Source organism: Nocardia sp. NPDC051321 (genome assembly GCF_044455225.1).
In the GTDB taxonomy this organism is placed as follows: domain Bacteria; phylum Actinomycetota; class Actinomycetes; order Mycobacteriales; family Mycobacteriaceae; genus Nocardia.
Map to the genome: position 1 here is coordinate 1 of NZ_JBITEM010000024.1, position 56,246 is coordinate 56,246.

Sequence of the window (56,246 nt, forward strand, 5' to 3'; positions counted from 1 at the left end):
GCCCGGTCCCATTCCGAACCCGGAAGCTAAGCCTGCCAGCGCCGATGGTACTGCACTCGACAGGGTGTGGGAGAGTAGGACACCGCCGGAACATCATTGCAGAAGACCCCCAACATTGTTGGGGGTCTTTTTGCGTTTACCGATCAGCAGCCAGCACTGCCGCGAGACCTTCCTGCAGATCCTTGACGAAAAACTCGGGAACCTCCAGCGACGGGAAATGTCCCCCGGTTTCAGGCGACCTCCATCGGACGATTTGCCGGTACCGCTGCTGTGCCCAGGGGCGCGGGCACTTTTCGATATCGTGGGGATACACGCTGATTGCCGACGGAACGTCCACCCGAAGTTCGGGGTCGAACGCGTTGACACCGCCGTGGCTTTCGTAATAGATGCGGGCCGCCGATGCGCCGGTCCGCGTCAGCCAATACAACGTGACGATGTCGAGAATGCCGTCCCTGGAAATCGTCTCGAACGGATTGTCTTCGGTATCTGTCCACTCAGCGAACTTGTCGAGAATCCAGGCGAGCAGCCCGACCGGGGAGTCGACGAGCGAGTACCCGATGGTTTGCGGCCGGGCCGCCTGCTGCTTCGCGAACGCCGCGCGGGGGCCGCACCAGAAGTCGCGGGATTCCTCGGTCCATGCGCGCTCGGCCGCCGTCAGACCGTCCGTTGTCATCCCGGACGGTGCCTGCGGGGTCAGCGTGTGGATGCCGAGAACGCGTTCCGGGAACCTGCCGCCGAGGACGGTGGTGATCACGCCGCCCCAGTCGCCGCCGTGAGCTACGAACTTGGAGTAGCCGAGTCGTTCCATCAGTTCCACCCATGCTGCGGCGATCTTTCCGATGCCCCAGCCGGTCGTGGCAGGCCTGTCGCTGTAACCGAAGCCGGGTAGCGACGGGACCACGACGTGAAACGCCGGCACGGCCGCATCTTTCGGATCCGCCAGCTCGTCTACAACATCGATGAACTCGGCAATGCTGCCCGGCCAGCCGTGCGTCAAGATCAGCGGAGTGGCGTCCGTGCGCGCGGAGCGGCGGTGCAGGAAGTGGATTCCCAGACCGTCGATGGTCGTGCGGAACTGTCCGATCCAGTCGAGGCGTGCTTCGAACGACCGCCAGTTGTACTCGGTGCGCCAGTAGTTCACGAGATCGACGAGGTCGGCGAGCGGAACGCCCTGGTCCCATCGGCGAGGGTCGGGCGCGGCGCGATAGACCGTCTCAGCTTCCGGCAGCCGGGCCGCGGCTAACCGGGCGCGCAGATCGTCGAGGTCAGCGTCGGTTGCGTGGGCTTCGAATGCTTGCACGTCATTGGCTGGGTAGGGCATGAGACCTCCTGATCACGATGGAACCGGCTTAGACGGTTCTAACATGGTCCGGTGCCGGCGTGCAACCAGCTATGGTGGTTCCATGCGTGCTGGGTTTCCTGGTTTTCGCCTCGGTAGCGTGCTGGCGACCAGCTTCACGGGGACTCTGTCGGAGCGTCATGGCACCGCGGTGGAGCGCATCCCCACGCCGCAGCGACTCATCGACTGGTTGACCGTGAACGGCCTCGCGGTGGACTCCTGCACTACCGCCCAGCTCGAACTCGCTCGGGAACTGAGGGAATCAATTCACACGGTCGCGACGGCGGCCGCGATCCGCGACGCGCTGCCCGAGTCTGCTGTCCAGGTCATCAATGATCGCAGCGTGCAGGGCCGGGCCGCGGCTATCCTGACGCCCGAGGGTAATCGGCGCTGGCGACTCGGCTCGGCGTCCCGTGTGGAGGACGCACTCAGCGTGATCGCCGCCGACGCGATCAGCATCATCGCAGGCGAGCGAGACGGAAGATTGGCCTTATGCGCGTCGCCTACCTGCCAGGCCGCCTTCTTCGACACCAGCCAAAGTCGCACCCGCAAATGGTGTGACATGAACACGTGCGGTAATCGCCAGAAGAAAGCGCGCTTCAACGCCAATCAGCGTAAAAGCCCCACCGAGTTGCCTTGACGCGGAACTATTTCCGAATAGGACGCCGCGCGCCGAGCTCCGCGCTATCGGCAGCGGCGCGGCCGTCGTCCCAGCCATTGGCATTGGGGATGGTGACACCGCGATTGCGCACCTCCGGGAACAGGGTGTCGAATGCCTTGTCCACCTTCAGCTGATGCGAGGCGAGCACCGGCAACAGCCGTTCCGGATCGGCTGATTTCGCGATGGTGGTTTCGTTCGCCGTCGCCAGCCGCTCACCGATGCGCGTCGCATAGGCGATGAGGAACGACTTCCGATAGGAACGACTCCTGGAGTCCGCACTGCGATCTGCCTGGTTACCACTGGCGATCATCGCCCGGGTGGCTTGCACGAGCAGCGATGTCGTCAACAGCTCGACGACCTCCAGATCCCCCTCATCCCCGACGATGGTCATGAACCCCCACGCCGACGAGAAGATCGCCCGGCAGCGGTTGGCGTTGGTGACCACATCGACGAGCAGCGCCTTGGCATCGACATACGGGGTGTCCAGCCAAATCCGGCACGCGCCAGGCAGATCGAGGACGGAGGTGTCCGCGTCGACCAGCACGCGGTCGAGCGCGTATTTGGTCATCAACTCTTGAGCTTTTGCCGAAAGCGCCTCGGCCTCATCCGGAAACGAGGTCGACTCGGCCTTCGCAAGCAACCCTCGGACGCGGCTCAGAATCTTCTCGTCGACATGATGGTGCACGGCCGCGCTCGGCGACGCGGTGCCGGGCAGTGGACGAATGAGTTCCAGCCGCGGCAGCCGGATCAGCAGCGCCAGCGCCTGGACCAGAGTGGTGACCGCCTCGACCGGCGTCAGCAGGTGCTTCGCCGCCCACTGACCGAGGTGCGGTGCCGACTGCGACCACCAGGCGACGGCATCGAGATCGTCGAGCTGTACCCGCCACGTCTCATCGACCGATGCGGCGGCGAAAGGTTGCGTGTACGTGGCGATCACATCGATCAGCAGCGCGATCGCGTACTCGTCGAGGTGCCGCCGCGCGGCCTGGTGAATGTCCTCGGGCAGCCAGCCGTTCTGGAAGACCCGGGTGATGATGTGCTGACCAGCGAGCTGCGCGCCGCGCTCCACCGGCGCCGTCAACCGGTCACGACCGGTAATCGCCGTCGCGCAACGCTCTGCCGCGGCCGAAGAGCCCTTTGCCGTCTCCATCGCGGCAGCCATCATGGCGTTGGCGATCTGCTCCGCGTCCGCGGGCGGTTGTTGTGCAGACCAGAAGCCAGAGCTGGCGGTCGGACCATTCTCCGGACGTCGCCCGGTACGCCCTCGCCGATTCTGCTTACCTATTGTCGCCACCCCCTATGCGTGGTCCGCGTGCTGATATCCCGCAACGATAGGCAACCTGCGGATAAAGCCGCCGCGCGGGTCCGGACGCTCGTCCTTCGACGCGCGACCGGGCCGGAGCTCGGCCCTCGTGCGCGCAACGTTCGCCGCCGGATTGGTCGCACGGCGCCCTACTGTGCGTGCCGCGCACGGTTTCGTCCGACGCGCGACCGGGCCGGAGCTCGGCCCTCGTGCGCGCAACGTTCGCCGCCGGAGTTCGTTGCCCACGGCGCCTTACTGTGCGTGCCGCGCACGGTTTCGCCCGCTGCGCGAAACGATTGGCGATCTCGTGCGCGGGAGGCCGAACGCTGCGCGGGATGCGACCCGATTTACGGTCGGCGAATCTCGCTGGTGGCGCTGGTAGTCCATTCGGTCGTCGCTTCGCGGAGCGAAGAGGTTCGGCCGTCGATCAACGGTGTGACGCAAGCGCTGCCGTCAGCTCGCGTGCGGCGTCCAACGTTGCTGAAATGTACTCGTCGCGTTCGGGTTTGGCTGCTTCCGCGCGGAGCGGGCCGAGCTGTACCTCGTAGGCGGCGGTGCCCGTCGAGTCGAATACCGGTGCCGCGAGGTAGCTCAGCGGGAGCGCCTCCTCGGAATCGAGTTCGGCTCTGGTGAACGGTCGCGAGGTGAGTGCGGCGAGCTGGCGAAGGGCGCGGGTGCGCAGATGTGGTTGCAGCAGTTCGGATCCCACGGCGCCGAGCAGGTCGGCCAGTAGGTCGACCAGGCCCGCGTCGTCGGCCCGCGGCCGGAAGACGGCGACCCCGCGGTCGCGGACGAGGGCGAGCAGCGTGCTCGCCGTGCGCCGGTCCGCGCCGGCCGCGGTCGTGGTCCACGCGTTCTGCGCACCGGCCGATCGCCACGGCATCACGCTCGCCCCGGCCGGGAACTGTAACGGAATGCGATGTCCGACAGGGATTCCCGGGACGACGCGGTCGGTGCCGTGCCGGACGTCGAGCACGGTGAGACGGTCAGGTTCGATGCGGCTGAACGTCGCGCCGGATCCGGTCCGTGCGGCGAGTGTCGCGAGGACAGCGCCGACACCATGGGGGAGTGCGGCTCCGTTGAGTCCGGCCAGCGCGGGTCCGATCACATAACCGCGGTTGGCGTCGCGACCGACCCAGCCCGCCGCGTCTAGCTCCGTGAGGATCGCGGTCGCGGTGGCGCGAGCGATGTCGAGCCGCTCGGCGATCCCCGCGATGCTGACCGGTTCCGTCGACGTCGCGAGCAGCGAAACGATATCGACGACGCGTCGCGTCGGCGGGGACGCGGATCGGTCCGGCATGGCGGAACCCCTTGTTTCTGCTCGGGCGGGCAACCTACTATGTGTCGAATATTAGTGCATGATATGTCGAATATTCGACAATCGCAGGTCTGCGCGGGGTCGCGCAAGGCAGGAATGGAGCGCGCATGATTCTGGATCGGTTCCGCCTTGACGGGCAGGTCGCCATCGTGACCGGCGCGGGCCGCGGGTTGGGCGCCGCGATCGCGGTGGCCTTCGCGGAGGCGGGCGCGGATGTCGTCATCGCGGCCCGCACCAAGAGCCAATTGGATGAGGTGGCCGAGCGGGTGACCGCACTGGGACGCCAAGCCCATGTGGTGCCCGCGGACCTGAGCGATATCGACGCCACGGCGGCGCTCGCCGAGATCGCGGTGCAGCGCTTCGGGCGACTGGACATCGTGGTCAACAATGTCGGCGGCGCCATGCCGTGCCCGCTGCTCGACACCACACCGCAGGCGCTGGTCGACGCGTTCAACTTCAACGTCACCAACGCGCACGCCCTGGTCCGCGCCGCGGTGCCGCGAATCCTCGAAACCGCCGGTGGCGGTTCGATTCTCAACATCACCTCGACCATGGGCCGGTTGCCTGGCCGCGCGTTCGCGGCCTACGGCACCGCCAAGGCGGCACTGGCGCACTACACCAAACTGGCCGCGCTGGACCTGAACCCGCGCATCCGCGTGAATGCCATTGCGCCGGGCTCGATCCTGACCTCCGCGTTGGAGATAGTCGCGAGCAACGACGCGATGCGCACCGAATTGGAAACCAAGACACCGTTGCACCGCATCGGCGATCCTGAGGACATCGCCGCGGCCGCTTTGTACCTGGTTTCCCCGGCGGGCAAATACCTCACCGGCAAGGTGCTCGAACCCGACGGCGGCTTGATCACCCCCAACCTCGACATCCCGATTCAGGATCTGTGACATGACTTTTCGAGTAGTGCAGTGGGGCACCGGCAATGTCGGCAGGCACGCCCTCGCCGGCGTCATCGCCAATCCCGACCTGGAGCTGTCCGGCGTGTGGGTGTCGGGCCCGAAGAAGGACGGCATGGATGCCGGAACCATTGCCGGGCTCGAGCATCCGGTCGGCGTAACCGCGACAACGGACGCCGACGCGATCCTCGCCGCGCGCCCAGACTGCGTCGTCTACTGTTCGATGACCGACAACCGTTTGATGGATGCCATCGGCGACCTGCAACGGATCCTCAGCGCCGGAATCAATGTCGTCGCCTGCGCCCCCGTGTTCTTCCAGTACCCCTACGGTGTGCTGCCCGACGAACTACTGAAGCCGATCCAAGAGGCTGCGGCGCAAGGCAATTCAACACTGTGGGTCAACGGCATCGACCCCGGTTTCGCGAATGATCTACTCCCGCTGGCATTGGCCGGTACCTGCCTGCGCATCGACGAGCTCCGCTGCATCGAGATCGTCGACTACGCCAGCTACGACAATCGCGAAGTCATGTTCGACATCATGGGATTCGGCAAGCCGCTCGACGACATCCCGATGCTGCTCCAGCCGGGTGTGCTGTCCTTGGCCTGGGGCGGCACCGTCCGTCAGCTCGCCGCGGGTATCGGCGTCACCCTCGACGCCGTGACCGAGACCTACCAGCGCATCCCGGCCACCCACTCGTTCGACATCGCTACCGGCCACATCGCCGAAGGCACCGCCGCCGCACTGCGTTTCGAGGTGCGCGGCATGGTCGGCGATACCCCGGTCACCGTTCTGGAACACGTCACCCGCCTGCACCCGGACCTCTGCCCCGACTGGCCACAACCCGCGCACCACGAAGGCTCTTACCGCGTCGAGATCACCGGTGAACCCAGCTACGCCATGGACCTGGTGACCTCGAGCCACCACGGCGACCACAATCACGCCACCCTGCTCGCCACCGCCATGCGTATCGTCAACGCGATCCCCGCCGTGGTCCGAGCGCCCTCGGGCATCCTGACCGCCCTCGATCTACCCCTGATCACCAAACCCGCACAGCGGTAACCCTATTCGCGGGACCGATACCGCTCGAGCAAGCGCACGTGTGCCGGTTCGAGTTCCTCGATCGAACTGACACCGAGTAGCCGCATGGTCCGGATGATCTGGGTGCGCAGGATGTCGATCGTGCGGTCGACACCGGCCTCGCCGCCGGCCATCAGTCCGTACAGGTAGGCGCGACCGACGAGGGTGAACCGCGCGCCGAGGGCGAGGGCGGCGACGATGTCGGCGCCGTGCATGATGCCGGTGTCGAGGTGGATCTCCATGTCGTCGCCCACCTCGCGCACAACGGCGGGCAGCAGGTGCAGCGGGATGGGCGCGCGATCGAGTTGGCGCCCACCGTGATTCGACAGGACGATGCCGTCGACGCCGAGTCCGGCGAGGCGTTTCGCGTCGGCGACCGTCTGCACGCCCTTCACCAGAATTCGGCCGGGCCAGGTCTCTTTGATCCAGGCCAGGTCGTCGAAACTGACGGTCGGGTCGAACATGGAATCGAGCAGTTCGGCCACGGTGCCCGACCACCGATCGAGCGAGGCGAACGCCAGCGGTTCGGTGGTGAGGAAGTCCCACCACCACCATGGCCTGCGCAGGGCGTCGAGCGCGCCGGTCAGGGTGATCGACGGCGGCACCGTCATGCCGTTGCGCACGTCGCGCAGTCGGTTCCCCGCTACGGGCACGTCGACCGTGACGACGAGCGTGTCGAATCCCGCCTTCGCGGCCCGTTCGATGAGCGCGAGTGAACGATCGCGGTCGGTCCACATGTAGAGCTGAAACCAGTTGCGGGCGTTAGAGCCCGTGCCCTCGGCGACATCCTCGATCGCCGCGGTCCCCATCGTGGACAACGTGAACGGGATGCCCGCGCGTTCGGCGGCCCGCGCCCCGGCCAGCTCGCCTGCCGTGTGCATCATCCTGGTGAACCCGGTTGGCGCGATACCGAACGGCAGTGCGGCGGTCTTGCCGAGGACCTGCACGGCGGTGTCCGTGGTACCGACGTTGCGCAGGATCGCGGGCTGGAACTCGATGTCGGAGAACGCTTCCCGGGCTCGATCGAGGCTGATTTCGGCCTCGGCCGCGCCGTCGGTGTAGTCGAACGCGACCTTGGGGGTGCGCTTGCGGGCCAGCTCCCGCAAGTCCCAGATCGTTTGGGCGCGAGGGAGTTTGCCGCCGAACGGGCGCTGAAATCTGACCAGCGGCGCGAGCTCGCGGGGCCGCGGCATCCTGCGCGCGGTCACTCGGCCGCCTGCGTCGCGGCCCGCAAGCGCAGCGAATGCATGCCGCCGTCGACTTCGAACATCGTCGCGGTGACGGACGCCGCCGCCGGACCGGCCAGATACGCGACGGCGCCGGCGACTTCCGCCGCTGTGACCAGCCGCCCGTGCGGCTGACGCGCCCGCAACGCGGCCATTTCGGCATCGGGATCCGCGCTGGCCGCCAGCAGCCGCTGCACCCAGGGTGTGTCGACCGTTCCAGGATTGACGCAGTTCACCCGAATACCCTCCGCGAGGTGGTCGGCGGCCATGGCGCGAGTGAGCGACAGGATCGCGCCCTTACTGGCACTGTAGGCCGCGCGATCCGGCAGCCCCGTGGTGGCCGCGATCGAGCAGATGTTGACGATCGAGGCGGCGGGGGACTTCCGGAGGTGGGGCAGCGCCGCACGGGAGGCGCGCACCGTGCCGAGGACGTTGACCTCGAACACCCGACGCCATTCGTCGTCGGAGTTGTCCGCGACGGTCCCCTGCGCGCCGATGCCCGCGTTGTTGACGAGGATGTCGATCCGCCCGAACGCCGCGACGACGCCGGCGATCGCGCCGCGGACCGATTCGTCCTCGGCGACATCGCAGCGCAGGGCAACCTCCGCCGCGTCACCAGGATTCAGGTCGAGGACCGCCACCCGCGCGCCCGCCGCCGCGAACGTCTCGGAAACGGCCTTGCCGATGCCGGACGCACCACCGGTGACCACCGCCACCAGCCCGTCGAACGTGCCATGCGATGTCATATCGACCACCTTCTCGCCTCGATTCCGGTGCACGAGTTCGTTTCCGGACAGGTCCGATGTTTGACTCAGGCGAACATAACACCGATCGCCACTGCTCGCGCCAGATTGCCACTGCGCAACCAGGATTGACGAATCTTGCATCTGCCATTGCGCAGACAGACATCCGATGTATAGTCGTGACCCAGATCACTATCTGGAATGAGGATCACCCCATGGCGCACCTCACGGCGCTGGACACCTTAGACGTCCGGTTCCCGACGTCGCGCGAGCTGGACGGCTCGGACGCGATGAACCCAGACCCCGACTATTCGGCGGCCTACGTGATCCTTCGGACCGACGACCCGGCGGTCCGGGCGGGGCACGGATTCGCCTTCACCATCGGCCGCGGCAACGACGTGCAACGCGTCGCCATCCAGTCGCTCGAGCATCTGGTCGTCGGACGCTCGGTGGCCGAGATCGTCGGGAACCTCGGAGGATTCGCTCGCGACCTGGCCGCCGATTCCCAACTGCGTTGGCTCGGACCGGAAAAGGGCGTCATGCAGATGGCGGTGGGCGCGGTGCTCAACGCCGCCTGGGACCTCGCCGCGAAGTTGGCCGGAAAACCGTTGTGGCAGTTGGTTTCCGAGATGTCGCCGGAACAGCTCGTCGACCTGATCGACTTCCGCTATCTCACCGACGCGCTGACACCCGATGAGGCACTGGAGATCCTGCGCCGCGCTGAGCCCGGCCGGGCCGAGCGCACGGCCAAGCTACTCGACACCGGGTATCCGGCATACACGACCTCACCGGGCTGGCTCGGCTACTCCGACGACAAGCTCGCCCGCCTGGCCCGCCAGGCGGTGGCCGACGGATTCGGCACCATCAAGATCAAGATCGGCCGCGACGTGGAAGAGGATGTGCGCCGGGTCAAGGTCGCCAGGGAGGCGATCGGGCCCGACATCGGGCTCGCCGTCGACGCGAACCAGCGCTGGGATGTCGACGCGGCGGTGGACTGGATTTCCCGGCTGGCGCAGGCGAATCCGGCCTGGGTCGAGGAACCGACCAGCCCGGACGACATCCTCGGCCACGCGCAGATCCGCCGCCGGGTCGCGCCGGTGCGGATCTCGACCGGCGAGCACGGGCAGAACCGGATCCTGTTCAAGCAGCTGCTGCAAGCGGGTTCGGTCGACCTCTTGCAGATCGACGCGGCCAGGGTCGCCGGAGTCAACGAGAATCTGGCAATCCTGTTGCTGGCGGCCAAGTTCGGCGTCCCGGTGGTGCCGCATGCGGGCGGCGTCGGGCTGTGCGAGCTGGTCCAGCACCTGGCGATGATCGATTACGTCGCGGTCACCGGCACCACCCAGGATCGGGCGATCGAATTCGTCGACCATCTGCACGAGCATTTCCGGCATCCGGTCCGCGTGGTCGGTGGCCGCTACCTCGCCCCGCGCGAGCCAGGGTTCAGCGCCGAAATGCTGCCCGGCTCGTTACGCGACTACGCCTATCCGACCGGAGCCGCGTGGCGCGCGGATCCGCAGGCCCGCACGACCCAACAGCAGGAGAACCCATGAAAACCGCCAGCATCATCGGCGTAACCCTCGGCGCCACACTGGTCATCGCCTCGGGCGCCGCCTGTTCCCGGGAGTCCACCGGCACCGGCGACAGCGCCCCGGCCGTCACCGTCGGCGTCGGCGCGGACAACGGTGTCCTCGTCGGTGCCGACCAGCCGCGCTCGGACTCCGATTTCTGGAGCGCCTACGCGGGCTATCTAGGCCCGAAAGCCGCTGCCGCGGGTGTGAAGCTGGAGAACACCTCCTCCGACAACGACGCGAACCGGCTCAAGTCGAACGTCGACACCCTGCTGTCCAAGAACGTCAAGGCGATCATTATGGCGCCGCAGGACACCGCCGCGGTGAAGCCCGCCCTCACCGCGGCCGCCGCGAAGAACGTGCCGGTGGTCAGTGTCGACACCCGTCCCGACAGCGGCGGCGTGTACATGGTTGTCCGCGCGGACAACCGCGCCTACGGCACCAAGTCGTGCATATATCTCGGTGAAACCCTCAAGGGCGCAGGCAAAGTCGTCGAATTCCAGGGCGACCTGAGCTCGATCAACGGCCGTGATCGGTCGGAGGCGTTCGCGGACTGCATGAAAACGCGCTACCCCGGCATCAAGGTGATCGAGATCCCCACCGACTGGAAGGGCGATCGCGCCGTCTCCGGCCTACAGGACAAACTGCTGACCGATCCCGACATCAACGGCATCTACATGCAGGCGGGCGGGGTGTTCCTGCAGTCGACGATGGCCTTGCTGCGGCGCAGCAACAAACTGGTGAAAGCTGGTGAGCCAGGCCACATCACGATCGTGTCGAACGACGGCATCAAGGCCGAGCTGGACGCCATCGAGGCGGGCGAGATCGATGCGACCATTTCCCAGCCTGCCGACCTGTACGCGCAGTACGCGGCGTTCTACGCCAAGGCCGCTGTCGACGGCCGCAAGTTCACCCCCGGTCCCACCGACCATGGGTCGACGATCATCGACACCGGTGTCGGTGGCACGCTCGAAGACCAGCTGCCCGCGCCCGTCGTCACCCGAACGGGCGGCAAGGTGGGCGAACTCGACACTCTGACCCCCACCGCGCCCGGCCTCTGGGGCCACGGCGGATGACCGGCGATCCGATCGCCGAGGCGATCGACGTGTCGAAGCGGTTCGGGCGCAATGTGCTCGCGCTCGATCGGGTCGGCCTGCGGGTTGACGTGGGCCGGACGCACGCGTTGGTCGGGCGTAACGGTGCCGGGAAATCGACCCTGGTGTCGATCTTGACCGGACTCGCGGCTCCCGATGAGGGGGAGGTGCGGTTCAACGGTTTCCCGGCGCCGTCGCCCGCCGACCGGGACGGGTGGCGGTCCCGAGTGGCGTGCGTGTATCAGAAGTCGACGATCATTCCGGATCTGTCGGTGGCGGAGAACCTGTTCGTCAACAATCAGGGCTTCGGCAGCCGAATCATCAACTGGCGCAGGGTTCGCGGGCACGCTCGCGAACTACTCGACACCTGGTCGGTGCCGGTGGACGTCGATACCGTCGCCCGTGACCTGTCCGTGGAACACCGTCAGCTGGTCGAGATCGCCCGCTCGCTCTCGCACGGTGCGCGGTTCATCATCTTGGACGAGCCGACCGCCCAACTCGACGGACCCGCGATCAAGCGGCTGTTCACCAGGATCCGCGATCTGCAGACACAGGGCGTCACGTTCCTGTTCATCTCTCATCATCTCGACGAGACCTACGAAATCTGCCAGGACATCACCGTTTTCCGGGATGCCAGGCAGGTGCTGACCGCGCCGGTGGCCGAGCTCGGCAAGAAGGACCTGATCGCCGCGATGACCGGCGATTCGGTCGAACTCGAGACGCCGGTCGCGCGGCGCGATCTCGATGGCACGGCGGCACCGACGCTGCGGGTTGACGGGCTTTCGCGGGCGGGCGAATTCGAGGAGGTGGGTTTCGAGGTCAAGCCGGGGGAGATCGTCGGTCTCGCGGGCGGCGGCAGCAGCGGCCGGATCGAGGTCGCCGAGACGATCGTCGGATTACGCAGGGCGGCAGCGGGTTCCATTCTGGTATCCGGTAGTCGGCTCCGCCACGGCGGGGTTCGGGCCGCGCTCGACGCGGGGATCGGCTTCGTGCCTCGTGATCGGCACGAGGAGGGCCTGATTCCGGAGATGAGCGTGGCCGATAATGCCACCCTGACCGTGCCGCGGCGGCTCGGGCGGCTCGGGCTGCTTTCTCGTCGCACCCGGAACGCGGTAGCGGGCAGGGCTATCGATGATCTCGGCATCAAAACGGAAGGGCCCGATCAGAGTGTTGCCGAACTGTCCGGCGGCAATCAGCAGAAGGTCGTGTTCGCCCGCGCGTTGGCCACCGAGCCCGCGGTGCTGGTGCTGATCACGCCGACGGCAGGCGTGGACGTCCGGTCCAAGGAAACGTTGCGCGGTGTGGTGCGCGACGCCGCGGACCGCGGGACCGCCGTGCTGGTGGTGTCGGACGAACTCGACGATCTGCGTGACTGCGATCGCGTCCTGGTGATGGTGCAGGGCCGGATCGCCCAGGAATTCGAGCAGGGCTGGGGCGACAAGGAACTCGTCGCCGCGATGGAAGGACTGTTATGACCCCGATCGCTACCGCCCCCGGGTCCGCCGCGACTCGACGGCTGCCCGCGTTGCGCTGGGGCGCGCTGCGCGACTTCCTGCTCGTGCCGCCGATCCTGCTGGTGCTGGTGGTCGGCTACTTCATCAACACCAACTTCGTCTCGTCGGCCAACCTCACCAACGTGCTGACCTCGATGAGCGGCATCGCGCTCATCGTGCTGGCCGAGGTGCTGGTGCTGGTGGTCGGCCGGATGGATCTGTCGCTGGAGTCGACCTTCGGGCTCGCCCCCGGCGTCGCCATCTGGGCGACCATGGGCACCGCGAAGGTCGGCGCCTACACCTGGACCTCGCCGTGGATGGCCATCCCGATCGCGTTGCTCGTCGGCCTCGCCGTCGGCGCGCTGAACGGGGTGCTGATCGTGCGGTTCGGGTTGAACGGCTTCATCGTCACCCTGGCCATGCTCATCGCGCTGCGCGGGCTGCTCACCTTCCTCACCGAAGGTTTCACCCTCACCAAGATCCCGCCGTCGGTCGAATGGCTCGGGAACACAAGGATATTGGGGGTGCCGGTCGACGTGGCGCTGTGCCTTGCGCTGTTCCTCGTCGGCTATCTCGTGCTCACCTATACGACGGCCGGTCGCGCGCTCTACGCCGTCGGCGGCAACGAGGCCGCCGCGCGGGCCGCAGGCATCCGCACCGACAATGTTGTCATCGCCGTGCTGGTCGTCGCGGGTGGGCTCGCCGCGATCGGCGGCCTCATCTACTCGGGCCAGTTCGCCAGCGTGCAGGTGAGCCAGGGCGATGGGATGATCTTCCAGGTGTTCGCGGCCTGCGTGATCGGCGGCGTCGCGCTCAACGGCGGCCGCGGCTCGGTGCTCGGCGCGTTCTTCGGCGTGCTGATCCTCACGCTGATCCAGAAGCTGCTGTCCTACGGTGGGGTCAGTGCCGACTCGCTGAAGTTCATCAACGGCGCACTGATCCTGGTCGCCTTGGTGATCACCCGCATCGCCAGCGGCCGACGGCAGGAGTGAGCGTGCGAATCGCGTTGCACACCAAGCTGAAACCCGGTGCCGAAGCCGAATACGAGGCGGCGCATCGTGCGGTGCCCGGCGAACTCGTCGCCGCCATCAGGGCTGCCGGGGCCACGTCCTGGACCATCTGGCGCAGCGGCACCGATTTGTTCCACGTGATCGACTGTGCCGCCTACGATGTGCTGCTGAGCCGGTTGGCCGAGCTGCCCGTCAACGTCGAATGGCAGCTGCGGATCAACGAGTATCTCGAAGCGGCACACGACTATTCGGCCGTCGGCGCCGATGCGGCGCTGCCGGTGGTGTGGCAGCTCGATCCTTCGGACGGCGCGGATGAATGACGTAGCCGACATCGTCCTCGGCGGCGCGGGGTACGCGGGCCTGTTCCGTGCGATCGACGAGGCCGACGCGCAGGCGGGTATCGCGGCGGCCTGGGATGCGGGCATTCGCGCCTTCGACACCGCGCCGCACTACGGCGCGGGCCTGAGCGAGGAGCGTCTCGGCCGGTTCCTTCGCGCACGGTCGGAGTACACGATATCGACGAAGGTGGGTCGGTTGCTCTACGACGACCCGTTGGCGGCCGACGGTGTCGACGACTTCTATGGAGCGCCGAAACGCGCACGGCGACGCGACTATTCGGCGGCGGGCGTACGTCGATCACTGGAAGAGTCACTCGAACGACTCGGCCTGGACCGAGTCGACCAGCTGCTGATCCACGATCCGGACAACTATCAGGATCGAACACTCGCCGAGGCCGTGCCCGAACTGACCCGAATGCGCGATGTCGGCACGGTTTCCGGCATCGGAGTCGGCGTCAACGATGTGGACGTAGCACTGCGTTTTGTGCGGGAAACGACCATCGATCACGTTATGATCGCCGGTCGGTACACCTTGCTCGACCGGCGCGCGGAAGCCGAGCTACTCCCTGAATGCGCGCACCGAGGCATTCGAGTACTTGTCGCCGGTGTGCTGAACAGCGGGATCTTGGCTGACCCGTTGCACAGGGCCACGTTCGACTATCAGCCCGCCCAGCGCGTCATCATCGAACGTGCACAGGCGATGGAGCGAATCTGCGCGAAATACGATGTCCCCCTACGCGCCGCCGCACTCCAGTTCCCACGCCGCAACCCCGCGGTCGCCGCCACCGTCATCGGCGCAGGCACCAAGTCCGAAGTCGAAGACACCATCACGATGCTGAACATCGCTGTCCCGGAAGACCTCTGGCACGAACTGGCCCGGTGCGCATGACCAGCGACACAGACGCACACCTGCTGACCTTCCGCACCGAAATTCGCATGCGATTCTCGGTGCGGCACATCAGAAAGCGTGCGGCGATCGGGTCAGCCTGCGGCGCGGCGCAGCCATTCCATGACGCCCGCCACGTGGGCGAGGGCGCGGGCCTGCGCCAATTCTGGATCGCGGGCGGCGATCGCGTCACAGATGCCGCGATGCTCGGCGACGGTGCGCTCGAAGGCCCGCTCCTCGGTCATGCCGCGCCAGATCCTGGCTCGCGTGGTCGGCAGCGACAGCGAATCCAGCAGGGAGGCAAGCACTTTGTTGCCGGAGGCGGCGGCGATGGCGCCGTGGAACTCGAGATCCAGCGCGACCAGCTCGGTCACCGAGTTGGTCTCGGGCACGACGAGGGTGCGCAGGTGCGCGATGCCGTCCTCGGTCATCGATTGCGCGGCCAGCGCGGTGGCGGCGGGCTCGAGGATGCGCCGGATGCCGAGCACGTCCAATACCGAGTTGTCCTGGTGGAATTCGAGCAGGAAGCTCATCGCGTCGAGCAGCGACTTGGGCTCCAGGCTGGCCACATAGGTGCCGTCGCCCTGGCGCACGTCCAGGATCCGGACCAGCGAGAGCGCGCGGACCGCCTCGCGCAACGAGTTGCGCGAGACGCCGAGCTCGGCGGCGAGGTCCGCCTCGCGGGGCAGGCGCGCGCCCGGCTCGAGATCGCCCGAGATGATCATCGCCTTGATCTTCGCAATCGCGTCGTCGGTGACCGACACCTGTTTCCTTCGCCCTCGAGGATGTGAAGCTATGCCTCCGATGACTGTAGACTCCCACGTCCATATTTGGCGGATAGACGGCGGAACATTCGGCGTAGAGTACGACTGGCTGGACGAGACATCGGATGTTTTGTACCGCAACTACGCACTGACGGACGTGCAGCCGGAGTTGGCCGAGCACGATGTCGGCGCGGTCGTCCTGGTCCAAGCCGCAGATTCGCTGGCCGAGAATCGCGCTCTGCTGGCCGCAGCGACTGCCGCGCCGCTGCCGGCCGCGGTGGTCGGCTGGCTGCCGCTGCATCGGCCCGATCTCGTCGCCGCCGAGCTGCCCAGGCTGCGGGCGCATCCCGAGTTCGTCGGCGTCCGGCACATGATCCACCGCGACCCCGACCCGAAATGGCTACTGCGGCCCGAGGTTTCGGAGGGTCTCGCGCTGCTCGCCGAGGCAGGACTGGTGTTCGACGCGGTGGCCGAGCGACCGGATCTGCTCGCGCAGGTGCCGCTGATCGCGCGCGAACACCCCGACCTGACCATCGTCCTGGACCACCTCGGCAAGCCGCCCATCGCGACCGGCGAGTGGCAGCCATGGGCCGGCCTGCTCGCCGAGGCGGCCGCCCAGCCGAACGTGGTCGCCAAGATCTCCGGGCTGGCCACGGTATCCGGCGCCGAGATCACCGCCCGGCGCTGGCAGCCCTACGTCGACCACGCGCTGGCCTGCTTCGGGCCGGGGCGGCTGATGCTCGGCGGCGACTGGCCTTTCACGCTCACCGCCGCGTCGTATCGGACCGTATGGCAGACCACCCTGGACACACTGGCCGATCTGACCCCCACCGACCGCGTTCAGGTACTGACCGAAGTCGCTTGGCGCACTTACCAACTGCCCCTCGCACCGACCTGGATGTCCGAAGGAGAACCCGAATGAAGTTGCAGCGCATCGGCGAACTGGGCGCGGAGCGTCCGATCGTCCTCGACGGCGACCACGCCTACGACCTGCGCTCGCTCACCGGGGACATCGATGGTGACTTTCTCGCCGCCGACGGCATCGTGGCCGTCGCCTCGGCACTGGCCGCGGAACGGCTGCCCAGGATCGATCTCGCAGGCGAGCGCATCGGCGCCCCGATCGCCCGCCCGCACGCGGTGTGGTGCATCGGCATGAACTATGCCGCGCACGCCGCGGAATCGGGTTCGGCACCGCCGCAAACCCCCGTCGTCTTCTTCAAGACCCCCAACACGGTGGTCGGCCCCTACGACGACGTGCTGATCCCACGCGACTCGCACAAGACCGACTGGGAGGTAGAACTCGCGGTGGTGATCGGCCGCCGCGCACGCTACCTCGACACCGTCGACGAGGCGATGAATCACATTGCGGGATACACGATCTCGAACGACGTCTCCGAACGCGCCTTCCAGCTCGAACAATCGGGCGGCCAGTGGTCCAAAGGCAAGTGCTGCGAGACCTTCAACCCGCTCGGCCCCGCACTCGTCCCGCGCGACCAGCTCGACCCGGGCAACCTGCGGCTGCGTTCCTTCGTGAACGGCGAACCGCGCCAGGACTCCAGCACCGCCGACCTCATCTTCGACGTCGGCTACCTCGTCTGGCACTTGTCCCAATACGCCGTCCTCGAGCCCGGCGACATCATCAACACCGGAACCCCTGCGGGCGTAGCGCTTTCGGGTCGTTATCCGTACCTGCGCGACGGCGACGTAGTCGAGGTCGAGATCGAAGGTATCGGCCGGGCCAGGCAGCGATGCCGCGACGCCACCTGGGCGCGCGAATCGTCGCCGTCGGCCTCGGTCGAGGCGTGAGTTATTCGGCCGCGAGAACTTCCAGCGCCCGGTCCACGTCCTCGGCGGCGTTGTACAGATGGAAGGAGAAGCGCAGCCCGCCATTACGCGCGGAGGTGATGACCTCGGCCTCCGCCAACCGCGGTGCCGCGTCACCCGCACCGGGCACGGTGACGATCGGCGATCCGTTCGGCACCACGGACAGCCCGATGTCGGTCAGTCCGGCGCGGAACCGGTCGGCCAGCTCGAGGTTGTGCGCGTTGATCTTCGCGACCGTCAACTCCTCGATCAGGGAGATCCCCGCGCTCGCGGCGATGACGCCGAGCCAGTCCGGCGTGGAATCGAAGCGGCGGGTGGTGGCCGGCAGCTTGACCGGGTTGTACAGCTCGGCCCACGGATCCGCGGCCGCGTACCAGCCGGGCGCGACCGGCCGCAGCGATTCGGTCGCCTCCGGGCCCGCGGCGAAGAAGGAGACGCTGCGCGCGCCGATCAGCCACTTGAACGTCGAGCACACCCAGTAGTCGGCGTCGGCGAAGGTCATCGGCAGCCAGCTCGCCGCCTGGGTGGCATCCACCAGCAGCCGAGCGCCATGCGCCCGGGTAGCGGCCCGCAGCGCAGGCAGGTCCGTCATCCGTCCGTCCGCCGACTGCACGACGCTCACCGCGACCAGCGCGGTCTCCGGCCGCACCTCCTCGATCAGCCGCTCCAGCGGCACCACCCGCAGCACCAGGTCGCCGCGGTGCAGGAAAGGCATGGTCACCGAGGAGAATTCGCCCTCGGCGACCAGCACCTCGGCTCCCGGCGGCAGCGCGATGGCGACCGGACCGATCAATTGGGAGGCGGCGCTGCCGAGCGCGATGTCGTCCGCGGTGGCGCCGGTGAGCAGCCGGGCGAACGACTCGCGCAGCCGGGGGATCAGGTAGTCGTTCGTCATCGGACCGCCCCGGCCCAGCGCCCACTGCGCGTTAGTGTCGCGAATGGCGGTCAGGGCTCGTGCGGACGGGAGCGCGTACGAGGCGGTATTGAGGTAGGTGACTTCGGACGAGAACTCATCGGGCGCAAGGGAGGACATAATAGGAGCATCCGCCGCCACAGCGAACGCGTCCAGCGCCAGCGTTTCGAAAGTGGACCGCTTTCACCTATTTCGGTGCCGGTGTTGCCCACATGTTCGACAGCAGTTGATGACTGGGGGTGTCGGCGAGTGACTGCATGGATTCGTAGATTCGCTGATAGCTGGTCGAGGTGATGCGCCAGCTGCCGTCGGGGTCGAGGCGGTAGGTGTCGGTGTAATACCCGGCGCCGCGGATGAGTACGCCGTGTTCGGTGGCGATCACGGTGTCCTCGAAAGCCCATGAACCGGTGGCGGTTTCGCCGTCGACGACGATCTCGGGATGATTCGCGATATGCACCGTGACGATCGATGGGCCGAGGTTGTCGCGCATGAACTCGGTGATCGCCGCGCGGCCATCCAGGGTGAGTGGTTCGCCGAGCGCGTGGGTGCCGTAGCGGCCCGCGGCGTCGACGGCGAGGGTGTCGGCGAATTCGTCCCACCGTTTGAGGTCGAGCGTCCGGAAGTATCGGTACTTGAGCTGGCGGACGGCTTCGATGGCGGCGAGATCCATGCCATCAGCGTGGCACGCGAGCGCACGGCAGACAAGAACCTGTTCTATTTTGCCGGGCGGGGGCGGCCCCGAGGTGTTCGGCGTCGACCGATGGGTACTCGCCTCCATGAGGCATGCCGACGCCAGCGCATGCGCTCATCGCACCTCGTCACCGACCGGGAGCCTGCTGTGAAGAGCCCTGTTACCTCGCCCAATCCGCACGATCCGGCGCTCGACCAAGCGGTCGCCTTGCACGCCGCGGCCACCCGCCTGGCGGCGGAGTTCGACGGACTCATCGACCACGCTGCTATCGAACAGTTCCTGCGCTCGGCCTACGACCATGTGGCCGCCCATGCCACCATCGACAACTTCCTGCCGCTGCTCGCCGAGCGCTACACGCGAGAGTGGCTGTACGCCTTGGTCGGCCAGCGGGGCAGCGCGGCATAGCTGTCAAGATTCGTTCCCGGCTACCGAGAAGATCCGTAGTGGTCTCCGTAGTTTCCGGGATTCCACTCCGCGCCCGCCGAGGCACTGTGATGGGTGACACAAACGTGTTCTAAGCTTTAGGCGAGCACCAATGGAGGTGAGCTATGACGGTCGAGGCGGTGACCCCTCCCCAGTCCGGCGAGTTATATACGGGACAGGTGTCCGCCCGGCCGCCGCAGCCACCGGTGTCCATGATCGAGCGAATGACGTTGATACTGGACGCTTTCGACGGCGCCACCCCCACCCTCACCCTGCTCGGTCTTTCCGAACGCACCGGCCTGCCGCGCTCGACGGTGCATCGCATCCTCGACCAGATGATCCGGCTGCGCTGGCTCGCGCACGCACCCGGCGGCTATCGACTAGGCATGCGCACGCTGGAGCTGGGCGGACTCGCCGCCGACCACAACGAGATTCGCGATGTGGTCAGCCCGCTGCTACACGATCTCTGTCAACGCACCGGCATGGTCGGACATCTCGGCGTGCTCGACGGCCGCGAGGTGCTCTATCTCGACAAGGCGGGCGGGCGGTTCGCCGCTACCGTGCCGACCCGGCTCGGCGGCCGGATGCCCGCGCACAGTACGGCTCTCGGCAAGGCACTGCTCGCGTCGCTCGAACCGAGCATCGTCGAAACGTCGTTCCGCGATCACCTGCCGCAGCTGACCGCCCGAACCATTTGCGACAGAGCCGAATTGCATCGTGAACTGGCCCGCATCCGGCAACGGCAGGGCGTCGCGGTGGACACCGAGGAGTCGGTGGCCGGCCTCGCCTGCGTAGCCGTCCCTATTCGCGGTCGCGGTGCCGCGGTGGCCGCGCTGTCGTTGTCCGGCCAGATCGGTAGCGAACGAGCGGCTTTGGACACCGCGCGGCTGGCCCGCGTCCTCGTCGAGGTCGCGCACGAGGCCGGTCGTTCCCTGTTCCCGCGCCACGCCCGCTGGCGCTGAGCCGCGAGCGCGGTTCGCTCAGTGCGGGATCGCGTCGATGATGGCGCGGGCGCCCTGGCGGAGCAGATCCGCGCCGACGAAGAAGCCGAGCGCCTGCGGGTCTTCCGGGACACCCCACTGGTGCGAGTCCAGCCACTGGGTGCCGTCCAGGCTGAACACCTTGCCGCGCAACGTCAACCGGCCGGTGGGCTCGGTGCTCGCGTAACCCGCGATGGGGGAGTTGCAGTGTCCTTGCAGGGCGTGCAGCATGGCACGCTCGGCATCGGCCTGCCGGTGCGTTTCCGGGTCGTCGAGGCGGGCGCCGAGCTCGCGGAGTTCGGTGTCGTCGGCGCGGCACTCCAGGGTGATGATGCCCGCGCCGATGGGCGGGCACATGGTGTCCAGATCGAGCGTTTCGGTGATCCGATGCGCCTGGCCCACGCGGTGCAGGCCGGAGACGGCCGCGATCAGCACATCGATGTGACCCTCTTCGAGGCGCGCCAGCCGGGTATTGACGTTGCCGCGCAACGGCCGCACCGTCAGGTGCGGGTAACGCAGCAGCAGCTGGGCCCGCCTGCGCACCGAGCTGGTGCCGACCACGGTGCCCGCTGGCTGGTCGGCAAGCGGGGCGCCGTTGCCGGTGATCACCGCGTCGTGCACGTCGTCGCGCGGCAGATAGCCTGCGAACACCAGCCCCTCGGGCACCGGGATATCGCCGGGTATGTCCTTGAGGCAGTGCACCGCGAGGTCGGCCTCGTCCACGAGCAGCGCGTGGTCGATCTCCTTGACGAAGGCACCCTTGCCACCGAGCTTGGCCAGATCACCCATCCAGCGGTCGCCCGCGGTGGTGACTTTGACCAGCTCACTGTCCATTCCGAGCCCGCCGAGCAGGGCGGCAACCTGCTCCGCCTGGGCCAACGCCATAGGGCTGGATCGAGTAGCAATGCGAACAATGCGCGAACGCGACATGCCGCGCACGTTACTCCAGCCCGCACCGGCAAGCCGCACCACCTCTGATTTCGCGCACCGAGAATCGCCTGCGATTTTCGGTGCCGGAAATCAGAAATGGTGCGGTGGGCGGTACTGGCGCGGAGACAATAGGGGTACGGCTGGGACGAGGAGCACCGCATGATGTACAGCGACGAACATCAGGAATTCCGGGCGATGGTCCGGCGCTACGTCGAGCAGAAGATCAACCCCCACGTGGACGAGTGGGAGCGCGCCGAAATGATGCCGCTGCACGAGATTTTCGCCGATATGGCGAAGCTTGGCATGCTCGGGCTCGAATACGATCCGGCCTACTCGGGGCAGGGCGCCGACCATCTGTTCACGGTGGTGCTGTGTCAGGAGCTGGGTCGCGTCGCGCACGGGTCGTTTCCGATGGCGCTCGGCGTGCACGTCGCGATGGCGACGCCGTCGCTGCACGCGCACGGCAGCGAGGAGCTCAAGCAGGAGTATCTGGCACCTGCCATGCGCGGTGAAACAGTCTGCGGAGTGGCCGTTACCGAGCCGGAGGCCGGTTCGGACGTGGCGGGGATCCGGACCACCGCGCGCCGGGACGGCGACGACTGGGTGATCAACGGGTCGAAGGTGTTCATCACCAATGCCGTGCAAGCGGATTGGCTGTGCACCCTGGTGCGCACCTCGCCGGAGAGCGGGTATCGCGGGATGAGCCAGATCATCGTGCCCACCGACGCGCCGGGCTTCCGGGTGGACCGCAAGCTGGACAAGCTTGGCATGCGCGCCTCCGATACCGGGCTGCTGACCTTCGAGGACGTGCGAGTTCCGGTGCGTAACACCATCGGTGAGATCGGCCGCGGCTTCCAGCAGCAGATGTCGCAGTTCGTCATGGAGCGGATGTTCGCCGCCTACAGCGTGCCGATCAGCTGCGCCCTGCAGCTGGAAATGACCCGCGACTACGCGAAGCAGCGAAAGGTGTTCGGCCAGCCGCTGTCCGCGAACCAATACCTGCAGTACACCTACGCCGAGCTGGCCGCCAAGGTGGACATGCTGCGCGTCTATACCGAGGCCACCGCGCAGGCCTACACCGACGGCGGTTACGTCACCAGGATGGCCACGATCGCCAAGTTGGAGGCGGGCAGGCTCTCGCGTCAGGTGGCGGACTGGTGTCTGCAGGTGCATGGCGGCATGGGTTATATGGAGGAGACCTGGACTTCCCGTGCCTTTCGGGACAGTCGCCTGCTGAGCATCGGCGGCGGTGCGGACGAGGTTATGCTGCGGGTGCTCTCGCTGATGGATGGCTTCGCATAGCCCAGTCGGGCCTGGTGACTTGGGCTTTCGTGCGGAACCGGGCCGCGGCGGCCGTTGATTTTCCGGTGGGCTGCGGGAGTGTCCAACAGTGTGCTGGGCATTTGCCCCATGCTTGCTGAAGCGTGAGTCTTTCACTGCGAAGAATTTTCGTTCCCGACGTGCGACGACCGTTCGGCTGCTTTCCTAGTGGACGTCAGGAGCGACAGTCCGTGATCAGGTGAGCCGTAGTCGGGGAGCGATGCACCGGATACCGATCAACCAGCGACACTTTCGTTCGGGGTGGCTGTGGTCCGCGATCGGCTTGGTCGCCATCGCGGGCGTGGCCGTGTGGCTGACCCGTCCCGAGCCGGTGCATTGCGATACGCCGAGCGCGCTCGCTTCGTCGGCGACGTCGAATGTGCTGGTCCAGTCGGCGACCTCGCGAACGCCGGTGGCTACCAGCAGTATTGGGCCCACCGCCGCGCCCGCGCGGGAGCCGCAGCCGGTCGTCGCGGGGGAGGCCCGTTTCTATTCGTTCAGCCCGGGAGTTTCCTGTTCGTTCCCCGGGCTACCGATGGACGGCTTCTATGTCGGAATGTCGACACCGGAATTCGGCAAAGCGGATCCGTGCGGCGCGTACCTCGATATCCAGGGGCCGCGCGGCGATGTGCGCGCGCTCATCGTGGACCGTTGCCCGGCATGTGCTCCGGGACAACTGGATTTGAGTATCGCCGCCTTCACCCAGCTTGCCGACCTGTCCGACGGCGTGGCGAAGGTCCGCTACAGCGTGGTGCGCAATCCGGAGCCGCCACCGGAGCTGTTCTATCAGGTGAAGCCCGACGCCAGCAGCGCCTGGTTCGCTATCTTGCTCAGCGGATCGGGGAACCCGTTGCGGGAGGTCGCTATTCGCCCGAACACCGGCGGCGCATGGCAGAACCTCACCCGGGGCATGGACAACTACTGGTCCATTTTCGGCGCCGGGAACGGACCGTTCGACGCGCGCGTCACCGATGTGCACGGCGACCAGGCGACGATTCTCGGCATCACCTTGCAACCGGGCGTGCGTGCGACCGGTACCCGGCTCTATTCCGAGACGCCGCCGCAGGCCGCACCGGAAAGCACTCAGCCGTCGGTGCTGTCGCCGCCGACCAGCCTGGCCTCCGCGTCGCAGCAACCGTCGCCGAGCTGCAAGCCCTAACCCAGCTTCGCGGCGAGCGCCTTGCCCGCGGCGCGCCCGGAGAAGATGCAGCCGCCGAGGAAGGTGCCTTCCAGCGCGTTGTAGCCGTGCACGCCGCCACCACCGAACCCGGCCACCTCGCCCGCCGCGTAGAGGCCGGGGAACTCGGTGCCGTCGGGGCGCATCACCTGGGAGTCGAGGTTGGTCTGCAAGCCGCCCAACGTCTTTCGGGTGAGAATGTTCAGCCGCACCGCGATGAGCGGTCCCGCCTTCGGGTCCAAGATGCGGTGCGGCTTGGCGACCCGGCTCACCTTGTCGCCGAGGAACTGGCGCGCGTTGGTGATGGCCATCAATTGGCTGTCTTTGGAGTACTTGTTCGCCACATCCCGGTCCCTGGCGACGATCTGCCGTTCCAGCGCTTCGTAGTCGAGCTGCGGGCCACGCGCGATCTTGTTCATCCCGGCCACCAGGTCACGCAGGTTGTCCGCGACCACGAAATCGATGCCGTGCTGTTTGAACGCCTCCACCGGACCCGGTGCGCCCTTGGCAAGGCGGCTCTTGAGGGTGAATTTGAGGTCCTTGCCGGTGATGTCGGGGTTCTGCTCGGAGCCCGACAGCGCGAACTCCTTCTCGATGATCGACTGGGTGAGCACGAACCAGGAGTAGTCGTAGCCGGTGGCCAGGATCTCCTTCATGGTGGAAATGGTGTCGAAACCGGGGAAACACGGTGCGGGTAACCGCTTTCCGTTCGCGTCGAACCACAGCGAGGATGGGCCAGGGATGATCCGGATGCCATGGTCGGGCCAGATCGAATTCCAGTTGTTGATGCCTTCGGTGTAGTGCCACATGCGATCTCGGTTGACGATGGCGCCGCCCGCGGCTTCGGTGATGCCGAGCATCCGCCCGTCAACGTGCGCGGGCACGCCGGAGATCATGGTCTCCGGGCACTTGCCGAGTCGCTCGGTGGGCCAGTTGCGCCGGATCAACTCGTGGTTGTGTCCGATGCCGCCGGAGGTGACGATCACCGCCTTGGCCCGGAACTCGAACTCGCCGACGATGTTTCGCGACGATTCTTTACCGCGCTCCAGGTCGGTCTCCTCGAGCACACTGCCGCGCACGCCGACCACGGCACCGTCCTCGACGATCAGTTCGTCGACCCGATGCCGGAAGCTGAAGCCCACCAGGCCCTTACGTTCGCCTTCGAGCACCGGCTCGGCGAACACCCGCACCACCTCGGGCCCGGTGCCCCAGGTGAGGTGGAAGCGCGGCACCGAATTGCCGTGTCCGTCGGCGAAACTGCCGCCGCGTTCGGCCCAGCTGATCAGCGGCGTCACCCGCAGCCCGAGTTCGTGCAGATACTCGCGCTTCTCGTCGGTGGCGAACCGCACGTACGCCTTGGCCCACTGCCGCCCCCACAGATCCTCGTCGTCGCGGTCGAAACCGGCGGAGCCGAGCCAATCCTGCAGTGCCAGCTCGTAGGAGTCCTTGATGCCGAGGCGCCGCTGCTCCGGTGTGTCCACCATGAACAATCCGCCGAGCGACCAAAAGGCTTGCCCGCCGAGGTTGTTGCGATTCTCCTGGTCGAGCACGTGCACCTTGCGGCCCGCCTTGACCAGCTCGTGGGTCGCGACGAGACCGGCGAGTCCGGCGCCGACGACGATGACATCGGCCTCGGTGGCGAATGCGGAATCGGACATGGTCATCCTTTGGATTCGGTGCTGTAGGCCAGCACGACGTGATAGATGAGGTCGGTACGCCTGCGCCTGGCGACCCGGCTGCGCGGCTCCATCAGGACTTGCACGCTGGTGCCGTCGTGTACGGCGACGAGCGCCTGGCCGAGTGCCTCCGGGTCGGGCACCGTGCGGCCGATTCTGGCCAAGCCTGCGACGATGGTCGGCATCAGCGCGTTGACGATGGCCTCTTCGCGCGCGGCCATCACCCGGCGCAGCGCGGGATTGCGCAGCGCGTGCGTGGTGAACTCCACGGTGATCCGATACCAGCCCTCGTCGACCGGGACCGCGCGCTCCAGGCGTTCGATCGAGGTGCGCACGTCGTCGGTGCCGACCGGAATTTCGTCGAGCATGCGGCGCACGCCGGCGAGCATGGCGGCCGAGCGCTGTTCCCACATGGCGAGGAACAGCTCGTCGAGCGAGCCGAAATTAGAGTAGAAGGCGCCCCGGGTGAATCCGGCTCGCTCGCAGACGCGTTCGACGGTGGCCTTGCCGAAGCCCTCCTCGGCGAACGCCTCGTACGCGGCGGTGAGCAGTCGCTCCCTGGTCTCGGCGCGGCGGCGGGTGACCCGGGTTGCCGAGGTCTTGGCTTCGGTGGACGACGCCAATGGACACCTCCTCGGGCGCGACCGGCGGGGGCCGGTCAAATGGATACAGAAATGTATTCAATACATAAATGTATCAGACGCGGAGCTGTGACGTGGCGAAATCGGACGAGTAGGGTAGGCGCAGCTCGATACGGCCGTGCATCCTGACGACGAGGGGAGATCGGTATGAACGAGGTTGCCCGGACCGCATCGATGACCGGCTGGCGGGTGCGCCGTCCAGGGCCGATCGACGAGGGGCCGCTGGACCAGGTGCGGGAACCGGTTCCGGAACCAGCCACCGACGAGTTGCTCGTGCGGGTGCTGGCGTGCGGTGTCTGCCGAACGGATCTGCATGTGGCCGAGGGCGACCTGCCCGTGCATCGGGTGGGGGTGGTGCCCGGGCACGAGGTGGTCGGCGAGGTCGTCGCCGTCGGTTCGGCGGTCGGGGCCGACGCGCGGGACTCGCGGTTCACCGAAACCTTCGCCGTGGGCGACCGGGTCGGCATCGCCTGGCTGCGGCATACCTGTGGTGCCTGCAAGTATTGCCTGCGTGGTGCCGAAAACCTTTGCCCGCGTTCGGCTTACACCGGCTGGGACGCCGACGGCGGGTACGCCGAATTCGCCACTGTGCCAGCGGCTTACGCGCTGCGGCTGCCTGCGGGCTACGACGATGCCGAACTGGCTCCGCTGCTGTGCGCGGGCATCATCGGCTATCGCGCACTGCAACGAGCCGAGCTGCCGCCCGGTGGACGCCTCGGACTCTACGGCTTCGGCGGCAGCGCGCACATCGCCGCGCAGGTCGCGTTGGCCCGCGGCGCGGAACTGCACGTGATGACCCGCGACCCGGCCGCGCGGCAACTGGCCAGGGAGCTCGGTGCCAGCTCGGTGCAGGGCGCCGCGGATCCGCCTCCGGCGCAGCTGGATTCGGCGATCTTGTTCGCGCCGGTCGGCACCTTGGTGCTGCCCGCGCTCGAGGCGCTCGATCGCGGCGGCGTCCTCGCCATCGCGGGTATTCATCTCAGCGACATCCCGGCCCTGAATTACCAGCGGCATCTGTTCCAGGAGCGGGAAATTCGCTCGGTCACCGCGAACACCCGCGCCGACGCCCGCGAATTTCTCACTCTCGCAGGCGAACATCGCATAGAAGTGACCACCCATGGGTACTCCCTTGGGATGGCAAATGAGGCCCTCGCCGACCTCGCGCACGGACGTTTCACGGGCGCAGCGGTTCTCGTGCCATAAAAAAGGTACAACAGGACACGATTCAGCGCTGAGTACGTATCGTTCGGGTCGTTTTCCTTGACGGCTCCCTTCGCCGTTCTTACCTTCGCAGATATAGCCGAGTGGCACTTGTCTTCGACAAGTGTCACTCGGCTTCTCACAACGGCGTGAGCGGGTGATCACGATGGCAAACCGGAAGGTAATTCATTTCGAGAAGTGGCGGGTGGTGCAAGCATTCGTGGTGCTACTGCTCGTCGCGGGATTCGGAGCGACGACGGGATTGCCCGCGCTGGCCTCGGCCTGCGCGGCAGTCGACGTCGTAGTCGCCAGGGGCACCCAGGAACCCGGGTACCTCGGTGCGGTTGCCGGTGACCCGCTCTACGGAACGCTACTGGGTACGCTGCCGGTTAGTTCGGTCGCGTACCGCGTCAATTATCCTGCGGACCTGCTGGATCCGGCGTCGATCAGCCGGGGCACCCAGGACATGACCGCGCACGTGCTGTGGCAGGCCGCGGCCTGCCCGGACCAGCGGTTCGTCCTGGTCGGCTACTCGCAGGGTGCGGTCGTCACGCACGGCGTGCTCGGCACCGGCCTGGTGACGGGGATCGGCGGCATCAGCTCGCTGCCGGTCGATCTCGAAGCACGGGTCGCCGCAGTGCTGTTGTTCGGTGATCCGCTGCGGCTGGCCGGCTCGAACGTGCCGGACCTGTATGCGTGGCGCACCGGAAACTACTGCGCGGCCGGTGATCCGGTGTGCACCGGCGGCGGCGATCCGACCCAGCACTCCAACTACGGCTGGGCCATGTGGCCTGCGGCGCAGCTGGTCGCGAGCCGGGTGTAAGTCTGCTGCCGGGAGTGGGGGTCGACGTACTGTGGGCCCCCACTCCCGGCTGTTCGGTGCGAATTGGCGCCCGCACAGCGCATTCTCTGAAACGCCCGCTGTCCTTTTCGATTCGGATACGCTGCGGCGAAATCCCGTGAAACCCGCACAGTTCCAGTGGTGCGCGTCGCCCTCGCATGATAGGAACAGCAAATGTCCGATGATCCCGACATCGCACAAGCCCGGGTATTTCTGGACTTGCTCGCCACCCACGCCCGCACACTCGCGCGCGCCATCAATACCGCCGAAAGGACATACCAAGCGCAGCGCCTCCGCGAACTCCACGCCGAGCTACAGACAGTGCGCCACTGCATAGCCCGAATCCACTACCGCTATCCCAATATCATGCCAACAACCAGAGCTCGAATCTGACCGAACCCCGTTCCAATCACGCACAATCAACGAATACAACGCCCCCACCACACCAACACCGACCCCGCCCACCCCGCACGAATACACAGCCAACCCGCGGCGCAGCCCGCCAACCCAATGCGCCGCCCCCGGCGATCGGCGCGCGGCCCGGCAACGGTGCGCGGCCCGGCAATCGGTGCACAGCCCGCCAACCCGTACGCGCCTACCCCGCTGGCCGACCCTGCCTACCAATCCCACAGAGCGCCCATACCTTTCACAGGGAGCTGAGTCCCTGTGAAAGGTATGCACGCCCTGTGGCCCCTCCTCGATACCACCACCTGACCACCGAACGTTCGTCCAAAGCGCTTGGGACGCAACCACAGCCAGATGACCACCGCGGAACTGGACGTCGCGCGCCTGACCGTTAACTACAGCCGGGTACGGCAGGCGACGCGCCCAGCACTACTTCACGGGAAAACGTGGACAGGTCTTCAGCTCACTGGACTGCTCACTCTGGAGAGTCCGCAGCAGCTCTTGCCCGGATAAGTGCACGTTTCTGTGACCTGCACACTAGGTGTAGCGGGTGTGCGGGTTACAGAAACGGTGAGCATTGACAGGGGTGGTAGGCGCACCGCTTCTCGGGGGCGCCGATCGGCTAGCGGGTTACCACTGTAGGCCGGGTACGACCCGGGCCACTCGGGCGGCGGGGGCGGGGAGGGTCATGAACGGCATGAGGACCGGGGCGAGGACCTGCAGCGGGGTGCGGGGGGATTCGGGGGTCGGGGCTTTCGGTGTGTTCGGCTTCTTCTTGCCTTGTGCCGCAGTGGATTCGCCGAAGAGGCGGAAACCCTGGTGCAGGATTGTTCGCTTGACCGACGGCATCAGGAGATCGACGGCCTGGGCGAAAGTGCCTACGGGGGTGTCGATGCGGTGCGGGCGGTCCTCGAGTGCGCGAACCACGATGGTGGCGGCCTGGTCGGGGTCGGGGACCGGCAGGGACTTGTAGAGGTCGGTGGGCGCGATCATCGGGGTGCGCACCAGTGGCATCCGGACCGAGGTGAAAGTGATTCCGGCGTCCCGGTTTTCGACCGCGGCGATCTCGCTGAAGTTGTCCAGCGCGGACTTGCTCGCCACGTAGGCGGCGAAGCGCGGCACCTTGGTCTGGACGGCGATGGAGGAGATGTTGACGACGTGGCCGAAGCGCCTGGCCCGCATCGAGGGCAGCAGTGCCAGGATGAGCCGGACCGCGCCGAAGTAGTTGACCGCCATCGTCCGCTCGAAATCGTGCATGCGGTCGGTGGAGTTCAGCACCGAACGGCGAATCGACCGGCCCGCGTTGTTCACCAGGTAGTCGACGTGACCGTGCTCGGTGAGGATGGTCTGGACGAGCGTCTCGACCCCGTCCGCGTCGGTGATGTCGCACGGATAGTCATGGGCGACACCGCCTTCCGCGCGCACCGAATCGGCGGCGTCGGCCAGGTCGTCCTTGCCGCGAGCCACCATCAGGACGGTGGCGCCGCGCCGGGCGACCGAGTGCGCGGTGGCCAGGCCGATGCCCGAGGACGCACCGGTGATCAGCACGATCCGCCCGTTGAGCGGCTCGCTGGACACCGCGGGCCGGTCGCGATGGGTGTCGAGGTGTTCGCGCCAGTACTGCCAGAGCGCTCCGGCGTAGCTGTCGAACGACGGCACGGACAGCCCCGTGCCGCGCAGCTGCGCCCGCGTCGAGTCGGAGATGAACTCCGCCGCGAAGGAGGTGTGCGGCGCGACGGCGGCGGGAATGCCCAACTGCTCCAGCAGGAAATCGCGCACCGCGGGAACGCCGGGCAGCTGCGCAAGCCCACTCAACGCGCGGGCGCTGAGCGGCACGACGCCGATCCCGGCGGGCGCGCCTGCGGCTTTGGCCAGCGCGCCGTATACGTCGCTGAACGGCTGCGGCTCGGGGTTGACCAGGTGGAAGGTGCGGCCGTCGAGGCCGGGCCTGCGCACCAGGGCGGCCATTGCGGCGGCCACGTAGTCGACCGGGACGATATTGGTCGCGCCGAGATCGGGCAGCGGCATCGGCAGCTCCGACGGCAGCGCCGCGAGCTTGGCGATGGCGGCGAAGAAGTAGTACGGGCCGTCGATCTTGTCCATCTCGCCGGTGCGCGAGTCGCCGACGATGATCGCGGGCCGGTACACCCGCCAGCGCACGCCGCGCGATTCGCGAACGAGCTGCTCGGCCGCGAACTTGGTCCGATGGTAGGGCGAGGTGAGCTGCTGACCGAGGTCGAAGTCCTCCTCGAAGAACTTGCCCTTGTGGTCGCCCGCCACCGCGACCGACGAAACATGGTGCAGCACAGCGCCGATCGAGCGCGCCAGGGCGAGCACCGACCGGGTGCCCGCGACATTGGCCGCGTGTGCGGTCTCCTCGTCGGCGGTCATGTCGTAGACCGCGCCCAGATGGATCACGTGGTCGGCCATCGGCGCCTCGCGGGTCAGGCCGAGCCCGTCCGCGGTGAGGTCGCCGACCAGCGAGAACACTCGCTCGCCGCCGTTCCATCCGGTGGCGAGGTCGGCAAACTTCTGCAACGACTCCTCGCGCACCAGGACATGAACAACGGCGTCGGGCTCATGGTCCAGGAGCTCCTGAACGACCCGCCGTCCCAAGAATCCGGTACCGCCCGTCACGATGTAGGTAGCCATCGCCCTCTCCTGCTGTTCATTCGAACCGTGTTGTCGCACAAGTCATCCAGCATGCAACGGTGAATGCGGAGATATCAGTTCGGCCGCGAGACGCGGTAACAGCGATCGGGCCGAAAGTAGGAACCCCTTCGTCCTGACTTATTACCGAAGAGTAATGGGTCCCGATCGGCCCCGGCAAGCGTTCCGGGCTGGATCACTCTGTGTGACTGATCACCCATCGGCGCAGGTCAAAGGGTAAGTGTTACAACGATTTCCAGGTATACCTTCACTGGTCAACTGTCCAGTAACTCGGGGCTACCGGACAGCTATCTCTGCTCGACGCGGGCGGGCGGTAGCTGGACGGGCGAGGAGTCGCGGAAAAGTGCTTCGAAGGCATCGAGATCGGTCGGTCCCGGGACTTTGTCGGTGCCCTCGGTGAAGACGGTGAAACCATCGCCGCCGGCGGCGAGGAAGCTGTTGGTGGTGATGCGGTAGGCGGCGGCCGGGTTGAGCGGCTGCCCCGCGATGCGCACACTGTCGCCAATTATCTTGGCGCCCTTGGGTGCTGAGTCCGCGAAGGCGTAGGTGAGGCCCGCGAGCGACAACATCGCGGGCTTGCTGGCATTGGTCCACTGCTGCTCGAGTAGGCGCAGCACCTGCTGGCCGGTGAGGGTGAGCGTGACGACCTGGTTGCCGAACGGCTGGACGGTGTAGATGTCGCCGTAGGTCACCGGTCCGGCCTTGATGTCGGCGCGGACACCGCCCGGGTTCATGAACGCCGCGACCGCGGCCGCCGGTCCCGAGGTCGCCGAGAGCATCGAGTCCGCAATGACATTGCCGAGCGGCGAGACGCCCGTCGCGTCCGGATCGTGCGGCAGCGCCGCGGCGGCCGCGCCGACCACCCGGGCCGTGCGCGGGCGTGCCTGCTCGGTGTAGAAGTTCACCAGGGCGGCGGCGGACGGGTCGGGCGTCACGTCGCGCGTCACCACCCGGTTGATCGCCGACGCGTGCACCCCGTCGGGAGCGAAATTCAGCGTCAGGTCGGTGATGAGCCTGCCGTAGGACGCGGCCTGGGTGACCGACTTGCCATTGATCGTGCACACGTAGGCCTGGTGGCTGTGCGCGGTGAACAGCGCCGACACCGCGGGGTCGACGCCCTTGGCGAGATCGGTGACATTCGGGGAGATGTTCGCGCAGCCGTTGTAGTCGATCTGCGCGTCCTTGTCGGCACGCTGACTGCCGCCGTCGTGCATCAGCGCCACCACGGTCTCGGCGCCCGCCGCCTTCATCTCCGGCACGTACCGGTTGATCGCCGCGACCTCGTCACCGAACGTGAATCCCCGAATCCCCTCGGGGAAAACAAGATTCACGGTGTCGGGCGTGACGGTGCCGACCACGCCGATCTTGCGCCCGCCGACCTGAAGGATGGTCCACGGCTTCAATGACGGCGGCAGCTTGCCCTCGGCGTCGGTGACATTCGCGGCCAGGTACGGAAACTCGGCCCCGGTGAACGGTTCTCCCGGCGAACACCCGTCCAGTGCGCAGCCGCCCTGCTGCAGCCGCGCCAATTCCAGGACGCCGTGGTCGAATTCGTGATTGCCGACCGAGGAGGCGGCGACCCCGATGGTGTTCATGAACGTGATGGTCGGCTCGTCGTGGAACAACCCGGACACCAGCGGGCTCGCCCCGACATCGTCACCGGCCGCGACCACCGCGCTCGCCGGGTACGCCGCCTTCAGCCGCGCCAGATGCGTCGCCAGGTAGGCGGCGCCGCCCGCGTCGTAGCCGGACACCTTGCCGGTCGAGCCGGCCGGTGGCTCCAGGTTGCCGTGTAGATCGTTGAGCCCGAACAGGTGTACCTCGTCGGGCTTGGCCGCGGGCAGGTCATTCGTCGAAATCAGCGGAACGACCCCGGGCGCGCTCGATGTGGTCGGCCCACTGCTCTTTTCACTGGGAGTGCCGCACCCCGCGACCAATGCGATGCTCATGACCCCGGCGACAACAGCGGCAATGCGACGACGCGCGTTCATGGTGAGACTGTCCCACGCGCGGGCCGCCGCTGCCACCGCACACGCCCGCCGCCGGAGTCGTCGCGTATTCCCGTGCGGGCGATGACTATGTCGAATGCGGCACACCGAAGGGCGCGGGGGTGCCCCGATTTCGGCGACGGTGAGTGACATACTGCCTTGTCAAAGGGACAGCATGTGAAGTTCACGACCACATGGAGGTTCGGTCTTTGACATTCTCATATAAAACCTGGGTGCTGACGTGTGCGCTCGCTACCGCGTTGGCGGTGCCCGGAACGCCAGCTCAGGCCGATGGTTCGCTGTTCGGCGTCGCGCCGGACGTCGAGAAGCAGATTTGCGACGGTAAAGACCACGACGACCGCTGGTATCAAGAGGTCGGCGAATGGCTGGAGCTGTCGCCCGCCATCTTCGACAAACCGGTGCACACCGAAACCCGCGCCGAACTGTTTCAGAATCCCGCGTTCGTCCCGGACACACGGAAGAGCACGTGTGAAAAGGAGGAGCCCTATAACGAGAAACTCAAAGAGCTGATCACCAAGTTCTACCGCCAAGGAAATCTGCTCCAGGACTGCGGCACCACCGCGGGCCTGCAACGCTTTATCGATCGCAGGCTCGCCGTCTTCGGCTGGATCGCCGCCAACGACTGGAACGCGCCGAAGCCGCCCGCGCCGACCTGCTCGGCCTGAGCGTCGCGCCGGGCGAGGCGCGTTGTGTCGCAGCATGTTTCGTTTCAGCGGAGGGTGTAGCCGCCGTCGGGATAGAGCGTGGAACCGGTGGTGAAGGTGTTGGTGAAGAGATAGACGACAGAGTGGGCGATCTCGTCCTCGGTGGCGGGGCGGCCGAGCAATGTCTCGCGGCGATACTGGTCGAAGGCGGCCGCACGGGCGGCGTCCGGACGGTTCGACCACAGGTGGCCGTCGACCGTGCCCGGCGAGACGACATTCACGCGGACCGGCGCGAGTTCGACCGCGAGGCCGCGACCGAGCCCTTCGATGGCGGCGTTGCAGGCGACATACGCGGGAGCGAGTCCGGCGGGCCGCGCCGACGCGGCGCCCGACATCAACACCACCGATCCGTCCGCGGCCAGCTTCGGCGCGGCCAGACGGACGGCGTGGTACTGACCCCAGAACTTGGACTCGAACGGTGACGCGGCCTCGGCCGCGCTCAGTTCGCGCATCGGCCCGACCTGGTAGGACGCCGCCGTGGTGAAGAGATGATCGACGCGCTCGATGCCGTCGAAAAAGGCGGCAAGCGACGCGGTATCGCCGGTGTCCACCGTCTGCCAACTGGCCGCGTCCCCCAGTTCCTTCGCCGCCACTGCCAGCCGCGCAGCGGTCCGGCCGCCCAACACCACCCGGCCGCCGGCCGCAACCACTCGATGTGCGACTCGCAACCCGATGCCGGAGCCGCCGCCGATCAGGACGACGGTGCGGCCGCGCAGATCTCCGGCATCGCTCGGTGCGTCGGATCCCTCGGCGGTGGTATCGGCCATGACCTGCGACATACTGCTGCCTCCTCGCGCGCCCCGTGATTATTCGACCTTCGCCCGCAACCACCGGGCGACCGGCCCTATTCCCGCGATCCGCGAGTCAGTGCAGGAACTGCGCGACGGTGGCGGCCATCTGGGCGCGGAAAGCAGCAGGGGAGAACGTTTCGGCATGCGCGCGAATGGTTGCCGGGTTGTAGGCCGCGGGGTCGAAGTCGAGCATCGCTTTGGCAAGGTGGTCCACGACAGTCTCGTCGGTGCCGTGTGGGATGTGTTCGCCGGTGCTGCCTGGCTCGACCGTGTCGAGGGCGCCACCCTGATCGATGGCGAGAACCGGTGTGCCACAAGCCATTGCCTCGACCGGAACGATGCCGAAGTCCTCGACACCCGGCATGAGCAGGGCTCGGCAGCGGCGGTAGGTGTCTTGCAGCACGTCATGAGATGTCGCGCCGAGAAAGGTCGTTTCCGGTCCCGCGAGGGATTGCACATGAGCGCGGAACCGGCCGTCGCCGAGGATGACGAGCTTGCAGCCCGCTCGCTGTGCCGCGAGAACGGCCAGGTCCGGCCGTTTGTAAGGCACGAGCCTGCCCGCGAAGAGGAAGAAGTCCTCGCGGGGGATCGTCGGCTCCGGCGTGAAGCGATCGATCCGGACCGGGGGATAGGTGACCGTCGCGGGTAGCCCCCACCAGTCGTTGACGCGGACGGCGACGGCACGCGAATTGGCGACGACGTGGGAAAGCCTAGGCGCGGCACGCAATTCACCGCGGCGAGCCAGTCGTCCCAGCGCGCCGAGGGCGAGTTGGCCCGCGCGCCCGCCCGCCTCCTGTGCCCGAAAGTCCTTGTCCCAGGCCCATCTGGCCGGACTGTGCACGTAGGCGATGACCGGGGCGTCGGTCGCGAAAGACGCCTGGGTGGCGAAGGCGTGATGGCTCACGACGACGGCGTCGAAGCGGTCCCGGAGGGGAAGTCGGCGCAGTGCGCGGGGTACGAAAGGGAGCAGCGGCGCGTGCGAGCGGCGACCGGAGGCGGCGTAGGCGCGGCTGAGCCAAGTGTCGTGGACCGTGGTCAGCGGCGGGCGAACGCCAGCAGGGTCGACTATGGGCGCGAAAACCGCTGCCCCCGGCCAGGTTTCGGAAAGCTCGCCGACCACCGCCTCGGATCCGCCGAACTCGGTGAACCGCTCGTGCACGACGGCGATGCGGGGCTGCGTCATCGGTGCTCCGGCGAAATCTGGCGCGGTGCCGCGCGGCGGCGGATGGCGGGGGCCACCGGGCGGCCCTCGAGGAGGCCGTCGACGCTGCCCTGCTCGATCGCCTTGCGGTAGACGGCGGCCGCTTCCCGGCAGGCCGCGATCGTCTCGTCGATGTCGGCGTCGGTGTGCGCGGCCGAGGTGACGAAGGATTGACCGAGCACCCCCCGATGCAGGAGCTCCTGGAGGAACAGGGTGCGGAATGCCTGGGAGGGCTGACCGGTCAGGTCACGGGTGACGAAGATCAGGCAGGACGGGCGGCCGAGCACCTGGAGGTAGTCGGCGATGCCGAGCTCGGTGGCCACCGCGTTGACGCCGTCGGCCAGGCGGCGACCGGCGTGCTCCATCTTGGCGATGGGGTCGCCGGTCCGGTATTCGCGCACGACCGCGCGGAAAGCGGCCAAGGAACCCGATTCCGGGCCGTGCGTGGTGGACAGGAGGAACACCCGGTCCCGTTCGGTGCGCAGGCCGCCGAGCTCCATGAACTCGCGTTTACCCGCGAGCGCGGAAAGCGGGAAACCGTTGCCCATGGCCTTGCCCCAGCAGGACAGGTCGGGCCGCACGCCGTACACCGCCTGCGCGCCGCCCGCCGACCAGCGGAAGCCGGTGATCATCTCGTCGAAGATGAGCAGCGTGCCGTTGCGGTCGCAGAGGTCCCGAACGCCTTCCAGGAACCCGGGTTCCGGCTCGGTCAGTGCCGTGGCGGCCTCCATCACGACCGCGGCCACCGTCCCCGAATCCAGCACGGCGGCCAGCGAGGGCAGATCGTTGTAGCGGAATCGCACAGTGCCTGCGGCTATTTCGGCGGGAATGCCGCTGTCCATCGCGGTGGTGCCGATGAACCAGTCGTCCACCGAGAAGAACGGCTGATCGCAGACGGCGATGGCGGTGCGACCGGTAGCGGCCCTGGCCAACCGGACCGCGGCGGTGGTGGCGTCGGAGCCGTTCTTAGCGAACTTCACCATGTCCGCACCCGGGACGAGGGTCAGGAAGTCTTGTGCGGCAAGCAGTTCCAGCTCGGTGGGGCGACTGAAGCTGATGCCGTCGGCGATGGCGCGATGCACGGCGTCGAGTACCGGCCTGCAGCCGTGACCGAGGGTGACCGAACGCAGGCCCATGCCGTATTCGATGTAGCGGTTACCGTCCGCGTCCCAGACCTGGCAGCCGCTGCCGCGCACCAGGATCGGCGCCATGAACTCAGGATACTGGTCCGCGCCCCTGGCATAGGTGTGCGCGCCGCCCGGTATCAGATCGTGCAGCCTGGCCTGTAGCTCGTTGCTGCGGGTGAAGCGGCGGGCTGCCGCCGGATCCTCGGAAATAGACTCCATGGTCGGGCTCCTGAAGAGTCGGGTCGCACACACGGCAGACTGCCTGCGCGAATCCTCCCTGCGCGCACCGGTTCTGCGCATTACTGTACGTCGGCGCGATCGGCTTGTCCGCGCAACAGTGTCGCTTGTCGGTCGTTCGATATACAGCCTGTCGCTTTTGTGCCATTACGGCGGAACCCGTTCCGCCATAGATCATCCGGTGATCCCGCCGGCTCGAGCTGGCGTCTCTCACTGACGTTCGGTGGGCCTGATCGCGGACGGCGCCGAGGCTTCCCCGTCGGTTTCGACCACCGGGCCGGTGGTGACCGCCCACAGGTCGTGGTCGCCACGGTGACCGGTGGCGCCGACGTAGCAGCGCATGCGCCCCTCGCGGGTCATCCCGACGCGCGCGGCGACGTCGGCGGAACGGCCGTCTCCTGGCTCGACCGCCGTCGAGACCCGGCACAGGCCGAGCGGGCCGAAGGCGTGGGTGAGCAGCAGCCGGGTGGCCACGGTCCGGACGTCGTCGCCGTGACTCGGGTCGGTCCAGACGAACATGCGGGCATTGCGGTCGAACATGTCGAGATCGAACAGCCTGGCCTCGCCGGCGTACCCACCATCGACCTCGATCGCCAATACGAGCCCACTCGCCGCACGCAAACCCGGACGGGCACCGAGGAATTGGCGCAGCCACCGGAGTCTGCCGTGTTGCCTTGCCCACGCGTCGTCGGCGATCAGCGAGTCGGGCGCCAGCGCGGCACGGCTGGACAACCGCGCGGCGCGCCACCGGCGCCAGTCGGACAGTCGCCGACTTCGCAGGACCACGTCCTGGCGTTCGGGATCGACGAGCCGGATCGGCCGGGCGGACCGCAGCGGATCGAGGAGATGCAGAACCCGCCCGGCGTAGAAGCGCGCGGCAGCGACGAGCACCGCGATCCTGGGGAACGAACCCTCCGTCGCGTCCTCGGTTGCGGGCGGTTGCGGGGCACGCGTGTCGTAGCGGTCGAGCCAGGAGCCGACGAACCCGTTCGGCGGCACATCCGCCCGGGTGACCGCCCACAGCTCGTGGTCGCGGCGCGCACCGCCCACGTCGAAATAGCGGCCCATCAGGGCCTCTCGCCGGAACCCGAGCTCGGCGGCGCCGTGCGCGGCGGCGATATTCTCCGGCGAGATCGGCGCGGTGATCCGCTCCAGGCCGATCTGCTCGAGGCCGTAGTCCATCAGCAGCGCCGCCGCCATGCCGCCGATCCCGTGCCGGGCCACCTCGGTGTCCACCCAGATGCCCAGTTCCGCGGCGCCGGTGGCGGTGTCGATCGAGCCGAGCTCGACCTGACCAGCGAACCGGCCATCGACCTCGATCACCGTGGCTAGCCGACGACCCGCCCTCGCCTCCGCGCGACTCGTCAAACACTCACGGACCCAATGAGTTCCGCAGTGCCGCGCCGCCCAATCGAGCGTCGAGCTGTACCAGAAGGGCTCGATATAGCGCCGATCTCGCAGTCGGATCCGCCGCCAGTGTGGGTAGTCGGCGATGCGCGCCTGGCGCAGCACGACGGCGTTGCCGTGCAGCGATACGGGACCGAGACTGATGCGCGCCAACGAGGTCGGGCTGGTCGACATGGCGCCTACTCGCGCGGTCGGGTTTTGCCCAGTGACATCGTTTTGAGCACGCCCTCGGTGGAGACCGACAGCCGCCAATATGTCCCGGATGCGTCTTTGAGTACGATCCCGCCCTCCGTCTGCTCGGAAAGCCAAGTGCCGCTGGCCAGTACGGCCGAACGTAGCGCGCCGTCGGCGGACTGTGCCTGGAAGACGTCGCCGTCGCCGCGCCCGGCCTTGGCCACGATGGTCCCGGTGATCTGCGGCGCGTGCGTGCTGGTGCGGCCGAGCACATGCCAGCGAGGCGGAAACTGCGCCGGATTGAGATCGTCTGCCGCCGTGGAGATCAGGTTCACCGCGGTGCCCTCCGGGCAGCCGTTCGGATCGATCCGCAGCTCGATGGGCGGCTTCTCCAGGTCCTTGTCGAACTGGACATTGGCGAGATACGGCTGGCGGCAATAGATCATGTCGATGCCGACGGTGCGCGCGGCGACCTTGCAATTGATCATGCCGAATTGCGCGGGCCCGCCGCCGCCCGCCTTGCCGATGGACAGTGCGATATCCGCGCCTTCGAACCAGACGTTGGTGAGCCACCAGTCGTTCGCCGCACCGTCGATCAGGATGTGCTTGTCGGTGGTGTGCGGGTCGGCGTCGGAGACGAATTCGACGTTGGTGAGCGCCAATCCGGCGTTGTGATCGTTGCCGGTGCCGAGTACCCCGATGTAGTTGCTGGTCAGCTTGGACGAGGTGACATAGTTCTGGATGCAGGAGGTGACGATGCCGTAGCCGAAATTGTTGATGTCGCAGTTGAGGAACGCGGTGCCGCCGGTGTTGCTCTCCAGCACCACGCCACGCTGTTCGACGAAGCGCGGATAGTTCTCGGTGATGTGATTGCCGCGGATCACCACGGAATCGAACGAGCACCGGAAGCATTCGGACAGCAGCACGCCCGTCGCCTTGGGCCCGGCCAGGTAGAAGCCGAGGCGGGCGAAACGCACCCGGCTGCGCTTGCGCAGCGCGATGAGCGTGGTATCGACCATGCAGTTCACCACGCTGACATCGGCGCCGTCGCCGAGAACCGTTGCGTAGTCGCTGAGTTCGGGCCAGGCCGTTACGTTGTAGTGGCCCGCCGGCAGATACATCACCAGTGGTACGCCACCGGGCACCGCCGCCGCGGCGGCGATCGCGGCCGTGTCGTCGGCGACCCCGTCACCGATCGCGCCGAAGTCGCGGACGTTGCGCGCGGCCGGTGCGTCGGTGACGTGCGGGGAACGGAATTCGATGCTCGGGGATGCCTGCGGGGAGCTGCCGCACGCGGCGAGCACCGGCGCGGCACCCACCGCGCCGATCGCCGCGGCGAGCATGCTGCGCCGGCCAACGGTTTCGTTCATGATCGCGCCTCGCTAGCGCTCGGCCGCACCGGGCGCGGGACGCGCTGTACCACGGTTCGTTCGCTGGGCTCGCTCATCGCCGCAGCCTCCCGGTAAGTCGCTGCAGCCGGTTGACCGGCTCGCTGTACGCTACCGCGCCGGTCAGCTTGTTGTCGCCGAATGTGGCCAGGGCGCCGCGTAATTGCGGCGCCGTGGTGCTGCCGAGCAACACCACGGCGATGGTCTGTTCGCAGAGCGGGGCCAGCGCGATGGCGTCGGCGGCATGGGTGATCGGTGCGGTCTGCACCAGGACGTGGTCGTAGTCGGTGCGGAGTTTCGCGACGATCGCCGCGAAGCGGTCCGAGGCGAGCAGATCCGGTGTCTGGCTGTCGGTTTCGCCGAGCGGCAGCATGGTGACGCCGGTTTCGGCCCATTCGGTCAGCGCCTCGTGCACGGGCGTGGTGCCGCGCAGCACCGCCGCCAGACCGACGCCGGTTTCGGCCAAGGCGCGCGAGCTTCCGGCGCCGGAGGTGTCTGCGTCGATGAGCACCACCTTGCTGCCCATGTCGGCGAACGATTTCGCCAGTGTCATCGGCACGTCCGGCTCGGAACGCGACGAAAGGCTGGTGAGCAGCATGGTTCTGGCCTCGCCCTCGCGCAGTATCCTGGTGCGTAGCCTGCGGGTCTCGTCGGGGGCGCCGGGACGGCCCGCGTCGATGATGCCCAGGATCGGTACCGGCAGAATGGCTTCCAGGCTATTGGACGTGCGCAGCGTGCGGTCGGTGCGATCGCGGATGAAGGCGCCCGCGCAGCCGAGCACGAGCCCGGCCAGTAAGCCAAGGGCCAGAATGCGATTCGCCTGCGGCCCGCTCGGCGCGGTGGGCACCTCGGCGCGGTCGACAACGGTGATCCGCGCGGCCGGCGCCGCGTCGCGCTCGATGGTCTCCAATTCGTCGACGAGGCGCCGGAATTGGGCCGTGACCGAGTTGGCGAAGTCGCGCGCACCCTCGGCGGTCGACCATTGCACCGTGAGGACGATGTTCGTGGTGGCGGGCGGGGAGAACGCCTTGATCTTGCTCTGTACCTCGCTTACGGACATCTTCAGCCCGAGGTCGTCGATGACGCGTTTGGCGACGGTCGCGCTGGTGGCCAGGTCCAGGTAGGAGCGGACGCGCTGCTGCGCGGCGAGCCCACCCTGGTAGGAGTCGTTGACCGAGGTTCCGGTCGCCATCGACACGTACATGCTGCTGGTGGCGACATAGGTGGTCGGCTGAGTGCTCAGATATCCGGCCGAAGCGCCTAGGCACAGCACCACCACCGCGACGATAATGACCCAGCGTCGGCGCGCGATATGCCAATAGTCGATCAATCCCATGGGGATTCTCTCTTTTCGATGGTGGATGCCCCGACGAATACAGGTGCGGCGGTACGTGCTGACGCCGCGGTGGACAGCGATTCGGACTGCGTGCGCCGCCGGTACTCGCGTACCACCAGCGAGATGAGCCAGGCGAGCACGGCGGCCTGCAGGAACTTGCCGAGATTCTCCATGCTGCCGAGAATTCCGCGTTCGAACAGCGCGGAGGCGCCGGTCATCGCGAGCCCGAGCACCACGATCGGGAAGAAACGCGAATACAGCGCCTTGGCCCAGGCGAGCAGCAGCAGGAAGGTGAACGCGGCGCAAACGACAACGCCCGGATAACCGCCGAGCACAAAGCCTTCGTTGAGATTGCCTTCGGCCAGCGACACCGACACCTTGGTCATGTCGACCGAGGCGCCGCGCACCTCCATGGCCCACTCGGTGCCGGACTGGAACTTGGTGGTGCCGAGGAGCTGGCTGGGAATCAGGCTGTAGACGGCATGTCGCAGCGCCTCGGCGGGAGTCAGCCAGAAGCCAGGCTGATGGAAGTAGGCGTCGGTGGCGGCCTCGAGCAGATCGAACCGGCGCAGGATGCTCAGGAATGGTTGCACGACCGGCGGATAGCCCGAATTCGCCAGCGACGACTCGGCTTTCGCGTACTGGGTCTGCTTCAGCGATTGCAGCCAGCCGAACCCGCCGATGCCGAGCACCGCGATGGCCGCCACGGACACCGCCTTGCGCTTGGTCCAGCCGAGGATGGCGAACCGGACCGCGATGGCCATCGCCGCGCCGATGATCGGTGTCTTCGATTCGACGATCGCGGTCCAGGCCAGCTCGCCGAGCAGCAACCCGCCGATGATCAGCCAGGTGGTGCGCGGGCGTTCCGGCCGGACGAAGATGATCAGGCCGAGGGCCGCGATGGTCGCCAGGATGGCGACGAAGGCCAGGATCGGATTGGCGCTTTCCACGTCGCCCGCGCTGCCGATGGAACCGGAGGCGTAGGACGCGGCCCGGCCGAGCAGCCCGACGCCGTACATCGCGGCGAGCGTCGGCACGAAATTCGGGTCGCCGGTCAGCGACGGTAGTTTGAGCGGCGGATGCCGCCTGGCCCAAAACGCATAGGCGACAACGAAAGCCGCATACACCCACAGTCCGAAGACGACGTGCTGGAGCACCAGCGCGATGCCGCGGTCGTAGCCGAACTGGGCCAGCCTCGGGTCCGGCACATTGTCGCCGAAGTGCGGCGCAGGCTGCACCAACAGCAGCACCACCGGCCGCGCGACATACGACAGCGACCAGAACGCCGCCTGCGCGATCAGGAACACCCGGGCGACGCCAGGGACCGCGGTGGCCGCGCCCGCGATGGTGATTAGTGCGAGGACGATGAGGAGCACCTCGGTAAAGGCGGTCATGATGTCGGCTCAGCTGATCGCATGGATGATCTCCCGCGCCCGGTCCACGTAGCGGTGGTTGCCCGCGAGGATCCGCTGGTACCCGGCCTCGGCGACGGCGGCGGCCTTGTCGGGATGAGCCGCGCACCAGTCGAGGATGGTGAACAGCTCGTCGGCGGTGGCGAACAGAAAGCATTCGCTGGTGTCCTGCAGTAGTTCCGCGTGCTCGTCGGTGCGTTCGCCGACGAAAAGGCCACCGGCGGCGGGTACTTCGAAGGTGCGGCAGGTGTGGGTGTCGCGGTTGTCGGAGTTGAGCAGCACCAGATTGGCGGTGACGCTCGCGACCACCTCCGAGTACCGCTCGCCGTAGACGGCGCCGCCGACTTCGGCTCCGGTGGAACGCAATTCGGGTACCCGCCGCCAGCCCGGCCCGCGCACCAGCATGCGGGCGCCGTGCGTGCGGGCGAGGCCGACCAGGTCGGCCCGCCGGTCCGGACGACACACGCCGATGAAGCCGAGCAGGAACTGCCGGGTCCCGCGGCGCGCGGTGCGATGATGCCAGGCCGGGTCGTAGGCGCTGCGCACGAAGGTGACCGCGCGGGCGCCTCGGTCGCGCAGCTCGGCTACATTGTGCCGCTTGGTGGTGACGATGTGGTCCCATTCCGCTTCGTGCGCAAGGTATTCCGCGCTGGTGTTCGCGGGGTTGGCGACATCGTCGGGGCTGTAGTGCACGTGCCATCGGGCGGGGAGATCGAGCAGCCTGCGCTGGTCGAGGTGGATGCCCTTGAACGCGAACACCATGTCCGGCCGGAATTCGGCGGCGGCCCTGTCGATTTCGGCGTGCAACCCGGCGACGTTCCACGGTGCGCGGCGCCGCGCCAGCTTCGAATAGACCCAGGGCGGAGACAGTCTGGACGGCAGGGTGACCCGGGTGGTGTCGATGACCACCACGTCGTGCCCGGCCTGCCGGAAGCCGTCGGCGAGCGAGTGGGCGTTGCTGCCGACCCAGTCATCTCCGAGGTAGAGAATTCTCATGACCCGCCCTCCTCCCGCATCAGCACAATCGCGGGACCAGCGGGCGGTGTTACTCGCTCACGGTTGATCAACGTGCGGATTCGGAGCAGATACCAAGAGGCGACGGTGAATTCGACGACCACGGTGCCGTAGACCAACGTCCACACCGAGTGGGTGCGAAACGCGATGGCCAGCGCCGCGGCGGCTACGCAGGTGCCCAGCACCGCGCCGATCAGCACGCCGGTGGTGTCCTGGCGCACCGGCAGCACGGCGGTGGTGACGAATGAGGTGATCGCCGTGGCGGGTAGCACGAAGATCTCCACCCGCAGTAGCCCGATCGCGGCGGCGAAGTCCTCGCCGAACACCAGGTGGATCAGCCAGGGCGCGGTGAGCCATACCGCCGCGGCCGCCACCGTCGCGGTGCAGACGCAGGCGATCAGCGCCTGCAGCGCATGCCGCCAGAAGTTGTCGTCGGCGCTCTTGCGCGCCATCCGCGGTAGTAGCGCGAAACCGATGGGGTCCAGGGTGGATTGGATGGCGCGGACCAGGCGATCGCCTGCGGAATACAGACCGAGCGAGACGGCGTCGAGTACCGCGGAGTAGACCGCCGCCGCGCCCTGGCCGTACGTGGTCACCAACAGCCGGGAGATGAAAACCGGTGCGCCGGTACGTAAGACGGTGCGCACGCCGCGCGGGCGGGTCGGCGGCCCGAAGGTGCGCAGCGAGTCCCACCAGGTCAGCACGACGGTGGGAATGGACGACACCAGCAGGCACAGCACCGCTACCTGGGCGTTGGGCATTCGGGGCAGCACGGCCACAAGCAGCACGAGGTAGCCGATTCGTCCGACACCCTGGTAGGCGGTGGAGGCGCCGAAGCGGCCCTGTCCGATGAGCAACCAGTCCTCGGAGGCCGACCAGAAGCCACCCGCGAACAGGCCGAGCAGGATCATCTCCAAATGAATGGGTGCGCCAAGCGCGTAGCTGAGCAGCAGCGCGGTCCCGAGGACGCCGAGGGAGCCGGCGCGGATGGCCAGGTAATCGCCGCGCAGCTGGTTGATGTGCCGGAGGCGGTCTCCGCCCAGGCCGGCGTCGTGCACCCGTGCGGCCAGGTACGAGGTGATGCCGAGGTCGACGAGCAGCGAGCCGATGAAATAGGCGGACATGCCGATCGCGAGCAGGCCGAGGCCGTGCGTGCCGAGCACCCTGGCGGTCAGCGGGACGGTCACTATGGTGACGACGTACTGCCCGTACTTGCCGAAGCTGACGTAACCGATATCGCGGATGATGCCGAGAAACCCGATGCGGTGCTGCGGATTTCGGCGCTGCGTCGCGTCGGGTGCCGGCGGCTGGTCTTGGACCTTCTTGGTCGGGTGTTCAGCCATGCGGGGCTCTCTCCGGTGCGTGTGGTGTGCCCGCGGCGTCGTTGCGTTGTGCGATGTCGTCGAGGAAGGCGGCGACCGTGTGCGCCGTTTCGGTGATGTCGAAGTCCTTGGCGCGCAGGCGGGCCGCCATGGCGAGCCTGGCGCGCAGCGCCGGGTCGCCGATGAGGGTGTCCAGCGCGGTGGTGAGTTGGTGTTCGTCGCCGCCGTCGACGAGCAGCCCGTCGACGCCGGGGTCGATGATCTCGGCCGGGCCGCCCGGCACCGAGGCGATGACGGCGCAGCCCGCGTGCATGCCCTCCACCACGACCTGACCGAACGGCTCGGGCAGCACCGAGCTGTGCACCAGAATGTCGGTGTCGCGCAGGTACGCGGCAGGGTCCTCGACGTGGCCGGTGAAGGTGACCGGCAAGCCGAGTTCCCCCGCGAGGCGTTCGAGTTCGGCGCGGTAGGGCTCCTCGTCGAAGAACGTACCGCCGATCAGAAATACTTGGTGTGGGCGCACTTTCGTCGCCGCGAGCGCGCGGAGCAGCACGTCCTGGCCCTTCCATGGGGACAGCCGGCCGACCACGGCGACCACGGTGTCGGCGGGCGGGCGCTGGTCGGGACGCGGCGCCTCGGTACCGAATTCGACGCCGGGATAGGCGACGAGTGCCGGCGTACGTCCGATCGGCAAGGTACTCAGCGTTGTTCGGCTGTTGGCGAGGTAGCCGCGGCTGCAGAGTCGGCCGAGCAGCCGCAGCACGAGGGTGGGCAGCCGGCCGAAGTAGTCGGCCGAAATGCGGTCGTGCACCTGCCAGACCAGGGGAACACGGGCGCGGCGCGCGGCGACCGCGCCCATCACCAGGGCCTTGCTGCTCTCCGCGACGAGAATGTTCGTGCCGAGCTCCTTGGCGGTGGCACCGAGCGACCAGCCGAGTCGCAGCAGCCGGAGGAACCCGGCGACCAGGCCGAGCGGCCCGGAGTCGATGGTCATCGCCCGGCTCTCGAATCGGCCACGCAGCACCCGGGTTTCGACCCCGCGTGCGCGCATCCGTTCAACCATCGGGCCATCCTCCGTGTAGACCATGGCGACACCTAGCCGTCCCTGGTCGCGTAACGCGGACACCAGCCGCAGCGTGGCGAGCTCGGCGCCGGACGGCGCCGCGGTGTGCGCGAGAAACAGGGCCCTGTTCATTGCCTGATTGCCCGGTACATCGCGAGATGCCGCTCGGCTGTGACATCCCAGGAGAAAGTTTCCGCGTGGGCCCGGCATTGGGCGGGGGTGGGCACGGTGCCGTCCAGTGCGGCGACGATGCGAGCGCCGAGCGCGTCGGCGTCGCCCGCCGGCACGATGAGCGACGGGTCGAGCCCGCGTACCGAATCCGGTAGTCCGCCACAGTCGGTGACGATGGGCGGGCGGCCCGCCGCCAGGGATTCGAGCGCGATCAGGCCGAAGCCTTCGAGGGCGGTGGTTGGCACGACGGTGAGCTCCGCCTGTTCGTAGAGTTCGGTGAGGCGCCGATCGTCGAGGTGCCCGGCGAACTCGACGGTATCACCGAGTAATGTTGCTGCGGAGCGCAATTCGTCCCCAGCCGACCCGGTGCCGACAATCGTCAAGCGGGCCGTCGGATGCTCGGCGAGCACGCCGGGCCAGGCGCGTAGCAGGGTATCGATGCCCATCCGGCGTTCGAGCCTGCGCACACACAGCACAGTTCGGACGCCTGTCTCCTGCCGAACTGGGGACGCCTGGAAACGATCAAGGTCGACCCCAGGCGGAATCACCGCGATGCGGTCCAAGGAAACCCGGTAGTCGGTATGTAGTACGTCGCGAAAGTGGTTGGACAACACCACGAATCGGTCCGCTCCCGAATATCGGACGCGCTCGAGCAGATACTTGGCGCGCACCGCCGTTTCACTCTGTCCGGTGAGCCGGCTCTCGGCGGCCCACGGCCCGTGGAAATGGACGACGAGCGGTAGGCGGCCGCGCCGGGCGATGGCGGCCGGACCGTAGAGACAGAAGTGCCGATCGAGCACGGTGCCGGGATGTAGTTCGGCGCGATCGAGGAACGCGGTCCGCGCTCGTCGCAGCGTGGAACCGCCCAAGCCGCCCCATGATTGGGCGCCGGAGGTGGTAGGGGAGTCGGCACCGAACGCCACGGCGGACACCTCGGCACCGGGTTGCTCGGTGAGCGCCTGGAAGAGGTCGGTGAAGTACCGGTTGAGCCCGCCAGGCGCGGACGCGAACCATTCGGAACCCGTCATGTGCACCCGGACTGTGTCGGTACGTCCCGTCACCCATGCCCCCTACTGGCGGTGATGGCGGACGAGTCGCTGTCGGTGAACTCGCCTCTCCCGCAAAAGTCTAGGGGACAGGGGCCTTTCTGGTCGGGCAGTCGGCGAGCTACCGACGAGTCACCCCAGATCGAACAGATTCGGCTGCCCGGCGCGGTAGCGCGCGGCGTCGGCCTGCCGCAGCGGCTCGAAGGCGGAAATCGACTCGCGGGTGAACATCTGGACCCGCGCGGCGGGCGAGCCCGCGGCGTCGAGCAGCGCGTTGACCGCGGTGCGGCCCGCCTCGTTGGCGCCCTCCATGGTGGCCAGGTCGAAGTTGGTGCGCACGTAGTCGGCGGCGAGGAACAGGTTGGGGATCTTGGTGTGCGCGTTGGGCCTTGCCGCCCACGAGCCGATGGTGTTGATCAGCAACGGTTCATCGCTCTGGTTCTGCCCGTTCTGCCAGGTGATACCTGGGTCGAGCAGCCAGTCTCGTACGATGCCGTCCTTGAGCTGGATCTTGCCGTCGTCGTTGAGCGCGGCGGCCAGCTGGGCCCAGGTCTCCTGGTAGATCTCGTCGTGGGTGCAGTTCTTGGCGGTCTTGCCGAACAGGATGCCGGGGGTGTCCCAGTCGGAAATGTCGATGGTGAGGCCGTCGTTGATGGTGCCGTCGCCGTACTTCCCGGCGTAGTCGACATCCCAGAACGCGCACTGGGAGTACGAGGTCAGCCGCCACGGTGCGTCGAGGTAGATGTTGTATCCCGCGCCGAGTTCCAGCTTTTCGGTGACGAACATCTGCATGCCGCTCATCCAGTCGACGGTGAGTTCGTCCATGCGCGCGAGATCCGGGTCGAGGCCGCGGATTTCGGGCGTCCAGAGGCGCCGGGCGCGATCGGTCGGCACGGCACAGACATACCAGTCGGCTTGGTGCAGCCGAGTCGATCCGTCCGGCATGCGGATTCGGGCGCCGCCGATCTGATCGCCCGCGATCTCGAAGCCGTCCAACGCGTGTCCGGGCCGGAACCGCACACCCATGTCGGTGAGCATGGCGAGCCACGGATCCAGCCAGGCCTCGTTGGTCGGCCCGTTGAGCACCTCGTAGACCTTGGGTCCGCCGGTGAGCTCCTGCAACAGGGCGAGGAAGAAGCCCTCCATCATGTTGCCCATCGTCCGAGTGCTGGCGACGTACTCTTTCGCCGCGACCAGCGCGCGCGTCAAACCCGTTGCGGCGAGGGCCTGGAACTGTGGCGACCGGGTCGCGGCACCGACGAAGTCCCACCAGCTGACGTGCTCCCACTGGCCGAAGCGGCGGTCCTCGCTCGAGGTCAGATAGGTGACCACCCGCCCGGCCATGTGGATGGCCTCTGGCAGCGGGATGAGGTTGTTCTTCAGGAACCCCTCGACCAGGATGCGCTGCAACCCATCCGGGGTGAGCGCCTGCCGCGGATCGAAGTAGAAGCCGAACATCAGCGGGAAGCCGTCCGGCAGATTGTTCGCGCGCGGATAGCGCGGGTCGTTGACCGAGAACGGAATCAGGTTGTCGTGCACCGTGTTCCGCGTACCGGGGAGTGGGATGCGGCGCATGGTGTCGTGCACATGGTGATAGAACGAGGTGAAACCGCGGGCCCCGTGCTCACCGGGTAGCGGCGCCCGGCCGTCGACGCCGGTGCCGGGCAGCGGGATCGTGCGTGACTTGCCGCCGAGCTCCTTGCGGTCGAACACGGTCACCTCGAAGCCGCGCTCGGCGAGTTCGTGTGCCGCGGTGAGCCCGCCGATACCGGCGCCGAGCACCGCGACCGTGTTGCGGGATGGGCCGTTTCGCCTGCGTGTCACCTGAGCCGCCGCCGGACCCGCGGTCGCCGCCAAACCGGCGGCTCCGGCCAAACCCGCCGCGCCACGCAGCACCGATCGCCTGCTGACCGCGCTGTCCCGATATTGAGCTGTCACTGCACGACCCCATTTCTGACTATCCTGATAGTCATATTTAGCAGATGAACGCGCGCGATGGGAGACAATGCCGGGATGACGAGCAGGGGCGACTGATGAGCGGGGACGCCAAGCAGCGACGGCCGGTGCGGCCATACGGCGGGGTCGGGGCGGCGGACCGCGTCGCGGCGCGGCGGAGCAAGCTGCTGGACGCGGGCCTGGAACTGTTCGGGACCCAGGGCTACGCGGCGACCGGGGTCAAGGACCTGTGCCGCGCGGCGGGGCTCACCGACCGGTACTTCTACGAATCGTTCGGTGGCACCAAGGAATTGTTCGCCGCCGTGTTCGACCGGGTCATCGCGGAGCTCTTCGCGGCGGTGGCCGTCGCCGTCGACGCCGAACGGGCCGAGGGAACCCGCAAGCTGCGCGCGGGCATCGGCACGTTCCTCACGGCGCTTGGCGCGGATCCGCGCACCCTCCGCATCGTCTTCGTCGAACCCACCGGGGCCGGCGCGGAACACCGTATGCGCGAGGCACTGTGGCGATTCGCCCGGCTGGTCGCCGCGACCGCCACCGATGCGCGGCCCGAAACACGCCCGCCCGCCGAACTCGTGGACATCTACGCACTGTCGGTCGTTGGCATGCTCGAGCGCGTTCTGGTCGAGAAACAGGGCGGGCGGTTGGACGTGCCGATGGACGAACTCGTGGACTATTGCACGGCGTTCGCCGGTGCTTCGCTCAGCGCGCTCTACACCGGGCGGATAACCAAACAATCCGGTCGGCACGAAGTACCTTCGCGCGCAACGGAGTAAGTTGCCCGGAGCTGTCGGGTAACTCTGCGCGCGGTAGCCGCGATGCATAGCGTGGGGTAGATTTCACAACGAGTTCGTGCTCGGCACGGACCGACCCGCGGGGGGCTGGCGGGAGGGTATGGACAGTGGGGACCGTAGGTTCCGAGGCCGAGCGCGCCGATATCGCAACGGGCGATATCAGGGTGCTCGTCGAAAACGGCGAATATTGGCTGCGCAACCGCGGCGATATCGCGATGATGGCCGTGACGGTCGAGCGGCTGCGCGCACGCTGGCCGCGCGCCAGGATCGGGGTGCTCACGCACCAACCCGGCATTCTGCGGGCGCTGCTACCCGAGGCGGAGCCGCTATGCGGACCCGACTGGAGCTGGGGCCGCGACGGCTGGTCCGGACGGCTGAGTCGTTCGGCGGGAACACGTTTGGTCGGTCCGGCCGCGCTACGCTGGCGGGCGGTGACCGACGGGCCGAAGGACCGGCTGCGCGCACTACGCTCCGCGGCACGGCGACGCAACGCCGGACCCGGCATCACCGAACACGTCGCGACGCCGGAGCAGACCGAGTTCCCGGTCGAGATCCCGGCCGCCGTCGAGCAGGCGTCGCTGGTGCTCGCGCTCGGCGGTGGGTACATGACCGACGTCGACCGCTACCAGGCGCACCGCACGCTGAACCTGCTCGAACACGCGCGCTCGCGCGGCATTCCGACGGCCGTGGTCGGCCAGGGCCTCGGTCCGCTGCGCGATCCGGCGCTGGTGCGGCGCGCGGCCGAGGTGCTGCCCGACGTCGATTTCCTCGCGCTGCGCGAGGGCAGGCGCGGCCCAGAACTGTTGTCGCGGTTCGGCGTCGCGCCGGGACGGGTGCTGGTCACCGGTGACGACGCCGTCGAATTCGGTTATCGCCTGCGGCAAGCCAAGATCGGCGCGGATATCGGGCTGTGCCTGCGGGTGGCGGACTACTCGCGTGTCACTGCCGCCGCGCAGGCGACGCTGGGCCGGGTGGTCCGCGCCTGCGCCGGGCAGCTCGACGCCGGGGTGGTGCCGCTGATCATCTCCGAATACGCCTCCGAGGATCGCCTTTCCACGCTGCCGCTGCTCGCGGGGGCGCCCAGTGCGCGTCCCGCCGTAGGCCGGGGTGGCACGCCGCACGATGTGGCCCGTCAGGTCGCGGGCTGCCGGGTGCTGGTCACCAGCGCCTACCATCTCGCGGTTTTCGCGCTGTCCCAAGGTATTCCGGCGGTCGGCATCACCGCCTCGGAGTACTACGACGACAAGTTCCACGGGCTGGCGCAGATGTTCGGCACCGGATTGCGGATCGTGCACCTGGACGACCCGGCACTGGACAAGACGCTCACCGAGGCCGTGCGCGCGTCCTGGGACGAGGCACCGGCGGTACGAGAGGCCTTGCAGCAGAAGGCAATCGAACAGATCGAAGCCAGCAGGGCCGGGCTCGAACGGGTCTTCCGCCTGGTGGAAAGCGGACCGGTGCGCCCGGCCCATCAGCTAGGGGGATAAGTCATGACGAAACTGTCGGTTTGCGTTCCTGCCTATAACTCGGGACGCACCCTGGCCACCACCCTGCGCTCGGTGCTCGACCAAGACGTGGACTTCGAACTCGTGGTGCTCGACAACGCGAGCACCGACGACACCGGCGCCATCGCGCACGCGATCGACGACCCGCGAATCCGGGTGCTGCGCAACGACTCCGTGCTACCGATCGGCGACAACTGGAACAAGGTGATCGCCGCGTCCAGCGGCGATCTGATCAAGGTCGTCTGCGCCGACGACGTGCTACGCCCTGGCGCGCTGGCCACGCAGCTCGCGGTGATGGCCGACGACCCGACGATCGCCATCTCGTCGAGTCGCTTCGAGGTGATCGACGAGGACGGCGCGCTACTGGAGAGCGGACTCGGTCTGGCCGGACTGCTCGGCAGGCAGAGCGCGCGGGCGCTGGCCAGGGTCATCGTGCGGCGCGGGCCCGCCGATTTCGGGCCGACCGCGGCGGCGATGTTCTACCGCAAGCACTTCGACCTGGTCGGTGGCTTGCGCGGCGACCTGGTGTTCCCGATGGACGTCGATCTGTTCGCCAGGGTCTCCTCGTTCGGTGCGTTCTTCGGCATGTCGGAAATCCTTGCCGCCTGGCGCAATTCGTCGTTCAACCTGTGCAGCCGCACCTCGACGGTGAGCAAGCTGACCGACATGTACCGCTTCCATCACCGCATCGCGGGCGATTATCCGCACCTGGTGAGCCGCGGCGACGTGCTGGCCGGCGATACCCGGCTGGCGCGGGCGGCGCTGTACCGCCTGCGGGTTCGTACCGTGGCGACCGTGCGGAACCGCCCGGATCTGCTGGTCTGATCGCACCGACACCGAAGCCGCCCGGACAGTGTCAGGGCGGCTTCGACGCGTCGGACGGGCTTCAGATGGTCCAGAGCCGCCCGTAGGTGTACACCGTGTCACCGTTGCCGCTGACGACCTTGACGAACGGCCGAATGGTGGTCTGGCCGACCACTCCCGTGACGGTGCCGTGGAAGCCGCCGATCCGGATCAGGCCCCCGGTGCCGGAGACGTCGCCGCCCGCGAACTCGACGGTCTGGATGCCGGGACCGAGGCCGACCTCCAGTTCGATGCCAGCCCGCGGAATCAGCCCGTTCAGCTTGAGCAGCGCACCGCTGTCGCCGCCCAGATCCAGCCCGAGATCCGGTGTCGAGTAGCCGAACTTCAACCGCCCGCTCAGCGTCGCCGGATAGCCGACCTGATAGCCGACGGTGATGTGCCCGCGCCAGTCGCTCGCGTTCGGGCCCGCGACCTTGAACGACGCCTCGCCGGTGTGAAACCACTCGCGGGTGAACGGATTTCCGTCCAGCGGCGGCACGAAATCGATCCTCGTGTCGGACTGGATGGCCTCGATCGACCGCTCCTGCTGATCGATGACCTGGTTACTGCTGTCGACGACCGCTGCCGCGGTGCCGGTTCCGAAGGCCAGTCCCGACGCCAACACCGTGGCGATCGCGAACATTCGGACACTTCGGCCGCATTGCTGCGTGTTTTCCCTCATCAGGTTGTCCCCTCTGCACACACACCTGGCCGAGCGTGGTAGTTCGCTCGACGCCCGCTCCCCAACACACGGGAGCGAAGAACTTCATCGATCATCGGGGGCTGTCAGGTGTTCGGTAAACGAAATCATGTCAGAACAAGCGCATAGAGCAAACGGGCAACAAACGCGCTGGGGGGCAGCGAATTCGAGGCAACTTTATCCTCCCTTGACGGTCGAGTCGGCCGGGTCGTCGACAATCCAGCAACCGTCGAGTTCCGGATAGCGGGCGCGGACCTCGGGCAGCAGATCGGGCAGCGTCAGCAGCACGAGATCCGGTCGGGCCGCGACGAGTTCGGCGGGCGCGATGATGGGCACGTCGGTGCCCGGCATCCGGCGTCCCTGCTTGGCCGGCGAGGCGTCGGCGACGGCGGTGATCAGCCCGCGATCGACACCGGCAAGGCTGAACAACGCCACCGCGCGGGACGCCGCACCGTACGCGTAGACCCGATCACCTTGCGCCGCATGCCTGGTGAGCCAGCGGCGCAACACCTCGGCATGCCCGTCCGCGGCCTGCTGCAGGGTGCGCACGGCGGCGTGCTCGGTGTATTCGCGTTCCCGCGTGCGGATCTCGCGCGCCGCGGCATCGGGTTGATGCGTGCCGTGCCGCGCGGCGACGAGCACGGTGCCGCCGTACAGGTCGAACTGCCACGCGGTGGTGATACTCATGCCCGCGGCGGTCAGCAATCGGCTCAGCGCGGACAGCGAATAGTAGGCGAAGTGGCCGTGCCGCAGCGCGTTCCATTGACCCGAAGCGACGATGGTCGCCAGCGAATGGAACTGGATCAGCAGCAGGCCCTCCGGTGCCGTCGCCGCGGCCCGCTCCGCGAACGCCGCGCGCTGATCCGGCTCGTGCATCAGGCCGAAGCAGTCGAGCACCACATCGGCGACACCGTCGGTCGGGGAGTAGCCGCGGCCGGTCAGCAACGGCACCCAGGTGCCGCCGTGCGGGCTGCCGAACTCGCGCACCGTCTTGCCTTGCAGCAGACCGGCTTTCGCGACCTTGGCGACCGCGTCGGCGGCTTGGTCGCGTAGTGCCGCCGGTTCGATGCCGCGTGGTTCCTCGGCTCGGGTGTCGTCCTCGGCCAGTTGTGCGAGACCGCAGGGGGCGCACCGGTCCATCCGGAGTGGATGGGCGGTCTCGCCGAGGCCGACCGGGGAGGTGGCCGGTGGAAAGTAGTCGGCGGCGGGGACCATGCCGAGATCGAGCACCGGGCTGAGATCGATGCTCGCGCAACCCCGGCAACGGCGTGCGTCAGCGCGGGGATACATGGGAGGCCCCTGCGTTGCGCGCCGCGGACGCGGGTACCCGTGGCACCATGGCGTGGTGCGCATCGAGCAGACCGAGCTTGCCGACGTCCTCGTGTTGATCCCCGAACCGTTTCGCGACGATCGCGGCCTGTTCACCAGAACCTTCGACGCGGCGGAGTTCGACGCCTGTCTCGGCGCCGCGGGTGCCGCGGCCGCGTTCCAGCAGGATTCCCAATCCCGTTCCGCCGCAGGCGTTGTCCGCGGCATGCACGGGCGCTCCGGGCGCGGTGAGGCGAAGCTGGTGCGCTGTGCGCACGGCGCGGTGCACGACGTGCTTGTCGACCTGCGGCGTGGCTCGCCGACGTTCGGCAGGCAGCAGGCGTTCCTGCTCGACGACCAGACGTTCCGGCACCTGTACGTGCCGCCCGGATTCTTGCACGGCTTCCAGGCCCTCACCGACGGCGCCGACGTCTGCTACCGCATCGATCGCCCGCACGACCCCACCGAGGACATCGGCGTCGCCTATCACGATCCCGACCTGGCCATCGCCTGGCCGCGGCCGGTCACCCTGGTGTCCGCCCGCGACGCCGCCGCTGGCAGCTGGCAGCAGCTGCTCGCGGCGTTGTGACGGCGGCCGGTGCCTAAGTAGCCGGAACACGGGCGGTGCCTGGCTGCACCCGGCGCATCGACTCGTCGAGCACGCCGGCGTCGCGCAGCCTTTCCAGCTGCGGCAACCGGGTGAACTTCTGGAAGAAGTCGTCGTAGGTGAGGCCGCGCGCGGTGTACTCCTGGAACAGCTCGTCCGCCCCGGCCTGCACGGTCCACAGCGCGCGAAACCCGATGGCGGCCCGGGCCGCCGAGAAGTCCACCCGATAGGAGCGCGGATCGGCCCCGCTCTCGCCGGTGATGTTCAGCCGCGAGCCGGGCACCGCCTCCACCACCGCGCGGGCGATGTCGGCGACGGTCAGGTTGTTGGCCTCGGTGCCGATGTTGAAGGCGCGGCAGTGAATTGCCACGGGCGGCGCGGTGAGGCAGTTGGCGAACGCCCACGCGATATCGCGGGCGTGCACCAGCGGCCGCCACGGTGTGCCGTCGGAGAGCACCTTCACCTCGCCGGTCAGCGCGGCGTAGCCGACCAGGTTGTTGAGCACGATGTCCGCCCGCAAACGCGGTGAGAATCCGAAAGCCGTTGCGTTGCGCAGGAATACGGGGGAGAAGCCGGAGTCGGCCAGCGCCGCGACGTCGTCCTCCACCCGTACCTTGCTCTCCGCGTACGGGGTGATCGGCCGCAGCGGCGCGTCCTCGGTGACCAGATCCGCGCCCGCCGCACCGTAGACCGAGCAGGTGGAGGCGTAGA

51 protein-coding genes and 1 rRNA gene (1 of these 52 running past the window's edge) are annotated in these 56,246 nt (G+C 67.6%); 24 read left to right on the forward strand and 28 right to left on the reverse strand.

What is annotated here, in order from left to right; translation table 11 throughout:
- A 5S ribosomal RNA gene (gene rrf / locus ACIA8C_RS40135) occupies positions 1 to 91 on the forward strand; the annotation flags it as partial.
- Between the two features lie 45 nt (positions 92 to 136).
- Here rrf and ACIA8C_RS40140 read toward each other — a convergent pair.
- A complete protein-coding gene (locus ACIA8C_RS40140) occupies positions 137 to 1,321 on the reverse strand; it encodes an epoxide hydrolase family protein (protein ID WP_397144220.1) in 1,185 nt (394 codons plus the stop codon).
- A gap of 82 nt (positions 1,322 to 1,403) precedes the next feature.
- On the opposite strand from ACIA8C_RS40140, the gene ACIA8C_RS40145 reads away from it, so the two are divergent.
- Positions 1,404 to 1,979 carry a CGNR zinc finger domain-containing protein gene (locus tag ACIA8C_RS40145; RefSeq protein ID WP_397144222.1) on the forward strand — a complete coding sequence of 192 codons (576 nt, stop codon included), beginning with the start codon at positions 1,404 to 1,406 and terminating at the stop codon, positions 1,977 to 1,979.
- A 7-nt stretch (positions 1,980 to 1,986) separates the two neighbouring features.
- On the opposite strand, the gene ACIA8C_RS40150 is transcribed toward ACIA8C_RS40145, so the two are convergent.
- Entirely contained in the window at positions 1,987 to 3,150 is a 1,164-nt protein-coding gene (locus ACIA8C_RS40150; protein WP_397144224.1) for a DUF2786 domain-containing protein, read from the reverse strand.
- Between the two features lie 580 nt (positions 3,151 to 3,730).
- Positions 3,731 to 4,603 (reverse strand): helix-turn-helix domain-containing protein, encoded by an 873-nt coding sequence (locus tag ACIA8C_RS40155; protein ID WP_397144226.1) that lies wholly within the window; start codon positions 4,601 to 4,603, stop codon positions 3,731 to 3,733.
- Between the two features lie 125 nt (positions 4,604 to 4,728).
- Here ACIA8C_RS40155 and ACIA8C_RS40160 point away from each other — a divergent pair, with 125 nt between their 5' ends.
- The gene (locus ACIA8C_RS40160) at positions 4,729 to 5,520 is read left to right on the forward strand and encodes an SDR family oxidoreductase (protein ID WP_397144228.1); all 792 of its coding nucleotides are present in this window, start codon (positions 4,729 to 4,731) and stop codon (positions 5,518 to 5,520) included.
- A gap of 1 nt (position 5,521) precedes the next feature.
- On the forward strand, positions 5,522 to 6,589 hold the full coding sequence (locus ACIA8C_RS40165; RefSeq protein WP_397144230.1) for a diacylglycerol kinase: 1,068 nt from the start codon (positions 5,522 to 5,524) through the stop codon (positions 6,587 to 6,589).
- 2 nt (positions 6,590 to 6,591) lie between these two features.
- Here ACIA8C_RS40165 and ACIA8C_RS40170 read toward each other — a convergent pair whose 3' ends face one another.
- Entirely contained in the window at positions 6,592 to 7,800 is a 1,209-nt protein-coding gene (locus ACIA8C_RS40170; protein WP_397144377.1) for an alpha-hydroxy acid oxidase, read from the reverse strand.
- 11 nt (positions 7,801 to 7,811) lie between these two features.
- Positions 7,812 to 8,579, reverse strand: coding sequence for an SDR family NAD(P)-dependent oxidoreductase (locus ACIA8C_RS40175; RefSeq protein ID WP_397144232.1), 768 nt, complete (start codon positions 8,577 to 8,579; stop codon positions 7,812 to 7,814).
- 212 nt (positions 8,580 to 8,791) lie between these two features.
- Between ACIA8C_RS40175 and ACIA8C_RS40180 the strand changes: the two genes are divergently transcribed.
- The 6 genes from ACIA8C_RS40180 to ACIA8C_RS40205 are packed head-to-tail and all read left to right on the forward strand — an operon-like array spanning position 8,792 to position 14,971.
- The gene (locus tag ACIA8C_RS40180) at positions 8,792 to 10,129 is read left to right on the forward strand and encodes an enolase C-terminal domain-like protein (protein WP_397144234.1); all 1,338 of its coding nucleotides are present in this window, start codon (positions 8,792 to 8,794) and stop codon (positions 10,127 to 10,129) included.
- Positions 10,126 to 11,223, forward strand: coding sequence for a sugar ABC transporter substrate-binding protein (locus tag ACIA8C_RS40185; protein WP_397144236.1), 1,098 nt, complete (start codon positions 10,126 to 10,128; stop codon positions 11,221 to 11,223). Before ACIA8C_RS40180 ends, ACIA8C_RS40185 begins: the two co-directional genes overlap by 4 nt.
- The gene (locus tag ACIA8C_RS40190; RefSeq protein WP_397144238.1) at positions 11,220 to 12,716 is read left to right on the forward strand and encodes a sugar ABC transporter ATP-binding protein; all 1,497 of its coding nucleotides are present in this window, start codon (positions 11,220 to 11,222) and stop codon (positions 12,714 to 12,716) included. Before ACIA8C_RS40185 ends, ACIA8C_RS40190 begins: the two co-directional genes overlap by 4 nt.
- Positions 12,713 to 13,726 carry an ABC transporter permease gene (locus tag ACIA8C_RS40195; RefSeq protein ID WP_397144240.1) on the forward strand — a complete coding sequence of 338 codons (1,014 nt, stop codon included), beginning with the start codon at positions 12,713 to 12,715 and terminating at the stop codon, positions 13,724 to 13,726. The genes ACIA8C_RS40190 and ACIA8C_RS40195 overlap by 4 nt, the downstream gene beginning before the upstream one ends.
- Positions 13,727 to 13,728: 2 nt before the next feature.
- A complete protein-coding gene (locus tag ACIA8C_RS40200; protein WP_397144242.1) occupies positions 13,729 to 14,064 on the forward strand; it encodes an L-rhamnose mutarotase in 336 nt (111 codons plus the stop codon).
- Positions 14,057 to 14,971, forward strand: coding sequence for an aldo/keto reductase (locus ACIA8C_RS40205; protein WP_397144244.1), 915 nt, complete (start codon positions 14,057 to 14,059; stop codon positions 14,969 to 14,971). The genes ACIA8C_RS40200 and ACIA8C_RS40205 overlap by 8 nt, the downstream gene beginning before the upstream one ends.
- A gap of 92 nt (positions 14,972 to 15,063) precedes the next feature.
- Here ACIA8C_RS40205 and ACIA8C_RS40210 read toward each other — a convergent pair whose 3' ends face one another.
- The gene (locus ACIA8C_RS40210; RefSeq protein ID WP_397144246.1) at positions 15,064 to 15,732 is read right to left on the reverse strand and encodes a FadR/GntR family transcriptional regulator; all 669 of its coding nucleotides are present in this window, start codon (positions 15,730 to 15,732) and stop codon (positions 15,064 to 15,066) included.
- A gap of 40 nt (positions 15,733 to 15,772) precedes the next feature.
- Between ACIA8C_RS40210 and ACIA8C_RS40215 the strand changes: the two genes are divergently transcribed.
- Together ACIA8C_RS40215 and ACIA8C_RS40220 are read left to right on the forward strand one after the other, a co-directional pair.
- Positions 15,773 to 16,654 carry an amidohydrolase family protein gene (locus ACIA8C_RS40215; protein WP_397144248.1) on the forward strand — a complete coding sequence of 294 codons (882 nt, stop codon included), beginning with the start codon at positions 15,773 to 15,775 and terminating at the stop codon, positions 16,652 to 16,654.
- Positions 16,651 to 17,538, forward strand: a complete 888-nt coding sequence (locus tag ACIA8C_RS40220) for a fumarylacetoacetate hydrolase family protein (protein WP_397144250.1) — start codon at positions 16,651 to 16,653, stop codon at positions 17,536 to 17,538. Before ACIA8C_RS40215 ends, ACIA8C_RS40220 begins: the two co-directional genes overlap by 4 nt.
- A 1-nt stretch (position 17,539) precedes the next feature.
- On the opposite strand, the gene ACIA8C_RS40225 is transcribed toward ACIA8C_RS40220, so the two are convergent.
- Both ACIA8C_RS40225 and ACIA8C_RS40230 read right to left on the reverse strand, forming a co-directional pair.
- Positions 17,540 to 18,589 carry an aminotransferase class V-fold PLP-dependent enzyme gene (locus tag ACIA8C_RS40225; protein WP_397144252.1) on the reverse strand — a complete coding sequence of 350 codons (1,050 nt, stop codon included), beginning with the start codon at positions 18,587 to 18,589 and terminating at the stop codon, positions 17,540 to 17,542.
- Positions 18,590 to 18,656: 67 nt separating this feature from the next.
- Positions 18,657 to 19,139: a nuclear transport factor 2 family protein gene (locus tag ACIA8C_RS40230; RefSeq protein WP_397144254.1), complete on the reverse strand. Its 483-nt coding sequence runs from the start codon at positions 19,137 to 19,139 to the stop codon at positions 18,657 to 18,659.
- Positions 19,140 to 19,307: 168 nt separating this feature from the next.
- On the opposite strand from ACIA8C_RS40230, the gene ACIA8C_RS40235 reads away from it, so the two are divergent.
- The gene (locus ACIA8C_RS40235; RefSeq protein WP_397144256.1) at positions 19,308 to 19,565 is read left to right on the forward strand and encodes a three-helix bundle dimerization domain-containing protein; all 258 of its coding nucleotides are present in this window, start codon (positions 19,308 to 19,310) and stop codon (positions 19,563 to 19,565) included.
- Between the two features lie 143 nt (positions 19,566 to 19,708).
- Positions 19,709 to 20,545 carry an IclR family transcriptional regulator gene (locus tag ACIA8C_RS40240; RefSeq protein ID WP_397144258.1) on the forward strand — a complete coding sequence of 279 codons (837 nt, stop codon included), beginning with the start codon at positions 19,709 to 19,711 and terminating at the stop codon, positions 20,543 to 20,545.
- Positions 20,546 to 20,563: 18 nt separating this feature from the next.
- Here ACIA8C_RS40240 and hemC read toward each other — a convergent pair whose 3' ends face one another.
- Positions 20,564 to 21,493 carry a hydroxymethylbilane synthase gene (gene hemC / locus ACIA8C_RS40245; protein WP_397144260.1) on the reverse strand — a complete coding sequence of 310 codons (930 nt, stop codon included), beginning with the start codon at positions 21,491 to 21,493 and terminating at the stop codon, positions 20,564 to 20,566.
- A gap of 159 nt (positions 21,494 to 21,652) precedes the next feature.
- Between hemC and ACIA8C_RS40250 the strand changes: the two genes are divergently transcribed.
- A complete protein-coding gene (locus tag ACIA8C_RS40250; protein ID WP_397144262.1) occupies positions 21,653 to 22,795 on the forward strand; it encodes an acyl-CoA dehydrogenase family protein in 1,143 nt (380 codons plus the stop codon).
- A 217-nt stretch (positions 22,796 to 23,012) separates the two neighbouring features.
- Entirely contained in the window at positions 23,013 to 23,972 is a 960-nt protein-coding gene (locus tag ACIA8C_RS40255) for an expansin EXLX1 family cellulose-binding protein (RefSeq protein ID WP_397144264.1), read from the forward strand.
- On the opposite strand, the gene ACIA8C_RS40260 is transcribed toward ACIA8C_RS40255, so the two are convergent.
- Both ACIA8C_RS40260 and ACIA8C_RS40265 read right to left on the reverse strand, forming a co-directional pair.
- Positions 23,969 to 25,648 carry an FAD-binding dehydrogenase gene (locus ACIA8C_RS40260; RefSeq protein ID WP_397144266.1) on the reverse strand — a complete coding sequence of 560 codons (1,680 nt, stop codon included), beginning with the start codon at positions 25,646 to 25,648 and terminating at the stop codon, positions 23,969 to 23,971. The genes ACIA8C_RS40255 and ACIA8C_RS40260 overlap by 4 nt on opposite strands.
- Before the next feature lie 2 nt (positions 25,649 to 25,650).
- Positions 25,651 to 26,289 carry a TetR/AcrR family transcriptional regulator gene (locus ACIA8C_RS40265; RefSeq protein ID WP_397144268.1) on the reverse strand — a complete coding sequence of 213 codons (639 nt, stop codon included), beginning with the start codon at positions 26,287 to 26,289 and terminating at the stop codon, positions 25,651 to 25,653.
- A 165-nt stretch (positions 26,290 to 26,454) separates the two neighbouring features.
- Between ACIA8C_RS40265 and ACIA8C_RS40270 the strand changes: the two genes are divergently transcribed.
- The 3 genes from ACIA8C_RS40270 to ACIA8C_RS40280 all read left to right on the forward strand — a co-directional run bounded on the left by ACIA8C_RS40270 (position 26,455) and on the right by ACIA8C_RS40280 (position 28,741).
- Positions 26,455 to 27,510 carry a zinc-binding alcohol dehydrogenase family protein gene (locus tag ACIA8C_RS40270; protein ID WP_397144270.1) on the forward strand — a complete coding sequence of 352 codons (1,056 nt, stop codon included), beginning with the start codon at positions 26,455 to 26,457 and terminating at the stop codon, positions 27,508 to 27,510.
- Between the two features lie 163 nt (positions 27,511 to 27,673).
- Positions 27,674 to 28,330, forward strand: coding sequence for a cutinase family protein (locus tag ACIA8C_RS40275; protein WP_397144272.1), 657 nt, complete (start codon positions 27,674 to 27,676; stop codon positions 28,328 to 28,330).
- Positions 28,331 to 28,522: 192 nt separating this feature from the next.
- The gene (locus ACIA8C_RS40280; RefSeq protein WP_397144274.1) at positions 28,523 to 28,741 is read left to right on the forward strand and encodes a hypothetical protein; all 219 of its coding nucleotides are present in this window, start codon (positions 28,523 to 28,525) and stop codon (positions 28,739 to 28,741) included.
- Between the two features lie 642 nt (positions 28,742 to 29,383).
- On the opposite strand, the gene ACIA8C_RS40285 is transcribed toward ACIA8C_RS40280, so the two are convergent.
- Positions 29,384 to 31,405: an SDR family oxidoreductase gene (locus ACIA8C_RS40285; RefSeq protein ID WP_397144276.1), complete on the reverse strand. Its 2,022-nt coding sequence runs from the start codon at positions 31,403 to 31,405 to the stop codon at positions 29,384 to 29,386.
- A 305-nt stretch (positions 31,406 to 31,710) separates the two neighbouring features.
- A complete protein-coding gene (locus ACIA8C_RS40290; protein WP_397144278.1) occupies positions 31,711 to 33,414 on the reverse strand; it encodes a bifunctional metallophosphatase/5'-nucleotidase in 1,704 nt (567 codons plus the stop codon).
- Positions 33,415 to 33,620: 206 nt separating this feature from the next.
- Between ACIA8C_RS40290 and ACIA8C_RS40295 the strand changes: the two genes are divergently transcribed.
- Positions 33,621 to 34,097, forward strand: a complete 477-nt coding sequence (locus tag ACIA8C_RS40295) for a hypothetical protein (protein WP_397144280.1) — start codon at positions 33,621 to 33,623, stop codon at positions 34,095 to 34,097.
- A gap of 44 nt (positions 34,098 to 34,141) precedes the next feature.
- Here ACIA8C_RS40295 and ACIA8C_RS40300 read toward each other — a convergent pair whose 3' ends face one another.
- The 12 genes from ACIA8C_RS40300 to ACIA8C_RS40355 form a co-directional block, all read right to left on the reverse strand.
- Positions 34,142 to 34,903 carry an SDR family oxidoreductase gene (locus ACIA8C_RS40300; RefSeq protein ID WP_397144379.1) on the reverse strand — a complete coding sequence of 254 codons (762 nt, stop codon included), beginning with the start codon at positions 34,901 to 34,903 and terminating at the stop codon, positions 34,142 to 34,144.
- Between the two features lie 97 nt (positions 34,904 to 35,000).
- The gene (locus tag ACIA8C_RS40305) at positions 35,001 to 36,110 is read right to left on the reverse strand and encodes a glycosyltransferase (protein WP_397144282.1); all 1,110 of its coding nucleotides are present in this window, start codon (positions 36,108 to 36,110) and stop codon (positions 35,001 to 35,003) included.
- On the reverse strand, positions 36,107 to 37,474 hold the full coding sequence (locus tag ACIA8C_RS40310; protein WP_397144284.1) for a glutamate-1-semialdehyde 2,1-aminomutase: 1,368 nt from the start codon (positions 37,472 to 37,474) through the stop codon (positions 36,107 to 36,109). The genes ACIA8C_RS40305 and ACIA8C_RS40310 overlap by 4 nt, the downstream gene beginning before the upstream one ends.
- A 228-nt stretch (positions 37,475 to 37,702) precedes the next feature.
- Entirely contained in the window at positions 37,703 to 39,073 is a 1,371-nt protein-coding gene (locus ACIA8C_RS40315; protein ID WP_397144286.1) for a GNAT family N-acetyltransferase, read from the reverse strand.
- 5 nt (positions 39,074 to 39,078) lie between these two features.
- Positions 39,079 to 40,446, reverse strand: a complete 1,368-nt coding sequence (locus tag ACIA8C_RS40320) for a glycosyl hydrolase family 28-related protein (protein ID WP_397144381.1) — start codon at positions 40,444 to 40,446, stop codon at positions 39,079 to 39,081.
- A gap of 70 nt (positions 40,447 to 40,516) precedes the next feature.
- Positions 40,517 to 41,797 (reverse strand): GNVR domain-containing protein, encoded by a 1,281-nt coding sequence (locus ACIA8C_RS40325; protein ID WP_397144288.1) that lies wholly within the window; start codon positions 41,795 to 41,797, stop codon positions 40,517 to 40,519.
- The gene (locus tag ACIA8C_RS40330; RefSeq protein ID WP_397144290.1) at positions 41,788 to 43,191 is read right to left on the reverse strand and encodes a hypothetical protein; all 1,404 of its coding nucleotides are present in this window, start codon (positions 43,189 to 43,191) and stop codon (positions 41,788 to 41,790) included. Before ACIA8C_RS40330 ends, ACIA8C_RS40325 begins: the two co-directional genes overlap by 10 nt.
- A 9-nt stretch (positions 43,192 to 43,200) precedes the next feature.
- Positions 43,201 to 44,205: a glycosyltransferase gene (locus tag ACIA8C_RS40335; protein ID WP_397144292.1), complete on the reverse strand. Its 1,005-nt coding sequence runs from the start codon at positions 44,203 to 44,205 to the stop codon at positions 43,201 to 43,203.
- A complete protein-coding gene (locus ACIA8C_RS40340) occupies positions 44,202 to 45,566 on the reverse strand; it encodes a lipopolysaccharide biosynthesis protein (RefSeq protein ID WP_397144294.1) in 1,365 nt (454 codons plus the stop codon). Before ACIA8C_RS40340 ends, ACIA8C_RS40335 begins: the two co-directional genes overlap by 4 nt.
- Positions 45,559 to 46,740 (reverse strand): glycosyltransferase, encoded by a 1,182-nt coding sequence (locus tag ACIA8C_RS40345; protein ID WP_397144296.1) that lies wholly within the window; start codon positions 46,738 to 46,740, stop codon positions 45,559 to 45,561. Before ACIA8C_RS40345 ends, ACIA8C_RS40340 begins: the two co-directional genes overlap by 8 nt.
- Positions 46,737 to 47,807, reverse strand: coding sequence for a glycosyltransferase family 4 protein (locus tag ACIA8C_RS40350; RefSeq protein ID WP_397144383.1), 1,071 nt, complete (start codon positions 47,805 to 47,807; stop codon positions 46,737 to 46,739). The genes ACIA8C_RS40345 and ACIA8C_RS40350 overlap by 4 nt, the downstream gene beginning before the upstream one ends.
- 150 nt (positions 47,808 to 47,957) lie before the next feature.
- Complete coding sequence (locus tag ACIA8C_RS40355; RefSeq protein WP_397144298.1) at positions 47,958 to 49,763, reverse strand: FAD-dependent oxidoreductase; 1,806 nt, start codon at positions 49,761 to 49,763, stop codon at positions 47,958 to 47,960.
- A 95-nt stretch (positions 49,764 to 49,858) separates the two neighbouring features.
- Between ACIA8C_RS40355 and ACIA8C_RS40360 the strand changes: the two genes are divergently transcribed.
- From ACIA8C_RS40360 to ACIA8C_RS40370, 3 genes are all read left to right on the forward strand, one after another.
- On the forward strand, positions 49,859 to 50,554 hold the full coding sequence (locus tag ACIA8C_RS40360) for a TetR/AcrR family transcriptional regulator (RefSeq protein WP_397144299.1): 696 nt from the start codon (positions 49,859 to 49,861) through the stop codon (positions 50,552 to 50,554).
- Positions 50,555 to 50,679: 125 nt separating this feature from the next.
- Complete coding sequence (locus tag ACIA8C_RS40365) at positions 50,680 to 52,059, forward strand: polysaccharide pyruvyl transferase family protein (protein WP_397144301.1); 1,380 nt, start codon at positions 50,680 to 50,682, stop codon at positions 52,057 to 52,059.
- A gap of 3 nt (positions 52,060 to 52,062) precedes the next feature.
- On the forward strand, positions 52,063 to 52,902 hold the full coding sequence (locus tag ACIA8C_RS40370; protein WP_397144303.1) for a glycosyltransferase family 2 protein: 840 nt from the start codon (positions 52,063 to 52,065) through the stop codon (positions 52,900 to 52,902).
- Positions 52,903 to 52,963: 61 nt separating this feature from the next.
- On the opposite strand, the gene ACIA8C_RS40375 is transcribed toward ACIA8C_RS40370, so the two are convergent.
- Together ACIA8C_RS40375 and ACIA8C_RS40380 are read right to left on the reverse strand one after the other, a co-directional pair.
- A complete protein-coding gene (locus tag ACIA8C_RS40375) occupies positions 52,964 to 53,563 on the reverse strand; it encodes an MspA family porin (RefSeq protein WP_397144305.1) in 600 nt (199 codons plus the stop codon).
- Positions 53,564 to 53,797: 234 nt separating this feature from the next.
- On the reverse strand, positions 53,798 to 54,910 hold the full coding sequence (locus tag ACIA8C_RS40380) for a transferase (protein ID WP_397144307.1): 1,113 nt from the start codon (positions 54,908 to 54,910) through the stop codon (positions 53,798 to 53,800).
- A 55-nt stretch (positions 54,911 to 54,965) separates the two neighbouring features.
- On the opposite strand from ACIA8C_RS40380, the gene ACIA8C_RS40385 reads away from it, so the two are divergent.
- Complete coding sequence (locus ACIA8C_RS40385) at positions 54,966 to 55,517, forward strand: dTDP-4-dehydrorhamnose 3,5-epimerase family protein (RefSeq protein ID WP_397144309.1); 552 nt, start codon at positions 54,966 to 54,968, stop codon at positions 55,515 to 55,517.
- 13 nt (positions 55,518 to 55,530) lie between these two features.
- Here the strand turns inward: ACIA8C_RS40385 and ACIA8C_RS40390 are convergent, their stop codons facing one another.
- Positions 55,531 to 56,246, reverse strand: the 3' portion of a protein-coding gene (locus ACIA8C_RS40390) for an NAD-dependent epimerase/dehydratase family protein (RefSeq protein WP_397144311.1). The gene runs 331 nt beyond the window's last position; 716 of the gene's 1,047 nt are visible here — the last part of the coding sequence; its start codon lies off the right edge, out of view; its stop codon occupies positions 55,531 to 55,533.

Bases quoted from the DNA above. Each gene is read 5' to 3' on its own strand.
- ACIA8C_RS40180 (WP_397144234.1), top strand. From the start codon at position 8,792: ATGGCGCACCTCACGGCGCTGGACACCTTAGACGTCCGGTTCCCGACG.
- ACIA8C_RS40270 (WP_397144270.1), top strand. From the start codon at position 26,455: ATGAACGAGGTTGCCCGGACCGCATCGATGACCGGCTGGCGGGTGCGC.
- ACIA8C_RS40165 (WP_397144230.1), top strand. From the start codon at position 5,522: ATGACTTTTCGAGTAGTGCAGTGGGGCACCGGCAATGTCGGCAGGCAC.
- ACIA8C_RS40370 (WP_397144303.1), top strand. From the start codon at position 52,063: ATGACGAAACTGTCGGTTTGCGTTCCTGCCTATAACTCGGGACGCACC.
- ACIA8C_RS40290 (WP_397144278.1), bottom strand. From the start codon at position 33,414: ATGAACGCGCGTCGTCGCATTGCCGCTGTTGTCGCCGGGGTCATGAGC.
- ACIA8C_RS40190 (WP_397144238.1), top strand. From the start codon at position 11,220: ATGACCGGCGATCCGATCGCCGAGGCGATCGACGTGTCGAAGCGGTTC.
- ACIA8C_RS40160 (WP_397144228.1), top strand. From the start codon at position 4,729: ATGATTCTGGATCGGTTCCGCCTTGACGGGCAGGTCGCCATCGTGACC.
- ACIA8C_RS40315 (WP_397144286.1), bottom strand. From the start codon at position 39,073: ATGTCGACCAGCCCGACCTCGTTGGCGCGCATCAGTCTCGGTCCCGTA.
- ACIA8C_RS40345 (WP_397144296.1), bottom strand. From the start codon at position 46,740: ATGAACAGGGCCCTGTTTCTCGCGCACACCGCGGCGCCGTCCGGCGCC.
- ACIA8C_RS40335 (WP_397144292.1), bottom strand. From the start codon at position 44,205: ATGAGAATTCTCTACCTCGGAGATGACTGGGTCGGCAGCAACGCCCAC.
- ACIA8C_RS40285 (WP_397144276.1), bottom strand. From the start codon at position 31,405: ATGGCTACCTACATCGTGACGGGCGGTACCGGATTCTTGGGACGGCGG.
- ACIA8C_RS40230 (WP_397144254.1), bottom strand. From the start codon at position 19,139: ATGGATCTCGCCGCCATCGAAGCCGTCCGCCAGCTCAAGTACCGATAC.
- ACIA8C_RS40150 (WP_397144224.1), bottom strand. From the start codon at position 3,150: ATGGAGACGGCAAAGGGCTCTTCGGCCGCGGCAGAGCGTTGCGCGACG.
- ACIA8C_RS40240 (WP_397144258.1), top strand. From the start codon at position 19,709: ATGACGGTCGAGGCGGTGACCCCTCCCCAGTCCGGCGAGTTATATACG.
- ACIA8C_RS40380 (WP_397144307.1), bottom strand. From the start codon at position 54,910: ATGTATCCCCGCGCTGACGCACGCCGTTGCCGGGGTTGCGCGAGCATC.
- ACIA8C_RS40375 (WP_397144305.1), bottom strand. From the start codon at position 53,563: ATGTTCGCGATCGCCACGGTGTTGGCGTCGGGACTGGCCTTCGGAACC.
- ACIA8C_RS40140 (WP_397144220.1), bottom strand. From the start codon at position 1,321: ATGCCCTACCCAGCCAATGACGTGCAAGCATTCGAAGCCCACGCAACC.
- ACIA8C_RS40340 (WP_397144294.1), bottom strand. From the start codon at position 45,566: ATGGCTGAACACCCGACCAAGAAGGTCCAAGACCAGCCGCCGGCACCC.
- ACIA8C_RS40260 (WP_397144266.1), bottom strand. From the start codon at position 25,648: ATGTCCGATTCCGCATTCGCCACCGAGGCCGATGTCATCGTCGTCGGC.
- ACIA8C_RS40225 (WP_397144252.1), bottom strand. From the start codon at position 18,589: ATGTCCTCCCTTGCGCCCGATGAGTTCTCGTCCGAAGTCACCTACCTC.
- ACIA8C_RS40220 (WP_397144250.1), top strand. From the start codon at position 16,651: ATGAAGTTGCAGCGCATCGGCGAACTGGGCGCGGAGCGTCCGATCGTC.
- ACIA8C_RS40205 (WP_397144244.1), top strand. From the start codon at position 14,057: ATGAATGACGTAGCCGACATCGTCCTCGGCGGCGCGGGGTACGCGGGC.
- hemC (WP_397144260.1), bottom strand. From the start codon at position 21,493: ATGTCGCGTTCGCGCATTGTTCGCATTGCTACTCGATCCAGCCCTATG.
- ACIA8C_RS40310 (WP_397144284.1), bottom strand. From the start codon at position 37,474: ATGGAGTCTATTTCCGAGGATCCGGCGGCAGCCCGCCGCTTCACCCGC.
- ACIA8C_RS40195 (WP_397144240.1), top strand. From the start codon at position 12,713: ATGACCCCGATCGCTACCGCCCCCGGGTCCGCCGCGACTCGACGGCTG.
- ACIA8C_RS40330 (WP_397144290.1), bottom strand. From the start codon at position 43,191: ATGACCGCCTTTACCGAGGTGCTCCTCATCGTCCTCGCACTAATCACC.
- ACIA8C_RS40325 (WP_397144288.1), bottom strand. From the start codon at position 41,797: ATGGGATTGATCGACTATTGGCATATCGCGCGCCGACGCTGGGTCATT.
- ACIA8C_RS40280 (WP_397144274.1), top strand. From the start codon at position 28,523: ATGTCCGATGATCCCGACATCGCACAAGCCCGGGTATTTCTGGACTTG.
- ACIA8C_RS40145 (WP_397144222.1), top strand. From the start codon at position 1,404: ATGCGTGCTGGGTTTCCTGGTTTTCGCCTCGGTAGCGTGCTGGCGACC.
- ACIA8C_RS40350 (WP_397144383.1), bottom strand. From the start codon at position 47,807: ATGACGGGTTCCGAATGGTTCGCGTCCGCGCCTGGCGGGCTCAACCGG.
- ACIA8C_RS40305 (WP_397144282.1), bottom strand. From the start codon at position 36,110: ATGACGCAGCCCCGCATCGCCGTCGTGCACGAGCGGTTCACCGAGTTC.
- ACIA8C_RS40215 (WP_397144248.1), top strand. From the start codon at position 15,773: ATGACTGTAGACTCCCACGTCCATATTTGGCGGATAGACGGCGGAACA.
- ACIA8C_RS40170 (WP_397144377.1), bottom strand. From the start codon at position 7,800: ATGCCGCGGCCCCGCGAGCTCGCGCCGCTGGTCAGATTTCAGCGCCCG.
- ACIA8C_RS40275 (WP_397144272.1), top strand. From the start codon at position 27,674: ATGGCAAACCGGAAGGTAATTCATTTCGAGAAGTGGCGGGTGGTGCAA.
- ACIA8C_RS40175 (WP_397144232.1), bottom strand. From the start codon at position 8,579: ATGACATCGCATGGCACGTTCGACGGGCTGGTGGCGGTGGTCACCGGT.
- ACIA8C_RS40360 (WP_397144299.1), top strand. From the start codon at position 49,859: ATGAGCGGGGACGCCAAGCAGCGACGGCCGGTGCGGCCATACGGCGGG.
- ACIA8C_RS40300 (WP_397144379.1), bottom strand. From the start codon at position 34,903: ATGGCCGATACCACCGCCGAGGGATCCGACGCACCGAGCGATGCCGGA.
- ACIA8C_RS40155 (WP_397144226.1), bottom strand. From the start codon at position 4,603: ATGCCGGACCGATCCGCGTCCCCGCCGACGCGACGCGTCGTCGATATC.
- ACIA8C_RS40185 (WP_397144236.1), top strand. From the start codon at position 10,126: ATGAAAACCGCCAGCATCATCGGCGTAACCCTCGGCGCCACACTGGTC.
- ACIA8C_RS40250 (WP_397144262.1), top strand. From the start codon at position 21,653: ATGATGTACAGCGACGAACATCAGGAATTCCGGGCGATGGTCCGGCGC.